At 67.3% G+C, this 56,898-nt stretch carries 51 protein-coding genes, 1 tRNA gene and 2 riboswitches (2 of these 54 only partly in view); of the genes, 26 read left to right on the forward strand and 26 right to left on the reverse strand.

Going from position 1 to position 56,898, the window contains the following annotated elements; all coding sequences use genetic code 11:
* On the forward strand, positions 1-1,588 hold the 3' portion of the coding sequence (locus tag GXK59_RS18695) for an NHL domain-containing thioredoxin family protein (protein ID WP_160668838.1). 374 nt of this gene lie to the left of the window's left edge; the window shows 1,588 of its 1,962 coding nt (coding positions 375-1,962); the start codon falls outside the window, past its left edge; it ends in the stop codon at positions 1,586-1,588.
* A 192-nt stretch (positions 1,589-1,780) separates the two neighbouring features.
* The gene (locus GXK59_RS18700; RefSeq protein ID WP_160668839.1) at positions 1,781-2,605 is read left to right on the forward strand and encodes a DUF559 domain-containing protein; all 825 of its coding nucleotides are present in this window, start codon (positions 1,781-1,783) and stop codon (positions 2,603-2,605) included.
* Between the two features lie 123 nt (positions 2,606-2,728).
* On the opposite strand, the gene GXK59_RS18705 is transcribed toward GXK59_RS18700, so the two are convergent.
* The 4 genes from GXK59_RS18705 to GXK59_RS18720 form a co-directional block, all read right to left on the reverse strand.
* Entirely contained in the window at positions 2,729-3,721 is a 993-nt protein-coding gene (locus GXK59_RS18705; protein WP_160668840.1) for a hypothetical protein, read from the reverse strand.
* Between the two features lie 98 nt (positions 3,722-3,819).
* Entirely contained in the window at positions 3,820-5,499 is a 1,680-nt protein-coding gene (locus tag GXK59_RS18710; protein ID WP_160668841.1) for a helicase HerA-like domain-containing protein, read from the reverse strand.
* A 63-nt stretch (positions 5,500-5,562) separates the two neighbouring features.
* Entirely contained in the window at positions 5,563-6,264 is a 702-nt protein-coding gene (locus GXK59_RS18715) for a type 1 glutamine amidotransferase domain-containing protein (protein ID WP_160668842.1), read from the reverse strand.
* A gap of 51 nt (positions 6,265-6,315) precedes the next feature.
* Entirely contained in the window at positions 6,316-7,185 is an 870-nt protein-coding gene (locus tag GXK59_RS18720) for an aldo/keto reductase (RefSeq protein WP_160668843.1), read from the reverse strand.
* Between the two features lie 107 nt (positions 7,186-7,292).
* On the opposite strand from GXK59_RS18720, the gene GXK59_RS18725 reads away from it, so the two are divergent.
* The 3 genes from GXK59_RS18725 to GXK59_RS18735 all read left to right on the forward strand — a co-directional run bounded on the left by GXK59_RS18725 (position 7,293) and on the right by GXK59_RS18735 (position 12,044).
* On the forward strand, positions 7,293-8,102 hold the full coding sequence (locus GXK59_RS18725) for a hypothetical protein (protein ID WP_160668844.1): 810 nt from the start codon (positions 7,293-7,295) through the stop codon (positions 8,100-8,102).
* A gap of 140 nt (positions 8,103-8,242) precedes the next feature.
* Positions 8,243-9,232 carry an LLM class flavin-dependent oxidoreductase gene (locus GXK59_RS18730; protein ID WP_160668845.1) on the forward strand — a complete coding sequence of 330 codons (990 nt, stop codon included), beginning with the start codon at positions 8,243-8,245 and terminating at the stop codon, positions 9,230-9,232.
* Positions 9,233-9,416: 184 nt separating this feature from the next.
* Entirely contained in the window at positions 9,417-12,044 is a 2,628-nt protein-coding gene (locus tag GXK59_RS18735) for a trehalase-like domain-containing protein (RefSeq protein ID WP_160668846.1), read from the forward strand.
* A 19-nt stretch (positions 12,045-12,063) separates the two neighbouring features.
* Here GXK59_RS18735 and GXK59_RS18740 read toward each other — a convergent pair whose 3' ends face one another.
* The 5 genes from GXK59_RS18740 to GXK59_RS18760 form a co-directional block, all read right to left on the reverse strand.
* Positions 12,064-13,077 carry a GmrSD restriction endonuclease domain-containing protein gene (locus GXK59_RS18740; protein ID WP_160668847.1) on the reverse strand — a complete coding sequence of 338 codons (1,014 nt, stop codon included), beginning with the start codon at positions 13,075-13,077 and terminating at the stop codon, positions 12,064-12,066.
* Between the two features lie 96 nt (positions 13,078-13,173).
* Entirely contained in the window at positions 13,174-14,304 is a 1,131-nt protein-coding gene (locus GXK59_RS18745; RefSeq protein WP_160668848.1) for an FAD-dependent oxidoreductase, read from the reverse strand.
* A 57-nt stretch (positions 14,305-14,361) separates the two neighbouring features.
* A complete protein-coding gene (locus tag GXK59_RS18750) occupies positions 14,362-15,288 on the reverse strand; it encodes an AEC family transporter (protein WP_160668849.1) in 927 nt (308 codons plus the stop codon).
* Between the two features lie 116 nt (positions 15,289-15,404).
* Positions 15,405-15,833, reverse strand: coding sequence for an aspartate 1-decarboxylase (gene panD, locus GXK59_RS18755; protein WP_202129166.1), 429 nt, complete (start codon positions 15,831-15,833; stop codon positions 15,405-15,407).
* Positions 15,834-15,910: 77 nt separating this feature from the next.
* Complete coding sequence (locus GXK59_RS18760) at positions 15,911-16,822, reverse strand: LysR substrate-binding domain-containing protein (protein WP_160668850.1); 912 nt, start codon at positions 16,820-16,822, stop codon at positions 15,911-15,913.
* A 144-nt stretch (positions 16,823-16,966) separates the two neighbouring features.
* Between GXK59_RS18760 and GXK59_RS18765 the strand changes: the two genes are divergently transcribed.
* Together GXK59_RS18765 and GXK59_RS18770 are read left to right on the forward strand one after the other, a co-directional pair.
* Positions 16,967-18,430, forward strand: coding sequence for an amino acid permease (locus GXK59_RS18765; protein ID WP_160668851.1), 1,464 nt, complete (start codon positions 16,967-16,969; stop codon positions 18,428-18,430).
* 223 nt (positions 18,431-18,653) lie between these two features.
* Positions 18,654-22,208 (forward strand): proline dehydrogenase family protein, encoded by a 3,555-nt coding sequence (locus GXK59_RS18770; RefSeq protein ID WP_160668852.1) that lies wholly within the window; start codon positions 18,654-18,656, stop codon positions 22,206-22,208.
* A 107-nt stretch (positions 22,209-22,315) separates the two neighbouring features.
* Here GXK59_RS18770 and GXK59_RS18775 read toward each other — a convergent pair whose 3' ends face one another.
* Together GXK59_RS18775 and GXK59_RS18780 are read right to left on the reverse strand one after the other, a co-directional pair.
* Complete coding sequence (locus GXK59_RS18775; RefSeq protein ID WP_024366310.1) at positions 22,316-22,612, reverse strand: hypothetical protein; 297 nt, start codon at positions 22,610-22,612, stop codon at positions 22,316-22,318.
* A 256-nt stretch (positions 22,613-22,868) separates the two neighbouring features.
* Positions 22,869-23,723, reverse strand: a complete 855-nt coding sequence (locus tag GXK59_RS18780) for a LysR substrate-binding domain-containing protein (protein WP_024366309.1) — start codon at positions 23,721-23,723, stop codon at positions 22,869-22,871.
* 171 nt (positions 23,724-23,894) lie between these two features.
* Here GXK59_RS18780 and GXK59_RS18785 point away from each other — a divergent pair, with 171 nt between their 5' ends.
* Positions 23,895-24,632 (forward strand): SDR family NAD(P)-dependent oxidoreductase, encoded by a 738-nt coding sequence (locus GXK59_RS18785; RefSeq protein ID WP_160668853.1) that lies wholly within the window; start codon positions 23,895-23,897, stop codon positions 24,630-24,632.
* 949 nt (positions 24,633-25,581) lie between these two features.
* Positions 25,582-26,976, forward strand: a complete 1,395-nt coding sequence (locus GXK59_RS18790) for an MFS transporter (protein ID WP_160668854.1) — start codon at positions 25,582-25,584, stop codon at positions 26,974-26,976.
* Between the two features lie 6 nt (positions 26,977-26,982).
* Here the strand turns inward: GXK59_RS18790 and GXK59_RS18795 are convergent, their stop codons facing one another.
* From GXK59_RS18795 to GXK59_RS18810, 5 genes are all read right to left on the reverse strand, one after another.
* Entirely contained in the window at positions 26,983-28,131 is a 1,149-nt protein-coding gene (locus GXK59_RS18795) for a N(5)-(carboxyethyl)ornithine synthase (RefSeq protein WP_160668855.1), read from the reverse strand.
* Between the two features lie 8 nt (positions 28,132-28,139).
* Positions 28,140-28,289 (reverse strand): hypothetical protein, encoded by a 150-nt coding sequence (locus tag GXK59_RS20530; RefSeq protein WP_192815748.1) that lies wholly within the window; start codon positions 28,287-28,289, stop codon positions 28,140-28,142.
* A gap of 101 nt (positions 28,290-28,390) precedes the next feature.
* A tRNA-Gly gene (locus GXK59_RS18800) sits at positions 28,391-28,464 on the reverse strand.
* A gap of 230 nt (positions 28,465-28,694) precedes the next feature.
* A complete protein-coding gene (locus tag GXK59_RS18805; RefSeq protein WP_160668856.1) occupies positions 28,695-30,074 on the reverse strand; it encodes a hypothetical protein in 1,380 nt (459 codons plus the stop codon).
* 5 nt (positions 30,075-30,079) lie between these two features.
* Positions 30,080-30,259, reverse strand: coding sequence for a hypothetical protein (locus GXK59_RS18810; RefSeq protein WP_160668857.1), 180 nt, complete (start codon positions 30,257-30,259; stop codon positions 30,080-30,082).
* Positions 30,260-30,362: 103 nt separating this feature from the next.
* Between GXK59_RS18810 and GXK59_RS18815 the strand changes: the two genes are divergently transcribed.
* From GXK59_RS18815 to dcd, 3 genes are all read left to right on the forward strand, one after another.
* Complete coding sequence (locus GXK59_RS18815) at positions 30,363-31,403, forward strand: MFS transporter (RefSeq protein WP_160668858.1); 1,041 nt, start codon at positions 30,363-30,365, stop codon at positions 31,401-31,403.
* 187 nt (positions 31,404-31,590) lie between these two features.
* Positions 31,591-32,034 carry an SRPBCC family protein gene (locus GXK59_RS18820; RefSeq protein WP_160668859.1) on the forward strand — a complete coding sequence of 148 codons (444 nt, stop codon included), beginning with the start codon at positions 31,591-31,593 and terminating at the stop codon, positions 32,032-32,034.
* Between the two features lie 63 nt (positions 32,035-32,097).
* Positions 32,098-32,673: a dCTP deaminase gene (gene dcd / locus GXK59_RS18825; RefSeq protein ID WP_024366305.1), complete on the forward strand. Its 576-nt coding sequence runs from the start codon at positions 32,098-32,100 to the stop codon at positions 32,671-32,673.
* On the opposite strand, the gene GXK59_RS18830 is transcribed toward dcd, so the two are convergent.
* Genes GXK59_RS18830 through GXK59_RS18840 form a run of 3 tightly spaced genes read right to left on the reverse strand, consistent with a single transcriptional unit; the run spans position 32,670 to position 35,797 of the window.
* Positions 32,670-33,866, reverse strand: a complete 1,197-nt coding sequence (locus GXK59_RS18830; RefSeq protein WP_160668860.1) for a cation:proton antiporter — start codon at positions 33,864-33,866, stop codon at positions 32,670-32,672. The two genes, dcd and GXK59_RS18830, sit on opposite strands and share 4 nt — an antisense overlap.
* 4 nt (positions 33,867-33,870) lie before the next feature.
* Positions 33,871-34,353, reverse strand: a complete 483-nt coding sequence (locus GXK59_RS18835) for a cation:proton antiporter regulatory subunit (protein WP_160668861.1) — start codon at positions 34,351-34,353, stop codon at positions 33,871-33,873.
* A gap of 40 nt (positions 34,354-34,393) precedes the next feature.
* The gene (locus GXK59_RS18840; protein WP_160668862.1) at positions 34,394-35,797 is read right to left on the reverse strand and encodes an MFS transporter; all 1,404 of its coding nucleotides are present in this window, start codon (positions 35,795-35,797) and stop codon (positions 34,394-34,396) included.
* A gap of 151 nt (positions 35,798-35,948) precedes the next feature.
* Here GXK59_RS18840 and GXK59_RS18845 point away from each other — a divergent pair, with 151 nt between their 5' ends.
* The 6 genes from GXK59_RS18845 to mnhG are packed head-to-tail and all read left to right on the forward strand — an operon-like array spanning position 35,949 to position 42,386.
* Positions 35,949-38,978, forward strand: a complete 3,030-nt coding sequence (locus tag GXK59_RS18845; RefSeq protein WP_160668863.1) for a Na+/H+ antiporter subunit A — start codon at positions 35,949-35,951, stop codon at positions 38,976-38,978.
* The gene (locus GXK59_RS18850; protein ID WP_160668864.1) at positions 38,975-39,553 is read left to right on the forward strand and encodes a Na(+)/H(+) antiporter subunit C; all 579 of its coding nucleotides are present in this window, start codon (positions 38,975-38,977) and stop codon (positions 39,551-39,553) included. The genes GXK59_RS18845 and GXK59_RS18850 overlap by 4 nt, the downstream gene beginning before the upstream one ends.
* Entirely contained in the window at positions 39,550-41,163 is a 1,614-nt protein-coding gene (locus GXK59_RS18855; RefSeq protein ID WP_160668865.1) for a Na+/H+ antiporter subunit D, read from the forward strand. Before GXK59_RS18850 ends, GXK59_RS18855 begins: the two co-directional genes overlap by 4 nt.
* A complete protein-coding gene (locus GXK59_RS18860) occupies positions 41,160-41,705 on the forward strand; it encodes a Na+/H+ antiporter subunit E (protein WP_160668866.1) in 546 nt (181 codons plus the stop codon). The genes GXK59_RS18855 and GXK59_RS18860 overlap by 4 nt, the downstream gene beginning before the upstream one ends.
* Positions 41,702-41,980 (forward strand): monovalent cation/H+ antiporter complex subunit F, encoded by a 279-nt coding sequence (locus GXK59_RS18865; RefSeq protein WP_024366298.1) that lies wholly within the window; start codon positions 41,702-41,704, stop codon positions 41,978-41,980. The genes GXK59_RS18860 and GXK59_RS18865 overlap by 4 nt, the downstream gene beginning before the upstream one ends.
* Positions 41,970-42,386 carry a monovalent cation/H(+) antiporter subunit G gene (gene mnhG / locus GXK59_RS18870; protein WP_160668867.1) on the forward strand — a complete coding sequence of 139 codons (417 nt, stop codon included), beginning with the start codon at positions 41,970-41,972 and terminating at the stop codon, positions 42,384-42,386. Before GXK59_RS18865 ends, mnhG begins: the two co-directional genes overlap by 11 nt.
* Positions 42,387-42,431: 45 nt before the next feature.
* On the opposite strand, the gene GXK59_RS18875 is transcribed toward mnhG, so the two are convergent.
* Complete coding sequence (locus tag GXK59_RS18875) at positions 42,432-42,695, reverse strand: DUF4235 domain-containing protein (protein ID WP_160668868.1); 264 nt, start codon at positions 42,693-42,695, stop codon at positions 42,432-42,434.
* Between the two features lie 130 nt (positions 42,696-42,825).
* Here GXK59_RS18875 and GXK59_RS18880 point away from each other — a divergent pair, with 130 nt between their 5' ends.
* Positions 42,826-43,587, forward strand: a complete 762-nt coding sequence (locus tag GXK59_RS18880; protein WP_160668869.1) for a DUF4386 family protein — start codon at positions 42,826-42,828, stop codon at positions 43,585-43,587.
* On the opposite strand, the gene GXK59_RS18885 is transcribed toward GXK59_RS18880, so the two are convergent.
* Entirely contained in the window at positions 43,584-44,144 is a 561-nt protein-coding gene (locus GXK59_RS18885) for a heme-degrading domain-containing protein (protein WP_160668870.1), read from the reverse strand. The genes GXK59_RS18880 and GXK59_RS18885 overlap by 4 nt on opposite strands.
* A 193-nt stretch (positions 44,145-44,337) precedes the next feature.
* Positions 44,338-44,481: riboswitch (TPP riboswitch) on the forward strand.
* A gap of 65 nt (positions 44,482-44,546) precedes the next feature.
* Between GXK59_RS18885 and GXK59_RS18890 the strand changes: the two genes are divergently transcribed.
* The 5 genes from GXK59_RS18890 (at position 44,547) to GXK59_RS18910 (ending at position 50,576) form a co-directional block, all read left to right on the forward strand.
* Positions 44,547-45,221: an ECF transporter S component gene (locus GXK59_RS18890; RefSeq protein ID WP_237393952.1), complete on the forward strand. Its 675-nt coding sequence runs from the start codon at positions 44,547-44,549 to the stop codon at positions 45,219-45,221.
* A gap of 16 nt (positions 45,222-45,237) precedes the next feature.
* Positions 45,238-46,896, forward strand: a complete 1,659-nt coding sequence (locus GXK59_RS18895; RefSeq protein WP_160668871.1) for an ABC transporter ATP-binding protein — start codon at positions 45,238-45,240, stop codon at positions 46,894-46,896.
* Positions 46,893-47,696: an energy-coupling factor transporter transmembrane component T family protein gene (locus GXK59_RS18900; RefSeq protein WP_160668872.1), complete on the forward strand. Its 804-nt coding sequence runs from the start codon at positions 46,893-46,895 to the stop codon at positions 47,694-47,696. The genes GXK59_RS18895 and GXK59_RS18900 overlap by 4 nt, the downstream gene beginning before the upstream one ends.
* Before the next feature lie 97 nt (positions 47,697-47,793).
* A complete protein-coding gene (locus GXK59_RS18905) occupies positions 47,794-49,317 on the forward strand; it encodes a UDP-N-acetylglucosamine 1-carboxyvinyltransferase (protein ID WP_160668873.1) in 1,524 nt (507 codons plus the stop codon).
* A 68-nt stretch (positions 49,318-49,385) separates the two neighbouring features.
* Entirely contained in the window at positions 49,386-50,576 is a 1,191-nt protein-coding gene (locus GXK59_RS18910) for a glutamate--cysteine ligase 2 (RefSeq protein WP_160668874.1), read from the forward strand.
* Between the two features lie 20 nt (positions 50,577-50,596).
* Here the strand turns inward: GXK59_RS18910 and GXK59_RS18915 are convergent, their stop codons facing one another.
* From GXK59_RS18915 to GXK59_RS18925, 3 genes are read right to left on the reverse strand one after another with little or no spacing between them, the layout of a single operon-like run.
* Complete coding sequence (locus GXK59_RS18915; protein ID WP_160668875.1) at positions 50,597-51,805, reverse strand: O-succinylhomoserine sulfhydrylase; 1,209 nt, start codon at positions 51,803-51,805, stop codon at positions 50,597-50,599.
* Positions 51,806-52,237: a rhodanese-like domain-containing protein gene (locus GXK59_RS18920; RefSeq protein ID WP_160668876.1), complete on the reverse strand. Its 432-nt coding sequence runs from the start codon at positions 52,235-52,237 to the stop codon at positions 51,806-51,808.
* Complete coding sequence (locus GXK59_RS18925; protein WP_443094300.1) at positions 52,234-52,542, reverse strand: DUF1737 domain-containing protein; 309 nt, start codon at positions 52,540-52,542, stop codon at positions 52,234-52,236. Before GXK59_RS18925 ends, GXK59_RS18920 begins: the two co-directional genes overlap by 4 nt.
* A 15-nt stretch (positions 52,543-52,557) precedes the next feature.
* Positions 52,558-52,672: riboswitch (SAM riboswitch) on the reverse strand.
* Positions 52,673-52,975: 303 nt separating this feature from the next.
* Between GXK59_RS18925 and GXK59_RS18930 the strand changes: the two genes are divergently transcribed.
* The gene (locus tag GXK59_RS18930) at positions 52,976-53,920 is read left to right on the forward strand and encodes an ATP-grasp domain-containing protein (protein WP_160668877.1); all 945 of its coding nucleotides are present in this window, start codon (positions 52,976-52,978) and stop codon (positions 53,918-53,920) included.
* Between the two features lie 30 nt (positions 53,921-53,950).
* Here the strand turns inward: GXK59_RS18930 and GXK59_RS18935 are convergent, their stop codons facing one another.
* A complete protein-coding gene (locus GXK59_RS18935; protein ID WP_160668878.1) occupies positions 53,951-54,913 on the reverse strand; it encodes an aminodeoxychorismate lyase in 963 nt (320 codons plus the stop codon).
* Between the two features lie 141 nt (positions 54,914-55,054).
* Between GXK59_RS18935 and cls the strand changes: the two genes are divergently transcribed.
* Positions 55,055-56,482: a cardiolipin synthase gene (cls, locus tag GXK59_RS18940; RefSeq protein ID WP_202129239.1), complete on the forward strand. Its 1,428-nt coding sequence runs from the start codon at positions 55,055-55,057 to the stop codon at positions 56,480-56,482.
* 54 nt (positions 56,483-56,536) lie between these two features.
* Here cls and pabB read toward each other — a convergent pair whose 3' ends face one another.
* A protein-coding gene (gene pabB / locus GXK59_RS18945; RefSeq protein WP_160668879.1) for an aminodeoxychorismate synthase component I crosses the window boundary here: on the reverse strand, positions 56,537-56,898 show its end. 1,705 nt of this gene lie beyond the right edge of the window; only the last 362 of its 2,067 coding nucleotides appear in the window; the start codon falls outside the window, past its right edge — the gene reads right to left on this strand; the stop codon is at positions 56,537-56,539.

Here is a 56,898-nt window from a genome sequence, read left to right on the forward strand (position 1 = left end):
CCCCGAGGGTTACATCGTGGCCCACCTCTCCGGTGAAGGCCACGCGGACGGCCTGGCCGTGCTGATCCCCGAGCTGATCGCCGAGCATGAGGCCAAGGGCACCCTGCACCGCGGCGACGGCCCCTATGTGGCGCCGGAGCCGACGTCGGGCACCCTGCGGTTCCCCGGCAAGGCCCTCTACCTCCCGGCCGGCCGCGGGGTCGGAAGCGCTCCGGAAGCCGGCTCCTGGTTGGTCACAGACACCGGGCACCACCGCCTCGTGGAGCTCTCCACCGACTTCCAGACCGTGCTGGCGACCTACGGTTCCGGTGACAAGGGCCACACTGACGGTAATGCCGCCGCTGCCCGCTTCAACGAACCCCAGGGCCTGGTGCTGCTCCCGGAGGACGCCGCCGCGGACGCCGGTTACGACGTCGTCATTGCCGACTCCGTGAACCACCGGCTCCGTGGGCTCTCCCTCGCGGACGGAACAACCCGAACCGTGGCCGGCAACGGCGTGCAGCGGCTGCTGGAAACCGGCCCGGCCCGGGTGGACGAGGAGGGCGCCGCGTATGGGGCCCGGCTGGAGGCGGACCCGCTGCAGGTGTCCCTCAGCTCGCCCTGGGACGTTGTCTGGTCCACCAAACTCAACGCCGTCGTGGTCGCCATGGCCGGCGTACACCAGATCTTCAGCTTCGACCCGCGCTCCGGCGCCGTGTCCATCATCGCCGGCAACGGCCTCGAGGGCCTGCTCGACGGCCCGGCAGCTGAAGCCTGGTTCGCCCAGTCCTCCGGCCTCGCCGAGGACGCCGACGGGAACATCTGGGTCGCGGACTCCGAAACCTCCGCCCTGCGCAAGCTCGTGGTCGGCGACGACGGCGCCATCACCGTCGAGTCCGCCGTCGGCAAGGGCCTGTTCGACTTCGGCTTCCGCGACGGCGCCGCCGCCGAAGCGCGGCTGCAGCACCCGCTGGGCGTCACCGTGCTGCCGGACGGCTCGGTGGCGATCGCGGACACCTACAACGGTGCTGTCCGCCGCTACGACCCGGCCTCGGGCACAGTCTCCACGCTGGCCCGCGGGCTGTCAGAACCCTCCGACGTGATTGTCGACCACACCCACGTGGCCGGCTCGGAGCCCCTGCTGGTGGTGGTCGAGGCCAACAAGCACCAGCTAGTCTATGTGCCCATCCCCAAGGACGCGCAGCAGGTCGACGAGGGTGCAGTCCAGACCCACCGGCCGAAGAGCCCCGTGGCTCCCGGGTTGCTGGAACTGACTGTCCGCTTCACCGCGCCGACCGGCCAGAAACTGGACGACCGCTGGGGCGACCCGACCCAGCTGAAGATCTCCTCCACCCCGCCGGAACTGCTGCTGGCAGGCGGCGGGACCTCGGTGGGCCTGCTCCGCACCCTGGAACTGGCCTCCGACGTGCCGGAGGGCGTACTGCACATTACCGCACGCGCCGCGGCCTGCGACGGCCCGGAGGATGCGGACGGCGAGATCCCGGACCATGCCGCCTGCCACCTGTACCAGCAGGACTGGGGCATCCCGGTGCTGCTGCAGGCCGACGGCGACACCGAGCTGGTGCTGGACCTGCGCGGCATGGACTGACGTCCGCTGGCTGCTGTCCGCGACCCGGGTGTCACGGACAGCCGTCTTCTGGGTTTGACGGGCCCCGGATCCGCGGAATCCCGGGGATCCGACGCATTGGCGGCCGCAAAACAATGCGCCCCGTGACGTGAAGATGTCCACATAGAAGGTCAACGGACTGCCGGCGCCTCCAGACCGGAGAACGATGGCCCCATGGATGTCTTACGGGCTTTGGCCATATGCGGGGGAGCGGCCCGCCGGCCTGCACTGGCCCGCCTGGGGATCGACGACGCCGCACTGCGCCGGGCAGTGAGGGCGGGCGTAGTCCAGCCGGTCCGCGGACTCTACGCACTTCCGACGGCGCCCCCGGACCATGTGGCGCTGCTGCAGCACCGGCAGCTCCTCACGTGCAGCAGCGCGGCGCCGTTCTACGGGCTCTGGTCCGTGAACTCCGCCGGTCCCGTGCATGTGCAGCACAGACGCGGTGAAGCCTTCGACGGGCAGGTCGGCCACTCCGGCCTGCTCCTGGAGCCGCATCCGCACCGGCCGGTTGCCGCCCTCGGCGACGTGCTCATCCACGCGCTGAGGTGCCTGCCGTTCGCTGAAGCCTTGGTCATGACGGACTGCGCCGTCGGCCGGGGCGATATGACGGTCGGGTTCCTGCGGGACAGGCTCCCCGGTAAACGCAATGGCCGCGCCCGCCACGTCCTGGAGTGGGTGGACCACGGTGCCGAATCCATGCTGGAGACCCTCGCCAGGACGTATTTCCGCCAGGCGGGCATCAGCGTGGAAACGCAGGTCCACATCAACGGCGTCGGATACGTGGATCTCCTATTGGAGGGCAGGCTGATTGTGGAGCTGGATGGGCGCCATCACCGTGAGTGGGCGCAGGTCAAGAAAGACCAGCGGCGCAACAACGTTTCCGTGGTCCAGGGCTACTCCGTGCTCCGGTACTACTACGACGACGTTGTGCACCACCCGGCGCTGATGCTGGCCGAGGTCCGGGCAGTCCTCGCCGGGCTGAATCTCCAGGGGTAGGTGTCACGGCAGGCAGGTTCTTGGCAGCCTGAAGCCAGGATTTTTCCGGAATGACGGGTTGCGGTGCGGCCGGCTGGGCCAAAAAACTGCCTGCCGTGACGTGCCGCGGCGGAGCCCTCGGGGTCAGTAGCTCAAGAGCGGGGTGACCTTGACGGTGTCGGCGTCGACGTCCAGGCGCGTGGTGAAGCTGAAGTCGTGGACGGCGTTGAGTTCCGTCACGGCCCCGGTGAAGAGGTCCACCTGTTGGGCCTTGATCCGGGCTTTGCCGTTCAGGGGCGCCACCACCCAGCGTCCGCCGAAGGGCTCGATGCTGACGGCTGGGTATTCGGTGATGCTCCAGTCGATGGTGCCGTCAACGACGCGGTTGTTGGTGGTGTGGTAGAACGGGCAGTCCGGCTGGAGCTTTTGCTCCTTGTCGGCAGTGTCGGCGCAGGTGTCCAGGAACTCCTTGACCTTGCCGCCCACAGCGTCCTTCAGCCCGTCGGTGGCTTCGGTCAACAGGTTCAACGGGGCCACGGGGACGTCCCGGCCGGACAGCGTGGCTTTAGTGGGCGCCGCGGCGAAGTACTCACCGGACAGGGACGCCTCGTACTCGCCCGGGTAAAAGACGGCGAAGGAGTTGCGGCCATTGGGCATGTTCACCGGTACCCCGTTCAGGGTGGCCTCGTTGGCGTTGACCACCGTGACGTTCAGGACGGGTAGAGCCGCCGGAACAATCGCCCACTTGTGGAAGAACAGCCACTCCGTACCGGAACGTTCCAGCAGGAATTCGGTCCGCAGCTGGCTGCCGTCAATCGTGTAGTCGATCGGGACCATCACCTGGTTGCCGCCACGGTCCTCGGCGTCGCCGTACCTGACGCCGCTGATCCGTGCGGCGGCGGTCTGCAGCGCCGTGCCATCCAGCATGGCGGCATTGCTTTGCGGAACGGAAGCGTGCAGCAAACCGAGGGCTTTCTCGCCTTCGCCCTTCTGCAGGGCATCGAGATACTCACGGACAGGCTGCTGCGGGCTCGCAATGGAATTGTTCACGATATTGATCGCGACGATGCCCCCGGCCACAGCAAGCATCAGGCCCAGCAGCCACCCGGCTGCGATCCTGACCAACGCCTGACTCATTTGCACTTACCTTACGTTACCTGCACCCCACAGGAATTCCCTTGTCACAGGCGACCCACGTGACATGGCCCGCCCGTCAGGGGGGAACCCGGCCGCGCCTAACGGCGGCGGCGCTTGGGGGCCGTACCAAAGACTCCGCGCAACAGTTCGCGGCCGATCTGCGTCCCGAGTGAGCGGGCCATGCTCTTGAGCCCCCCGCCGAGGGCGCCGCCCAGCGCACCGGCGAGGTCGCCGGCCATGCCGCCGTCGTCCGCCGGTTGGCGGGGTGCCTGCCGGGGTTCCTGAGATGCGGGGGCCGGAGCGGGCCGGCTGCTGGGGCGGCCCAGTATTTCCTCCTCGATCCGCCGGGCTTCGGCGTCGACATCCGAGGTTCCGCCGCCGGGGGCCGGAGCAGGAGAAGGAGCTGCCGCGCCGGTGTCTGCCGCGGCCTTCCCGGAGATCTTCTCGTAGGCGGAGACGTTGTCGACGGCGGTGCCGTACTTGGGCAGCAGCGCCGAGCCGGCCACAGTGCTGGAGATCAGGGCGTCGGCGCTGGGACCCATGACGGATTCCGGCGCGCGCAGCCGGGTGAGCGCCACCGGCGTCGGGGCGCCTTTCTCGTTCATGACGGTGATGGCCGCCTCCCCGATCCCGGCGGAGGTGAGGGTTTCCTCAAGGTCGTAGTCGCTCATCGGGAAGGTGGAGGCGGTGGCCTTGAGCGCCTTGGCATCCTCCGGCGTGTAGGCGCGGAGGGCGTGCTGCACCCGGTTGGCGAGCTGCCCCAGGACCTCGGCGGGAACATCCTTGGGGGTCTGGGTGACGAAGAAGATGCCGACGCCCTTGGACCGGATCAGCCGCACGGTGGTGGTGATGGCGTCCAGGAATGCCTTCGAGGCGCCGTTGAACAGGAGATGTGCCTCGTCCAGGAAGAACACCAGCTTGGGCTTGTCCAGGTCGCCCGCCTCGGGCAGGTCTTCGAACAAGTCGGCCAGCAGCCACATCAGGAAAGTGGAGAACAGCATCGGCTTGGTCTGCAGCGTGGGCAGCTCCAGGCAGGTGATGACGCCGCGCCCGTCCGGGGCGGTGCGGATCAGTTCGGCGGTGTCGAACTCGGGTTCGCCGAAGAACTTCTCCATACCCTGCGCCTCAAGCGTGATGAGCTCGCGGAGGATCACCCCGGCGGTCGACTTCGACAGCCCGCCGAGTTCCTCGAGTTCGTCCTTGCCTTCCGCGGAGGTGAGGAACTGGATGACGGCGCGCAGGTCCTTCAGGTCGATCAGTTCGAGGTTGTTCTTGTCCGCGAAGTGGAAGACCAGCTGCAGGCTGGATTCCTGCGTGTCGTTGAGCTCCATGATGCGGGAGAGCAGGATGGGGCCGAAGGACGTGATGGTGGCGCGGACCGGGATGCCGTTGCCGTCGCCGCCCAGGGCCAGGAACTCCACCGGGAACGTTTTGCCGGACCAGGGCTGGCCGATCCCTGCCGTGCGAGCCATCAGTTTCTCGCTCCCGGTGGCCGCCGTCGCCAGCCCGGAGAGATCCCCCTTGATGTCCGCCAGGAACACCGGGACCCCGGCGGTGGAGAGCTGTTCGGCCATCATGTGCAGGGTGACGGTTTTGCCTGTGCCGGTTGCCCCGGCCACTAGCCCGTGGCGGTTCATCATGGCGAGCGGGAGCCGGACGGGGGCATCCTTGTGGACTTCGCCGTCGATGATCGCGGCGCCCAGCTCAATCGTGGGGCCCTCGAGGGTGTACCCCTTCTGGATGGTGGCGACTTTGTCTGCGGTGGATTTGATGGCCATGCGGACAGCTTAGCCGGGTCCGGCACCCCGGACCCGGCTTCGGCGGGTGTTGTTTCGGGCCTGCTATTCGGCGAGGGCCTTGAGGACTTCCTTCGCCACGTCCTCGCTGGATTGCGGGTTCTGGCCGCTGATCAGATTTCCGTCGCGCACCACGTGGGAGCTCCAGGCGGCGGCGTTCTCGACCACCGCGCCCTTGTCCTTGAGCACGTCCTCCACGAACCACGGCGTGTTCGGGCCGGTGCCGCCGCCCAGTTCCTCCTCATTGGTGAAAACGGTGAGGCGGCGTCCCGCGAAGGCGAAGTTGCCGGCGTCGTCCATGGCGCTCAACAGACCGGCCGGGCCGTGGCAGAACGGGGCGATGACCTTGCCGGCCGTGTTCGCCGCAACGAGCAGCCTGCCGAGGTCGGCGTCCCGGTAGAGGTCGGTCATCGGGCCGTGCCCGCCGGGCAGGACGATCGCGTCGTAGCCGGAGAGCTCGACGTCGGCCAGCGCCAGCGGCGCGGACAGCTCGGCGTCGATCTCCGCAAGGTACTTGCGGAAGCCGTCGGCACGGTCCTGGCCGCCGGCGGACTCGGCCGCCAGGCTCACCTCGTCCACCGTGGGCTTCGCGCCTCCAGGCGTGGCGAGGTGGACGGTGTGTCCGGCGTTGAGCAGGGTCTGGTGGGAAACCACCAGTTCCTCGGCCCAGTAGCCGGTGGGGTGTTCACTGCCGTCACGCATGGTGAGGGAATCGGCGGCGGATACGACCATCAGGATGTTAGCCATGTCAGGCTCCTGTTCTGCCGGCCACAGGCCGGCGTTGAAAAGTAAAGGGACTTAGTGTGCGGCTTCGAGTTCGGCGTACGTGGCGTCGTCCAGGACGACGCCGGCAGCGGCCAGGTTCTCTTCGAGGTGCTTGGCCGAGCTGGTGCCGGGGATCGGCATCATGACGGGGGAGCGGCGCAGCAGCCAGGCGAGGGCCACCTGCGACGTGGTGGCACCGAGACGCCTTGCGGCCTGATCCAGCAGGCCGCCGGGCTGCGCCAGTTCACCGGCGGAGATCGGCGCCCAGGGGATAAAGCCGATTCCGTTCTCCTCGGCGTAGTTGAGCACGTCCTCGGAGCTGCGGTCGGTCAGGTTGTAACGGTTCTGCACGGTGGAAACGGTGAAGTACTTCCCGGCTTCCTCAAGCTCGGCAACGCTGACCTGGGACAGGCCCAGTGCCTTCACCTTTCCCTCCTTCTGCAGGTCGCGGAGAACAGTGAACTGCTCCTCCGGATCCAGCTTGGGGTCGATCCGGTGCAGTTGGAGCAGGTCGAGCGCGTCAACCTTGAGCTTGCGCAGGCTCAGTTCAGTCTGCTGCCGGAGGTATTCGGCCCGGCCCAGGGGCACCCACTCGTGCGGGCCGGTGCGGGTGAAACCGACCTTGGTGGCGATCCGCAGCCCCTCCGTGTAGGGATGCAGCGCCTCGGCCAGGATCTCCTCGCTGATGTTCGGCCCGTAGGAATCGGCGGTGTCAATGAAGTCGACGCCGAGTTCCACCGCGCGGCGGACGACGGCGATGGCGGCCTTGCGGTCTGCCGGCTCGCCCCAGACGCCGTCCCCGACTATGCGCATGGCACCGAACCCCAGACGGTGGACGCTGCCCAGGTCCTTGAGATCGATCGTGGCGGATGATTCGGGATGCTGTGAGTTGTCAGGGCTCATAGGTGCGGCAACTCCCTAAGCCAGCTGAGTATTCCGCTCGCCGACCCGCTGGCCGACCCGCCCGGCGGGTTTCCCGCTCCCGGGCGGAGCCGGACGTAAGCTGGGGCATGGCTATCCGGGTACTGACGAAGCTTGCTTCCGCCGCCATCACACTTGGCCTTGTCCTGCTGGGCGGAGGTCAGGCCGACGCCGCCCCGCCCCGCACTTCCGGGCCCACCGGCATCGACGTTTCCTGGCCCCAGTGCGGGAAGACCCTGCCCAAACAGCCCGCATTCGCGATCGTCGGGGTGAACAACGGCCTCGCCAACACCACCAACCCGTGCCTGGCCGCGCAACTCGCCTGGGCAAACACCGCCCCGAATCCCCCGCTCACCGCCCAGCCGCGGGTGGCGCTCTACGTCAATACGGCCAACTCGGGCCTCCAGGGTTCGTGGTGGCCCAGTTCGAACAGCTACGGCGGCGCGGACGTGGCCAACCCGTATGGTGTCTGTGGCAGCGGCACGGACGATTTCAAAGCCTGCTCCTACATGTACGGCTACGCGAAGGCCTACGACGACGCCACGATCCGCGGCGTCGACAACCCGCAGAATTACTTGTGGTGGCTGGATGTCGAGACCGGAAACAGCTGGCAGCCGGACAAGGCAGCCAATGTGGCCGACCTGGAAGGAATGGCCGCCTACTTCAAGAGCATCAACGCCAAGGTCGGCCTCTATTCCACCGGCTACCAGTGGAGCCAGATTGCCGGGACGGTCCCGGCAGGCAGTCCCCTCGCGGGCTTGCCCAGCTGGCTCGCGGGTGCGCGGTCCCTCACGGGCGCCAAGTCGAACTGCTCGTCGCCGGCGCTCACCCTGGGCGGCCGCGTCGCCCTGACGCAGTACATTTCCGGCGGGCTGGACTACAACTATTCGTGCCCCTGACCCCAAGCGCGGAAAACGAATGGCAGCGGCACTGCTGCGGCAGAAATATCCCGGAGCCCGGCGTCGTTGTCCACAGTGTGCCCGTGCCAGAACCCGGCGCGGCGCCTGAGACTTCCCCGCTACGAAAGGCCGGCTTTTCCGTGACTGTTCCGCTCTCCATCCTTGACCTGGCAACCATCGGCAAGGGCCAGACGGCGGCAGAAAGCTTCGCGGGAAGCGTGGCCATGGCGCAGCTCGCCGAGAAGCTGGGCTACCGGCGCGTCTGGTACGCCGAGCACCACAACATGTCCGCCATCGCCTCGTCAGCCACCAGCGTGCTCATCGCACACATCGCCGCGCAGACGGAGAGCATCCGCCTCGGCGCCGGCGGCGTGATGCTGCCCAACCACTCCCCGCTGACCATCGCCGAGCAGTTCGGCACGCTCGAGACCCTGCACCCGGGCCGGATCGACCTCGGTCTGGGCCGCGCACCCGGCAGCGACCAGAACACGCTGCGTGCCCTGCGGCGCGACCCGATGTCCTCGGACAGCTTCCCGCAGGACGTGCTGGAACTCCAGGGCTACCTGACCGGTCCCACGCGCATCCAAGGCGTGGAGGCTACCCCGGGCAAGGGCACCAATGTTCCCCTGTACATCCTGGGATCCTCGCTGTTCGGGGCCAAGCTCGCTGCGCAGCTGGGCCTGCCGTACGCCTTCGCCTCGCACTTTGCGCCGAACGCACTCCGGGACGCCGTCGCCGTCTACCGCCGCGACTTCCAGCCCTCCGCGCAGCTGGATGCCCCGCACGTGATCGCCGGCGTCAACGTGATCGCGGCGGATTCCGCGGCCGAGGCGCAGGAGATGTTCCAGGCCACCAAACGCGCCCGCGTTTCGCTGTTCTTCGGCAACGGCCGCGAGTTCAGCGACGACGAGGCGGACATGATCCTGGACTCCCCGCAGGGCCAGCACGTGGCCCAGATGATGAAGTATTCCGCTGTGGGCACCCCTGCCGCCGTGCTGGAATACCTGGACGGATTCACTGCCCACGCCGACGCCGACGAACTGATCGTGGCGCACCAGAGCACCGGCACCGGGGCCCGGCTGCGCTCGGTGCAGCTGCTGGCCGACGTCGCCGGACTCGTGCGGGTGTAGGCCCCGGGGCCACACAGCGGCCCACAGCGGCGAACTGCGCCCTCGCAGGGTCCCGGCGGTTGCGGATGTTACACACCCGCAACAGCCGGGACACCCGCGGGAAATCGGGCCGGGACGATACTGGGAGTACACCCTTTCCGGGGGTCTCACGCACGCATTGGGGACTAATCTAAGGACTCCGCGCATGCCCACTCCGCTCAACCAGTCCCTGGCCGACTCTGCCCTCCTGACGAAGTCCCTGCCGCTGGGCCTGCTCCGCGCGTTTGTGCAGACCAACGCGGCCGACGACGGGCTGACGCCGCAGCTGCTGGCGGAGCTCAAGATCCTGGCCCGCGCCCCGGGGCTGCTGGTGGCCTGCAACTACGGCGGAACCCTGTGCGCTGCGGAAGGCATCTCCAGTGAGACCCTGCCGCTGGGCAGCGCCGCGATTGCCCTCCGGGCGCTGGCCGCCCTCCCCAACACCCACGCTGCCGTCGTCTCGGGGCGTTCCCTGCGTGACCTGGCCGCCGTCTCCCGCCTTCCCGCCGAAGTGCATCTGGTCGGCTCGCACGGCGCGGAGTTCGACATGGGCTACGCCCACGGCCTGTCCCTCGCCACCGAATCGGTCCTGCAGCAGGCCAGCCAGGCGCTCGCCGAAACTGTGGGCGCCTACCGTGGCATCACCATCGAGCGGAAGCCCGTCGCCGTGTCCGTGCACACCCGCCCGGCCGCTCCCGACGTCGTGGCGCTGGCCACGCAGCAGGCGGAGGAAATCGCCCGGGCCCACGGGCTGCACTTCATTGTGGACGGCTCGGTCCTGGACCTGTCCGTGGTGGATCCGGCCAAGGCCGGCGCCCTGGAACATTTGCGCTCCATGCTCGGCGTCAGCGCAGCCCTTTACGCGGGGGATGCTGCCAGCGATGAGCTGGCGATGGCCACTCTGCGCGGGCCGGACATGGCCCTGCGCGTGGGGGAGGGCCCGACTCTGGCCGCGCACCGGCTGCGGGACCCCGAGTCCTTCGCCCGGGTGCGGGCGATCCTCTTTGAACTGCGGCGGGCCTGGCTGTTCGGGGAGGACGCAGTCGGGCTGGAACGGCATTCCATGATCGGCAATGGCTCCTCCACGGCCCTCATCACCCCGGATGCCAGGATCTGCTGGATGAGCCATCCGCTGCCGGACTCCGGATCCCTCTTCGCGCATCTGCTCGGCGGCGACGCGGCCGGGCATTTCTCGGTGGAACCGGTGAAGGCCTCGCAGGTCCTGGGCCAGCGCTATGTGGACAGCACCATGATCGTGGAAACCCGCTGGGCCGACGTCACCGTCACTGACTACCTGGAACCGGCGCCGGAAGGCGTAACCAGCCTGGTCCGGGTGCTCTCGGGCACCGGAACGGCAAGGATTGTCTTTGCGCCCCGCCCGGACTACGCGAACGCGCCCTTCAGCATGGAGGCCCGCGGTGCCGAGCTGAACGTCGTGGGGACCGCGGACCCGATCATCCTGCTCGCCCCCGGCGTCAGCTTCACGATTACGTCGGACGGCCGCCATGCCACGGCCACGGCCGACGTCGAGCTGCGGCACGGCCCGGTGGTGCTGAACCTGCGCTGCGGCGACACGGAACCCCAGCGCGCGGAGCCGCCCGAGGAAAACTCGCGCCGCGCCGCCGTCGCGCATCATTCCCGGCGCTGGGTGCAGGCACTCCAGCTGCCCGCGGTGAAACCCTCCCTGGTCCGGCGGTCCGCGCTGGTGCTCCGCGCCCTGGTCCATGAGCCCACCGGCGCGGTGCTGGCCGCGCCCACCACCTCGCTGCCGGAGGGGATCGGCGGCACCCGGAACTGGGACTACCGGTACTGCTGGCTGCGGGACGGTTCCTTGACGGTCAACGCGCTCGTGGACCTCGGCTCGACCTCCGAAGCGGAGGGTTTCCTGGCGTGGCTGGGCCGGATTCTCACCCACGCCCCGGGCCCGGAATGGCTGCACCCGCTCTATTCAGTTACCGGGGCCCCGCTGTCCACCGAGGCCATCATCGAAAGCCTCCCCGGGTACGCGGGCTCCCGGCCCGTACGGATCGGCAACGCCGCGGACCACCAGGTGCAACTGGACGTTTTCGGGCCGATCGCCGAGCTCATCGACGCCCTGGGCGCCCGGCAGGGGGCGCTGGCCGATGCCCACTGGGAGCTGATGGTCCAGATGGCCGCCGCCGTCCTGGCCCGCTGGCACGAGGCGGACCACGGGATCTGGGAAGCCCGGCGGGCTCCCCGGCACCACATCTACACCAAGGTGATGTGCTGGGTGGCGCTGGACCGGGCCCTGCGCACCGCCGCCCGGCACGGCCGGACGCCACTTCCCGAATGGGAGCCGGCGGCGGCAGTCATTCGGGAGGAAGTCCTGCGCGAGGGGTGGGATGAGAGCGCCGCGTCCTACACCGTGGCCTACGACAGCCCGGACCTGGACGCCGCGGTGCTGCACATCGGGCTGTCCGGCCTCCTTGACGTCGCCGACCAGCGCTTCCTGGACACGGTCACGGCGGTGGAACGTGAACTGCGCGTGGGTCCCACCGTGTTCCGTTACCGGTACGACGACGGCCTGCCGGGCCTGGAGGGTGGCTTCCACATCTGCACCACCTGGCTGATCGAGGCCTACGTGGCGGTGGGGCGGGTCGAGGAGGCCTGGGACCTGTTCGACCAGCTGGTCAACCTGTTCGGGCCCACCGGGCTGCTGCCGGAGGAATACGACCCGGGCACCGAAAGGCACTTGGGGAACCATCCGCAGGCGTACTCGCACCTGGGTTTCATCCGCTGCGCGCGGCTGCTGGACGCGCTGCCGAAGAACTAAGTCCGCAGGGCCCGGCTCCCTATTCGCAGGCGACGCCGTCGCGGTCGCCGTCCATCTGCTCGCGGTAGCCGGGCTGGCCCGCCCGCAGCGGTGCGGCTCCGGCGGCCCGGGCTGCGGCGCAGTTCGCATAGTAGGCCGCAGCGGGCGCCGGTGCTGCCGGGGCCGGGGCCGGGTCCGCCGGGGCGGCAGGAACCTGTGCTGCCGCGGCCGGGGTCACCTGGCTGCCGGAGGTGGTTGTGTCCGGGCAGCCGCCAAGGATCCGCGCCATCGCATCGTGCTCCGCCTGGGTGACCCACAGCCCGTAGCTGGACTTGACCGAGATCTGGCGGGCGACGTAGTCGCAGCGATATGACTTGTTCGGCGGCAGCCAGGTGGCGGCGTCGCCGTCGCTCTTTTGCTGGTTGCTGGGGCCGTCCACCGCGAGCAGGTTCAGCGGATCGTTGGCGAGGGCGAGCCGCTGGGCCGCGGTGAGCTGCTGGGCGCCTTTCTGCCAGGCATCGCTGAGGGCCACCACATGGTCGATCTGCACGGCGGAGCTGGTGCTGTTGCCGCGGAGGAAGTTGATCAGCGTCGCCGTGTAGGGGTCGTTCAGGATGCCGGAGAGGACAACGCAGTCCCCGGTGCCGGGCTTGAGGGCGAGGGCGGTCAGGTCCCGGCGGAGCACGTCGTTGCGGGTGTCGCAGCCGTTGCGGTCGACGTCGGCCCAGGCCTGGCCGAACTGTTCGCGCGAGTAACCCGTTTTAGGCGCCCGGCCCTTGACCGGGATCGTGGCCAGCACGTCGAGGGCCTTGCCGGCGGCGGTGCCGGGGTCCGGCGGAACGGCCCCGGGGGCGGGCGCGGGGCTTTCGGCGGTCGGGGCGGCGGATGCGGCGTTACTGGCGGCGGAGCTCGCGGCGGGGGCCGGGGCGGCCGGCGGGGTGGTTTCGGGGCCGGCGCAGGCCGTGGCGGAGATGAGCAGCAGCCCTGCCAGCCCGGCAGTGATCCAGTCGACGGCGCCGGACCTGGTGGTCCCGCGTGGTGTGACGGTGTGCAATTTGTCCCCGCTTCGTGCTGTTGCCCCGGTATCGGCAGACCGGGTTAAGGCCGGTCCCAGCCTACCGGCGCCCGCGTTGCTTTCGGGTGGCGGTGGTCAGCGGGCCCGCGGGCGGGACGCCGAGAAGATCGCCGGGGCCGGGCCCTCCCCGGTCGCGAGGTCGGCGAGGATCCGCCCGACGACCGGCGTGAATTTAAACCCATGGCCGGAGAACCCCGCGCCGATCACGAGGGGTCCGATGCGGTCGAGGATGAAGTTCTCGTCCGCGGTGGTGGTGTACGTGCAGCTGATGTCGGTGAGGGAGTCCGCGTCCAGGCCCGGCAGCCACGCCCGGGCGTAGCGCTGCAGCGCCGCCATTTGCGCGGGCTCCGGCGTGTACGACCTCCGGTCCGGGTCCACCACGGGCCCCACGCCGTGCCAGCCGGCCTTGACCCCCTCGCCGGGGGTCTGCATGCCGTAGACCGGCGAGTACCAGTCCGCGAACTCCGCGCCGTGGCCCGGGACATGGTTGAAGCCGGGCCAGATCGCGCCCTCGTCCGCAATGGCGAAGTGCGCCGGCTGTTCCTGCGTGACGGTGAGCCAGGGGAGCGCCGCCGCGGCACCGAGCAGTTTGGCGGTCCAGGCCCCGGCAGTGACCACGGCCTGCCGGGCGGTCAGTACCTCGGTGCGGCCGCCGTCGTCGACGGTGAGCCGGACGCCGTCGTCCTCCACGGCGAGGTCCAGCACCTTGACCCGGTGCCGGATGTCGGCCCCGCGGTCCGCGGCCAGGCGCTGCAGCACCGGCAGGGCGGCGTCTGGATTCAGCTGACCGCCGTCGGGCATGTGCAGCACCTGCTGGTCGAACCGGATGCCGCGCCAGCGTTCGGCGGCTTCTGCCGCACTCAGGAAACCGGCCCGCAGCCCGGCCCGGTGCAGGGCGCCCTGCACCTCGCCCAGCCGGGGATCCGTTCCGTGGTTGACGACGCCGGTGCGCGCCAGGAGGCGCTCGCCGCTGTCCGTTTCCAGTTCGTCCCACAGCCGGACGGCCTCGGCCAGCATGGCCACGTAGTCCGGGTCCGCGTAGCCGGGGTTGAAGTTCCGGGTGGTGCCGTGCGAGGCGCCGTTGCGGTGTCCGGGGCTGAACTGCTCCAGCAGGGTCACGGCCCGGCCGCGGCTGGCCAGGGCCCAGGTGGCCGCAGAGCCCATGGCCCCGCCACCGATGACGACGGTATCCAGGCTGGTCTTCAAGGGGTCCTCCGGATGGTGTTGGGGCCGGGACCGGCGGATCGCCGGGCGCGGCAGGTGTCAGGCGAGGAGCAGCGCCACGCAGATCATGGCCGGCACGGCAACGATGGTGGTGATGAGCACGGTGTCCTTCGCGACGGTGAGGCCGGTCTGGTAGCGGGTGGCGACAACGAACACGTTCTGCGCCGTGGGCAGCGCCGAGGTGACCACCACGGCGAAGAGCGCCTGGTCCGCCATACCGAGGACGAAACGTGCGAAAACATAGGCCAGCGCCGGGTGGACGATGAGCTTGAAGCCGCTCGCCAGCACGGTGTCGAGGCGGCGGTTGGCCGAGGCCTGCAGCGGCCGGGAGCCGTTGAGGCTCATGCCAAAGGCGATCAGCATGGCCGGAATCGCGGCGCCACCAATGAGGTGGATGGGCTGCATCACGAGCTCGGGAACCGTCCAGCCCGTGCCCGCTACGAGGAGCCCGAGCCCGGAGCCCACGATCATGGGGTTCCGCAGGATCATCAGACCGAAGCCCAACGGGGTGGTCCGGTGTTTGCTCGTGGTGGCGTCGAGGGCCATCAGGAACAGCGGCGTGAAGAAGGCCAGCTGGAAGATCAGCAGCGGAGCCACGTAGCTGGCGTCGCCGAGGACGAAAACGGCAATGGGGATGCCCAGGTTGGCGGAATTGGCCAGCGACGCGCCCATAGAGGACATGAGGGATTCCGGAACCGAGCGTTTGAGCAGGAAACGGACAATGACGAAGAACAGCGCCGCCGTCGCGATGGCCCCGGCAGCCGTGACCAGCAGGGGTGCGGCGAAGACGTCGTGGAGTTTGGCCTTGCTGAGCGTTTCGAACAGCAGCGCCGGACTGGCGACGAAGAAGGTCAGGGCGCTGAGCACGGAGCGGGCGTTCTCGCCCAGAATGCCGAGCCGGCCGACAAACGTGCCCACCAGGATGATGCACCAGACCACGAAGAACCCGGCGAGAACGCCTAGCATGCTGCGGTCCGCAGCGTCGGGGGCGGGGAATGGGTGGCAGTCACCGTCCCAGACTAATCAGCTTTATTTACCCCGGGCGCCTGTTACGGCGGAAGTAGGCAGGCTGGATCCGGTCGTCAGTTCAGCGTGGCGTTGTTCAGGGCGTACGGGGGGCGCATGATTCCGGGGGTATGGCCCTCCGCGGGGTCGTTGCCGATCTGGACAATTTTGTTGTCGTTATCCACATGGACCACCTTGGGGCTGTAGGCCCTGGCTTCCTCCGTGGTCATCTGGGCGTAGGTGATCAGAATGATGATGTCGTTCTCGTGCATAAGGTGCGCAGCGGCGCCGTTGATCCCGATCACCCCGGAACCGCGTTCGCCGGCAATCGTGTACGTCTCCAGCCGGGCGCCGTTGGTGACGTCGACAATGGACACCAGCTCGCCGGGAAGGATGTCGGCCGCTTCCAGCAGATCCAGGTCCACGGTGACCGAACCGACATAGTGGAGGTCCGCGTGCGTGACCGTGGCGCGGTGGATTTTGGACTTGAATATTGTGCGATTCATAACGGCACCAGTCTAGCGCCGGGGCGCCGCAAACGCTGTGAGCCAGCCAACAACGCCTGACAACAACGTCTGGCGGCTTACGGGCCGGCGGGCGGGATGGACGCGGCCGTCTCGGCCAGGATCTCCCGGGCAGCCAGGATGGCCGGGCGCTTGGCGCTGGAGTGCCGCACCGAGGTAAAGATGGTCCGGTGCGGATCGCCCGGCAGGGTGATCAGTTGCGACGTTGTGCCTCTTCCGGTCCAGACAAGGTCCGGCATGAGGGCCACGGCGTTCCCGGATTCGATCAGCCGGATCTGGGCTTGCAGGTCGGCGGTTTCGAAGCGGACGTCGGGCTCGAAGCCGGCGCTGCGGCAGGCCTGCTCGGCCCAATGCCGTGACGCGGCCCCACGGGGCTCCATCACCCAGGCCAGCCCGGCGGTGTCGGTGAGGGATGTTACGGCCGGCCGGCTGGCGGCGCGTGGCGGAACCGCGAGGCGGATCGCATCGCTTGTGAGCCGGAGCCGGTCGAGCTCGGCATAGCGGGGTGCCGCGTGTCCGGGGTACTGCTCGGCAATCACCAGGTCGAAGTCCCGGGCCCAGGTCTCATGAAGTGCCGTTTCGGGTTCCCGCTGGGTCATTTCAATCCGGACTTCGGGATACCGTGACGACATCCGGGTGAGGGCATCGGGCATCAGGGCCAGCGCCGCGGATTGGAACACGGCAATGCGGACTGTTCCCGTCACGGTGGTCAGTGAGGCTGCCAGGTCCGCCTCGGCCTGTTCCAAGGTCTCCAGGAGCTGTGCCGTGTGGGCCACCAGAACCTCGGCCTGCGGGGTGAGCTGGACCCGGCGTCCGGTCTTGCGGAGCAGTTCGACGCCGGCTTCCTTCTCCAGGAGGGCCAGCTGCTGTGAGACCGACGATGGGCTGTACTGGAGCGCCTCCGCGACCTCGGCCAGGGTGCCCCGGATCTTCAGTTCGCGCAGCAGGCGCAACCGCCGGACATCCAGCATCGGTATTCCTTTGTGAATTCTAATGGTTATTGATTAGGAGAATTCACTTTATCTAATGCAATCGGACTTGCATACTGTTGTCGTTGAGTAACCCCCATCACAGGGTGGATTGATGGGTGCCACACCTAAGCGGGAGACCCTGAAATGACAACAAAAGACATCTCCAAGTCGATTTTGAGGCGCAAGCCCATCGACGACATCGAGGAAGAGAACCTTCACAGCGGCCTGTTCAAGAGCCTCGGGCTCTGGCAGCTGACCGCCATCGGCGTCGGCGGCATCATCGGCGTCGGCATCTTCTCCCTGGCGGGCCTCGTGGCCCACGGCAGTGAGTCCGAGCCCGGCGTCGGTCCGGCGGTGCTGTTTTCCTTCCTGATCGCAGGCCTGGCCTCGGCGGCCGCAGCATTGTCCTACGCCGAATTCGCCGGCATGATTCCGCGCGCCGGCTCGGCCTACACATACGGTTACGTGGCGCTCGGTGAAATCATCGGCTGGTTCATTGGCTGGGACCTGCTGCTGGAGTACATCGCCATCGTGGCCGTTGTGGCCATCGGCATTTCCGGCTACTTCGACGCTTTCCTGTCCGGCATCGGCATTCACATGCCCGCCTGGATGACAGCGACTCCCGATGAGGGGACGGGCGGGATTATCAATGTTCCCGCGATCGCGATCTGCCTGCTGGTGACCTGGATCCTGTCCCGCGGCACCAAGACCTTCGGCCGCTTCGAACTCGTGGCCGTCGGGATCAAGGTGGTCCTGATCCTTTTCATCATCGGTCTCGGCATCTTCTACATCAATACGGAAAACTACAACCCGTTTATGCCGAGCGGCTTCGGCCCGGTCGTGGCCGGCGCGGCCACGGTGTTCTTCGCTGTGTTCGGTTATGACGCCATGAGCACCGCTGCGGAAGAGGCGAAGGACGGCAAGAAGCACATGCCCAAGGCCATCATTATGTCCCTGATAATCGCGATGCTCCTGTACGTCGCCGCAACCCTGGTGCTCACGGGCATGCAGAACTACCAGGACATCGACCCCAAGGCCGGCTTCGCCTCCGCCTTCACGAGTGTGGGATTGCCGGTCGTCGCCACGATCATCTCGGTCTTTGCCGTGCTGTCGATCATGACGGTTATGCTCACCTTCCTCCTCGGCTGCACGAGGGTCTGGTTTTCGATGAGCCGCGACGGGCTGCTCCCCGGCTGGTTCGCCAAGACGGACAGCCGCGGCACCCCGCAGCGCGTCACCTGGATCGCCGGCGTCGCGTCCGCCCTGCTGGCCGGCGTGTTCCCGATCAAGGCCGTCGCGGACCTGACCAACATCGGCATCCTGGCCGCGTTCGTAGTCGTCTGTTTCTCGGTGATCGTGTTCCGGTACAAGAAGCCCGACGCGCCGCGCACCTTCCGGCTGCCGCTCATGCCGCTGGTGCCGGCCTTCGGTGTCCTGGCCTCCGGGTTCCTGATGCTCCAGCTGCACTGGGAGACCTGGCTGCGCTTTGGCGTCTGGCTCGTCATCGGTCTGGTCATCTATTTCGGCTACGGCCGCAAGCACTCGCTGATGAACCCGGACAGCCCGCGGCACGAAGAGGCCGTGGAAATGCACCGCCACGTCGGCTAGGTACACCTACCCGAGTTGCGCTATCACTTTTGGCTCCCATCCGCGCCTTTCGGGAGCCAAAAGTGATAGCGCATTCGTGTGTTCCGGGGCGAGTCCACCTGGTCCGGAAATGTTCGATGTTTCTAACCAGTATTGCTCGGAAAACATCGCTTTATCTTATGAAAATCCGGTTGCATACTGAACTTGGAACGGTCCACATTTTGAGAAAGAACGAGTACCAGCCATGACCAACATTTCAACGGAGTCCGGTGTGAACACTGGCAGCGCGGCCGGGCACGCACCCGTCTCGGAAGGCTCTCCGGTCCTTGAGGCCGCAGCCCTCGCCGAGGAGACCATCGGGCTGGTACGCCACTGGCTCACTGAGGCGGCCAAGGTCCCCGTTGACGCCTCCGCCGAGCAGCTCGCCGGTGTCCTGAAGGACCCCAACGGCCTTGATTTCACCGTCGGGTTCGTCGACGGCGTCGTCCGCCCCGAAGACCTGGCGGTCGCCGCCCGCAACCTCGCCGCACTGGCCCCCAAGGTCCCAGCCTTCCTGCCCTGGTACATGCGCAGCGCCGTCCGGCTCGGCGGCACCATGGCTCCGGTCCTGCCCCAGGTAGTCATCCCGATTGCCCGCCGCGTGCTCCGTGAAATGGTCGGCCACCTCATCGTTGATGCCACCGACGCCAAGCTGGGCCCCGCCATCGCCAAGATCCGCAAGGAGGGGATCAAGCTCAACGTCAACCTCCTCGGCGAAGCAGTACTCGGCGAACACGAGGCCTCCCGCCGCCTGGAGGGAACCCACAAGCTCCTGTCCCGCCCCGACGTGGACTACGTCTCCATCAAGGTCTCCTCCACGGTGGCCCCGCACTCAGCCTGGGCCTTCGACGAGGCCGTGGAGCACGTCGTCGAGAAGCTCACCCCGCTTTTCGCGCGCGCCGCCTCCTTTGCAGCCGGCGGACAGAAGGCCAAGTTCATCAACCTGGACATGGAGGAGTACAAGGACCTCGACATGACCATCGCGGTCTTCACCAGGATCCTGGACGAGCCCGAGTTCAAGAACCTCGAGGCCGGCATCGTGCTGCAGGCCTACCTCCCGGACGCCCTCGCCGCCATGATCCGCCTGCAGGACTGGGCCGCCGCCCGCCGCGCCGACGGCGGCGCCGCAATCAAAGTCCGCGTCGTCAAGGGCGCCAACCTGCCGATGGAACAGGTCGAAGCGTCCCTGCACGACTGGCCGCTCGCCACCTGGAACACCAAGCAGGACTCGGACACCAACTACAAGCGCGTCATCAATTACGCGTTGCACCCGGACCGGATCGGCAACATCCGGATCGGCGTCGCCGGCCACAACCTCTTCGACATCGCCTTCGCCTGGCTGCTCGCCAAGCAGCGCGGCATCGCGGATACCGCAGAGCAGAGCATCGAGTTCGAGATGCTGCTCGGCATGGCCCAGGGCCAGGCTGAAGCCGTCAAGAAGGACGTCGGCTCACTGCTCCTCTACACGCCGGTGGTCCACCCTGCCGAGTTCGACGTCGCGATCGCCTACCTGATCCGCCGCCTCGAAGAGGGCGCCAGCCAGGACAACTTCATGTCCGCCGTCTTCGAACTGGGCGGAAATTCCGCAGAAAGCAGGGCGCTCTTCGAACGCGAAAAGCAGCGCTTCCTCGCTTCCCTCGCCAAGCTCGACGACGAGGTCCCGCCGCCCAACCGCCGGCAGAACCGCAGCCTCCCGGCCGAGCCGATGCCGCACGACTCGTTCGCGAACACCGCCGACACCGACCCCTCGCTGCCGGCCAACCGCGACTGGGGCCGCGCCATCCTGGGCCGCGTGGCGGGCTCCACGCTGGGCAACGCCGCCGTCGAGGCCGCCACGATCAACGATGAGCAGACCCTCAACGCCGTGATCGATACGGCGGTGGAAAAGGGCAAGGCCTGGGGCGCCCTCTCCGGTGACGAGCGCGCCGCGATCCTGCACCGCGCCGGCGACGTTCTCGAAGCCCGCCGCGCTGAACTGCTCGAGGTCATGGCCAGCGAAACCGGCAAAACCATCGACCAGGGCGACCCCGAGGTCAGCGAGGCAGTTGACTTCGCGCACTATTACGCCGAATCGGCCCGCAAGCTCGACGGCGTCGACGGCGCCACGTTCGTGCCGGCGAAGCTGACCGTGGTGACCCCGCCGTGGAACTTCCCGGTGGCGATTCCGGCCGGCTCCACCCTGGCCGCCCTCGCCGCCGGCTCCGCCGTCGTGATCAAGCCCGCCAGGCAGGCCCGCCGCAGCGGTGCCGTGATGGTTGAGGCACTCTGGGAAGCCGGCGTCCCGCGGGACGTGCTCACCATGGTCCAACTGGGCGAGCGTGAGCTCGGGCGGCAGCTGATCTCCCACCCCGCCGTGGACCGCGTCATCCTCACCGGCGGCTACGAGACGGCCGAACTGTTCCGTTCCTTCCGCCAGGACCTGCCGCTGCTGGCCGAGACGAGCGGCAAGAATGCCATTATCGTCACCCCCAGCGCGGACCTGGACCTGGCCGCGAAGGACGTCGCATACTCCGCCTTCGGCCATGCCGGGCAGAAGTGCTCGGCCGCCTCGCTCGTGATCCTCGTGGGATCCGTGGCCAAATCCAAGCGGTTCCACAACCAGCTGATCGACGCCGTCACCTCGCTCAAGGTCGGTTACCCGGAGGACCCGGCCAGCCAGATGGGGCCGATCATCGAACCCGCCAATGGCAAGCTCCTCAACGCCCTCACCACCCTGGGTGAAGGCGAAAGCTGGGCCGTCGAGCCCCGGAAGCTGGACGAATCGGGCAAGCTCTGGAGCCCGGGCGTCCGCTACGGCGTCCGCCGCGGCTCCTACTTCCACCTCACCGAGTTCTTCGGCCCGGTCCTGGGCGTGATGACCGCGGCGACCCTGGAGGACGCCATCGCCATCCAGAACCAGATCGAGTACGGCCTCACGTCCGGCCTGCACTCGCTGAACCCGGACGAAGTGGGCCTCTGGCTCGACACCGTCCAGGCCGGCAACCTCTACGTCAACCGCGGCATCACCGGCGCCATCGTGCAGCGCCAGCCGTTCGGCGGCTGGAAGAAATCCGCCGTCGGCGCCGGCACCAAGGCCGGCGGGCCCAACTACCTTGTCGGACTCGGCGAATGGGCCAGCAAGTCCAGCACCGCTGCCGACACCCCGGCCGCCGCTCCCGTCCACGCGGGAGTCCGCAGGATCGAGCAAGCGGCCCGCGGTGTCCTGGCTGCCGGCGAGCTGGAGCCGCTGCAGCGTGCCCTGGCCTCCGACGCCCTCGCCTGGGCCGAGGAATTCGGCACGGCTAAGGACGTCTCCGGACTGAGCGCCGAGCGGAACATCTTCCGCTACCGGGCGCTGCCGGTCAGTGTGCGGCTCTCCGAAGGCGAACCGCTCGCCCACCTGGTCCGGACTGTGGCGGCCGGCGTCCTGGCGGGCTCCGCGCTGACGGTGTCCACCGCCGTCGAAGTTCCCGCCCAGCTGCGCACCGTGTTCTCCGGCCTCGGAGTCGACGTGACGGTGGAGGACGACGCCGACTGGCTGGCCTCTGCGGGCAAGCTCGCCGCTGCGTCCAGGCTGTCGAGCTCACGGATCAGGCTCATTGGCGGCAACGCCAGGGCCCTAGCCGAGGCGACCGGCGGGCGTCCCGACCTGGCGGTCTACTTCCACCCGGTCACCGAAGCCGGCCGCGTTGAGCTGCTGCCGTTCCTGCACGAGCAGGCCATCAGCATCACGGCACACCGGTTCGGTACCCCAAACCACATCTCGGACGGACTGATCTAGGCCCCTCCTCGGGGCGACAACACTCGGGGCAAAAAAGCGAGCCGGGCGGCCACCCTCCAATAGTGGCCGCCCGGCTCGTCGTCGTATGTGGGCCTGAGCCCGCCGGCTCAGCCGAAGTACCAGCCGGGCGGAACCCACGAGGCCGGCACGGCGTGGGCGGAGAAGTCGTCGCAACCGGAGCAGAAGTACGTGACTTCGCCCAACTTGTTGATGGAACCGTCCCTGTGGTGCGTGGCAGGGACAAAAGTCTCAAGGTAGATGAACTCGTCCGTCCCGCAGCGTTCGCAGTACGGGCTGCCGACGTATTCGGCCTCAACGAGCGTCGTAGGATGCGGGTCCAGGCGTCCGCGGCTGGGGTGGTGCGCGGCGGCGCCCCGCTGCACTGCCTGGGAGAGCGGGCCCACAGTCTTTAAGCTGCGGCCTGCCGGTATAGAGGGGGTGTGCGGACGGTTAATGGCTGGCGTCATTGTCGGCCTTTCCCAACGCCTCCGGAGGGTCGCCGTGCGGCAGACACAAAGGACAGCGTTCGTTATTTCGAATCGTTGTCACAGGCCTCTGCTTGACCTTCAACACACTTAGGATATGTCACGAATCCGAGTGGATCAATGGTATGCGTAAGTACGAAATCCGAGTAGGTACATCCCCGGGTACGCAGGCGCCTCAGGCGGAGCGCTTCAGGGTCCGTCCCGCGATCGTCTGCGTCAGGGCCTCGATCACCTCGGTGTTGGCCAGCGGGTTGCGGATCAAGGTGAAATCGACGTCGCCCACCGGGGGCAGGTCGAAGCGCCGGGTGATGATCTTCAGGTCGTCCGGCACCAGTGAGGACGGCATCACCGCCACGCCGATGCCGGCCCGGACCGCGGCCAGCACCCCGCTGATCTGCCGGGTGGTGCACGTGATCCGCCAGGTCCGGCCCGCTGATTCAAGCGCGTCGATGGCCAGCTTCCGGCTCAGGCTCGGGGCGGGGTAGGCAATGAGCGGCACGGGCTCGGCCGGGTCCAGCGAGGTCTGCTCCAGGCCCACCCAGGCGAAGGAATCCTGCTGCACCACCGTGCCGTCCTTGGCCCCGGCCACCCACTTGACGAACACAAGGTCCAGCTGGCCGGCGTTGAGGCGCTTGTAGAGCTGGTCGCTTTGACCCACTGTGAGTTCCAGGTTGATCTGCGGGTAGACCTGCCGGAACTCCCGCAGGATCCTTGGCAGGCCGGTGATCGCGAGGTCGTCGGCCGTGCCGAAGCGCAGCCGGCCGCGCATGGCCGATCCGGAGAAGTAGCGGGAGGCGGCGTCGTGCGCGGAGAGAATGCTGCGGGCGAAACCGGCCATGGCGTCCCCGTTATCGGTCAGGCGCACGTCCCTGGTGTCGCGTGCCACCAGGACCCGTTTCGCCGCGGTCTCGAGCTTGCGGACGTGCTGGCTGACGGTCGGCTGCGCGAGGCCCAGCCGTTCAGCGGCCTTGGTGAAGCTGAGTGTTTCGGCCACGGCCAGGAAGGAGCGGAGCTGGGCGGGTTCGAACATGCGGTCTCCTGAGTGGCATGTTGGTCGCGCTGCAGCAGTGCAGTGCGTTCCATAATGTTTTGCATATGGAGGATGAATTTCCACAATCTGCGAGTCAGCCTAGCTGGAAGATGGCTGACCCGCGGTTCCGAGAGCGCCGGAGCCTGCGGCTCGTAATGTAAGACTGTCAGCATGCCTTATGAAATCAACGAAGTTGCCCGTACAGCCTTGGTCACGGGGGTCGGCGGCTATATCGGCTCCGAGGTTGCAAAAGCACTTCGGAAACGGGGCTTCGATGTTTGGGGCATTGATCGGACTCAGCCCGCCAGCGCGGTGTGGCGCGGACGATTCATCGAAGCGAACTTGGGCCACGGAGATTCCATTCCGAGTTTCAAATTGCCCATAGCTGGGCTCGATTGCGTGATTCATGTCGCTGGCGGCGCCCTGGCACGCGAAGTCCTTCAAGAACACTTCCGTCCGGACCTGGATCTAATCGACGAAACATTCAGGGACAATTTTCTTTCGGCAGTCGATGTTATTGAGGCAACACGGGGAGCTCTCCGGCAGGGCGGCTCGATACTGCTGACGTCGTCCATCAATGCGCTCGGGAACTATGGGTTGCCGATCTACTCAGCGAGCAAGGCTGCCCTGCACGGATTTACGAAGGGCTTAGCGCCGGAACTGGCCGATGCCGGGATCCGCCTAAACGTGGCAGTCCTTGGAACGGTCGATCATCCGGGGGTCCGCAAATTACATGAGGCGGATCCTGGCCATTTTGAAAGGCTGCAGCGGTCGATTCCCGGAGGCCGGTTGCTCAATGCGCCGGAAGTTGCTGAGCGACTGGTTAAGATGAGCTCCAACGAAGACCTGCAAGGCGAAATAGTCGTTATCGACAACGGTCAACTGGCTGGGGGGCCAAGGAATGATTGATGAAATTTTGAGCGGGGTCTCCGGAAATCTCTTCTCCGGAGGCCTTGCGTTTGTATTTGGACTCTTGGCTCGCCGGGTTTGGAGTCGGTGGACCAAGACGCGCCCTGCCGGACGACTGTGGGGCGTCCTGCGCGAGAAGCGAGTGGAACTGGTCCTCACGACTGCCCCGGAAAGTTCTGTCCGGGAGAATTCGTCACTTGTGTTTCCGAGCGAAGCGATCGCAGGAGGTGAGGTGTCTTCGTATCTCACCAACATGCTGAAGGTGGAATGCCGCACAAGGCTGTCAGGTACTTTTCCGTCAACAAGCTGGAACCGAAATCTGATAGTGATTGGCGGGCCGGTCCACAACAAGGTGACCAGAACGCTGTTGTCCCGCCTGGACGCTGGAGTTGAGTTTGACGGGCATGCCATCGTACTGGCTGATGGGCGCCGATTTGAGGCCGAAACGACCGTCGACGATGGAGGCGCCACGGCCCCGACCTCAGACTTCGGGCTGGTTATTAGGCTGCCAAACCCATTCTCCAGCAAGCAACACGTCACATTGCTCATTGGTTCCAATACGCATGGATGCCTGATTGCGGCCCGGGCGATGCTTCACGAAAACGTGAAACCTAGCTCGCGCGCGATTGGCGGAAGAGAGTCTTTCTGCTTGCTGGCGACGGCGCACGTCGTCTCGGGCGAGGTCCAGCAGGTGCAAATAGTTGATTCCTGGGTTCCGGGTCAGGCTCTCCGAACGGTGTCCGCGTCGGCTGGGGGGGCCAGCGGGTCTCCGTGAAGAGATTGGCACGATCGAGAACTCCGCGACCTAGTGGCGCTGTAGAGGGGCGCTTCAACTAACCGTTCATTGCATTTCGTAATGCGAGTTATGCGGTGAATAAGCTTCCACAATCCGTTGCGGCCAGCTTAGCGTTAAGGCATTCCCGCTCACCCGCTCCCTTGAGGACTTTCTGTGGCACCCCCACCGCCGTTAGAGGCCAACGTCACTGCCCTGCCGGACACCGTTACGCAGCCCATCGCCGTCGTCTCCCAGCGCCTGCCGTGGCGCCATACCTTTATCTCGCTGAAGGTCCGCAATTTCCGTATCTTCGCGACCGGCCACTTCATCGCCGTGATCGCCCTCTGGATGCAGCGGATCGCCCAGGACTGGCTGGTGCTCCAGCTCTCCGGTTCCGTCACCGCAGTCGGGATCACCGTGGCCCTGCAGTTCCTGCCCTCGCTGTTCCTGGGCCCGTGGGCTGGCATGATGGCGGACCGCTTCGCGAAGCGGAAGATCCTGATGCTGTGCCAGTCAGTGGCCGCTGTGCTGGCAGCCATCCTGGTGGTGCTCGCGCTGAGCCAGCGGATCGAGGTCTGGCACGTGTACGTGATCGCCCTCGTCCTTGGCCTGGTCACTGTGCTGGACCAGCCCGCACGGCAGGTCTTCGTCAACGAACTCGTCGGCCCGGCCTACCTCCGGAACGCCATCAGCGTGAACTCCACGACGTTCCAGCTCGGCGGCCTGATCGGGCCGGCGCTCGCCGGGCTGCTGCTCACCGCGGTGGGGGCCGGCTGGGCGTTCGCCGCGAATGCCGTCGCCTGCTGCTTCACCGTCGCGATGCTGCTCACGCTGCGGAAGGACCAGCTGTACATCAGCGCGCCGGTGCCCAAACGCAAGGGGATGCTGCGTGAAGGGCTGAACTACGCGCTGAGCAAACCCACCATCTACTGGCCGTGGCTGATGGCCGGCTTCGTCGCGGTGTTCGCGATGAGCCTGCCGGTGCTGCTGGCCGCTTTCGCGGACCACGTGTACGACGTCGGCGCCGGCGGCTACGGCCTGCTCAACGCGCTGGTGGCCCTTGGGGCGCTGGCCGGGGCCATCACCTCCGCGCGCCGGCGTGAACTGCGGCTGCGTTCAGTGATGCTGGGAGCCGGAATGTACGGGCTCATGCTCTGCCTGGCCGCGCTGGCGCCTTCCATGGTGTGGTTCGGGACGGCGATGGTGCTGGCCGGGTTCTGGTGCCTGATGTTCCTGACCGCCGCCAACCAGCTGGTCCAGATCAGCTCCAATATGGCCATCCGCGGGCGCGTCATGAGTCTGTACATCATGGTGCTGATCGGCGGGCAGGCCATTGGCGGGCCGATGATCGGCTGGCTGGCCGAGCATGTGGATCCGCAAACGGCCATCCTGGTTTCCGGCGGGGTGCCGGCGCTGGCCGCGGCGACCGTCGCCGTCGTGCTGGCGCGCCGTGGCCAGTTGATGCTCAAGGTGGACCTGAGGGACCGGCGGCGGCTCGTGACGATTGTCCGCAAGGGTGCCGGCCGGGGGAAGTGCCCGGGCGGGCGGCCCGCAGCCGCCACGCCCTAGCATTGGCTAGCCTGCCAGCGGTGCGTGCGGGTACTCCGGTTCGCGCTTCTGGAACTGCAGCACATCCGGATTGAGGATGACGCCGTCGCGGATTTCGATCGCGCGGCGGATGGTCTCGTTCGCGGTCCACGCCTCGGGGCCGGTGATCACGGTTTCCAGGAACGGCAGCAGCGCCTCGCTGATTTCCCAGCTGGACGAATTCCACAGGTAGGAGGGGCTGTGGTCCACCGCGTAGTAGTCAATATGGTCCCCGACCTTGAACCTCGGGTCGGCGAACGTGGTGGTCTTCGCCCAGCTGAAGCCCATACCCTCGTCGCAGGACACGTCCACGATCAGGCTGCCGGGCCGGAAGGCGTCCAGGTCCTCGGTGCGCAGGTACGTCAGCGGCGCGTTCGGGTCCTGGAGCGTGCAGTTGACCACAATATCGCTCTCAGCGAGGAACGGCGCGAGCGGCACGCGGCCGCGCTCGGTGATGACCTCGCTGAGGAACGGCGCTTTGTCGTCGTGGTCGAACTGCGCGATCCGCACCGAATGGATGGGGGAGCCCACCGCGGCAACCCCGCGGTTGGTCAGCACCTGCACGTCATGGACGCCGTGGGCATTCAGCGCCGTCACCGCGCCGCGGGCCGTGGCGCCGAAGCCGATGACGACGGCGCTCAGCCGGCGGCCGTAGTCCCCGGTGGAGCCGGTCAGGGCCAGGGCGTGCAGCACCGAGCAGTAGCCGGCCAGCTCGTTGTTCTTGTGGAACACGTGTAGGCCGAAGCCGCCGTCGCTGGCCCAGTGGTTCATCGCCTCGAAGGCGATCAGCGTGAGTTTCTTGTCGATCGCCAGCTGGGTGATGGCCCGGTCCTGGACGCAGTGCGGCCAGCCCCAGAGGACCTGCCCGTCCCGCAGTTCGGCGAGGTCCTCGGGCTGCGGCTTGGGCAGGAGGACGACGTCGGCCTCGGCCAGCAGCTGCGCACGCGGGACGATGCGCCCCACGAGCGGTGCCAGGTGCTCGTCCGAGACGCCGAAGCGCTCGCCGTAGCCCTCCTCGAGGATCAGCTGCTGCCGGAGTCCCGGGGCAATGCGGTCCAGGTGGAGGGGGTGGATCGGGAGGCGTCGCTCGTCAGGTTTCCGCGTGCTGGCAAGGACTCCGAGGGTGAGGTGGCTCATGGTGCCGCTCACTTCTTTTTGGGACTCGCCGGCTTGGAGCTGGTGGCCTTGTCCAGGGAGCTGGGCGGCGCTGCAGCGGTCCTCTTGTCGGCACGCTTTTCCTTGATGGATTTGCCGGATTTCTTGGATGCTGCTTGGCGGGGGGATTTGTCAGCCATGATCGCTCCTGTAGCGGAACCGGAGAGGTTCCTGACTTCGAACGATACAGGTAGGGACCTAACGGCCCTGGGGCCGCCGGACGGAGTTTCTGCTGGGGGATTGGAGCGGCTGACGGGAATCGAACCCGCGTATCAAGCTTGGGAAGCTAGCGCTCTACCATTGAGCTACAGCCGCAGTGGGACTAGTCAATAAATTGGTCAATAATCCCTGCGAAAACAACGAGATTTACATTACCTCAGTCGGGAGCCTTCACAGAACAGCCACACCGGGCTGGATACCGCGTCGAGTCGCTTCGATCGCAGCCGGTGGGCGGTCTCGGAGCTGTTCATCACGCCTTAAAGCACAAACAGCCCGCCACGAGGTCAGGCTGTTCTAGGGCTTCTTGGTTGCTTGTTCTAGCCGGTTCACGCCGCCACCGGCTTTTCTCTCACGTTGCCGGGTGGCTCGTCCAGTAGTCCCTCTCGCAGCCGGGCTTCGTAGACCTGCTGGCTGATGGCGTTCCGGGAGATGCAGAACCCGACCATGATCAGTGCCTGACGTTCCGGGGTGTCAACGATCATTCGCTGTCGGTACAGCCCGGAGTCCAAGTTGTTGTTGGTGCTCTCAACGTCGGCGCGGTAACCGTAGGTCTCCTTGAAGTATGGAGTATGTGGTGGGTGCTGACGGAGCCGCTCAGCGAGGCTGAATCCCTGATCGTCGCCAGTGCTGTCCAAGCGCTCCCGCTGAATCGCACCACACGCCAGCTCAATCTCGGCGTAGACGCGGAAATTTCCGCCCTTAGCCCTTGGGGCAATGCTGGGTTGCCTGACGCGCTTGCAGTAGATCGTGTGCTCCTCGCCGGTGTCCAGCAGCGAAATCTCACAGAAGTCTCCCTGCTGGGTGTAGAGCCGATGCACGTGGGACTTTGAGCACGTGACCTCTTTCAGGAACCTGCGCTTGTCGCTCTTCGGGACCGGGGTCACGACACTTAGTCCAGCTTTCATCAATTCGTCGATGTGCTTTCCACGGAATGCCCCGTCGAAACGGAAGCCGAGGAAGCCGGGTACTTCGTTCCTGTACCGGAGGGACTCCTGAACAGCCAGTCCGGCTTCTCCAAGATATGTCCCTTCCGTGACGGGGAACGTCCCGAGAATGACCCGCGAGTTGGGGACCTCATCGGGGCGCACCACGAAGAGCAGTTCCTTCATCCCGTGAACCCATTTGCCATCTTCACCGCCTTCTTTGAAGAAGGAAGCGCCCGGAACGTGCTTGCCCTCCTTGCGGAGGCGCTCGTAGGTCTTGTGGCGGAAGCGGCACTTGGGCACGGTCCCGTCGGCAATGACGACGTTCTTGCGCTCGGGCTTGTTCATGGTCAGCGCCTCGCTCATCAGGCACCCTTGACGCTGTGCCTGTTCAATGGCGGCGGCACGGAACTCCTCGCGGAATAGGAGGTGGTGCTTGTCTGCAAGGCGGCGGAAGTTGTAACCGCACGTCCCTCGCGTCGGTCCGTATTTCGGCAGGGTGATTTCCCAGCGTCGTTCGGCATGCTTCCGAACCTTGTACCAATTACTTTCTTCAGCTAGCCACGAGGCTGCGTTCCGCTGACTGCCAAGGGTTCCAGCTAGTGCGGTGAACAGGACATAAACCACGTCAGGAAACTCGGCGGGATGACCCGCAAGACCTTCTTCACGGGCTGGAATGCGTGACGCGATCCGGTTGATGTAGGAAGAGCGCAGCACAGCCTCAGCGACTCGGCTGGAAATCCAGCTATAGTCCCTGTGCGCGGGGCTGATGTGGCTCTTCATCATGTTTAGGCGATCACGCCCGTTTCCCAGTCATAGCCGAGGGCGCTCGCGCAGGAATCCAGCGAGGCGTAACCGAGCAATTGGGCGATGGACTCGATCCGCTCGCCCTCACGGAGCATGCGGGAACCGGCGTAGAGGGACACCGATGAGGGGGTTACCGCACGGTCCCTGTGCAGACCCGCCATCAGAAAGACTTCTTTGCACGCCGAGGCAGCACGATTCTGATGCGCACCGATGTTCGCCGCGACTGACCCCTTCGTGAGTTGAAAGTCATCAACATTGCGAGTCATGCTTGCCTGCATCGCATGGTTCTCCACCTTCATGCTGCTCACGGCCTTCGCGCCGTCCGCCGAGGTCTTCGGCCTCCTGCGGTTCCTGACGGGCCTCGGCCTGGGCGGCATCGTACCCACGTGCATTGCCCTGACGGTCGAATTCGCCCGCAAGGAGCGGCGCCAGATCGCCAATGCCGTGATGTTCAGCGGCTACTCCGTGGGCGGCGTCGGCGCCTCCCTCCTCGCCATCAACCTGCTGCAGCACATCGACTTCCGCTGGATGTACGCGATTGGCGCCTTGCCCCTCGTCACCCTGCTCCCGATTGCCTGGAAGCTCCTGCCCGAGTCGGTGGCGTACCTGGCCCGCAAGCAGCGCTTCGAAGAAGCGAAGGCGACCGCAGCACGCTCCGGCCTGATCTACTCGGACATCGTCACCGCCGAGGATGTCAAAACCGGAGCAGAGGCACCGAAATCGGCCATGAAGACCCTGTTCACGCGCAAGTGGGTCCGCTCCACGGTCCTGTTCGCGATGGCGAACTTCTGCGGACTGCTGCTGGTTTACGGGCTGAACACCTGGCTGCCGCAGATCATGCGGCAGGCCGGCTTCCAGCTCGGCGATGCCCTGACTTTCCTGCTGGTGCTCAATGCCGGTGCGATCGTCGGCTCCATCAGCGCCTCCGTCCTGGCGGACAGGATCGGCATCCGCAAGGTCGTGACGGCGTCGTTCCTCCTGGCATTCGTGGCCATTCTCATGCTGAGCCTCCAGCTCCCGCTCGCGATGCTGCTCGTCATCGTCGCCTTCGCCGGGCTCGGCTCGGTGGGAACCCAGATCCTGGTGGGCGGCTACTGCGCCACCCATTACCCGCAGTCCCTAAGCGCCACCGCGCTGAGCTGGTCGCTTGGCATTGGCCGCATCGGCGCCATCTGCGGGCCGCTGATCGGCGGGCTGATCGCCGGCATGGCCTTCGGCTGGCAGCTCAACTTCTACATGTTTGCGGCCTTCGCCGTGGTCGGCGCCGTTGTGGTGTTCTCGGTGCCGAAACTGACCGAGAAGTAGGCCCTGCCGCAGCCGCTGCGAAGGAGTCACGGAGCGGTACACAACCCGGTCAGCCCCATAACTCTTCGATAAAGGCCCGTCCCCGCAGCCGCGCGGGGCGGGCCTTGCTGTCTATCCTGAAGGAGTTAGCTGCAGTTCCTGGGGAAGCGGGCTACGCCCATCAGCCGTCCGCCCAGCAAGGATTTCCGTGGCAATCGCAGAGTACGACGTCGTCATCCAACGGGATGCCAGGAGTGTGTATGACTTCCTGGTCGACGCCCGCAACCTGCCCAGCTGGCGCACCGGTGTCCGCAGCATTGAGCTGGAATCGGGCGCTGCCGGGTCCAAGGGCGCCGTTTACCGGCAAACCATCGCCGCGCCGGGCGGGCGGATAGTCTGCGGCGACTTCGAGATCACCGAGGCACGGCCCGGGGCGGAGATCCAGTACAAGGTCCTTGCCGGGCCCGAGCGGACGCGCGGCGGCTACTACCTCAGCACGGAAGGCGCCAGCACCCGGGTCCGCTTTGCGCTGGAATGCGAACCCCGGGGACTCTTGGCCCGGCTGAAGTCCCCCTTCCGCCGCCGGATGAAGGCGGAAGTCTGCCAGCTGGAGCAGCTCAAGTCGGTGCTTGAGGAACAAGCAGAGCAGTAACAGCAGTGCTGTAACACTGGCCCCGCGCACGTTTGTCCACGGTGAGTACGGTAATTTGAACGTGTGCTGATCTCTGACCGCGACATTCGTACCGAAATCAATTCCCAACGGATCATTCTGGAGCCGTTCGACCCCGCCATGGTTCAGCCATCGTCGGTTGACGTCCGGATCGACAAATTCTTCAGGCTCTTCGACAACCACAAGTACGCCCATATTGACCCGGCGGAGGAACAGCCCGAGCTGACCCGTCTGGTGGAGGTTGAGGCCGGCGAACCGTTTATTCTTCATCCCGGGGAATTCGTGCTTGGCTCCACCTACGAGACAGTGACGCTCCCCGACGACATCGCCGCCCGGCTTGAGGGCAAGTCCTCGCTGGGCCGGCTGGGCCTGCTCACGCACTCGACGGCAGGGTTCATCGATCCGGGCTTCTCCGGGCACGTGACCCTTGAGCTGTCCAACATGGCGACGTTGCCGATCAAGCTGTGGCCGGGCATGAAGATCGGCCAGTTGTGCTTCTTCCGGCTCACTTCCGCCGCCGAGCACCCGTACGGCTCCGGCGAGTACGGCAACCGCTACCAGGGCCAGCGCGGCCCGACGGCGAGCCGCAGCCACCTGAACTTCCACCGCACGGACATCTAAATCCCGTCCGCTGTCCGGACCGTCCGCGTTTTCGCGGGCCGGCGCAGCATCGCCACCACCGGCTCCACGAACCGGGCGGCGAGCGGGCCCGTCACGGCCATAATCAGCACATAGGCGGTGGCCAGGGCCGCGAGCTCCTGCGGCACCACACCTGAGGCGACGGCGAGCCCGGCGATAACGATCGAGAATTCCCCGCGGGCGATCAGCGCGGCGCCGGCGCGGAAACGACCCGGCACGCCGATCCCGGCGCGCTTCGCCGCCCAGATCCCCGTGAGCATCTTGGTGGCCGCGGTGACGATGGCCAGGAGGAGGGCCCAGCCGAGAACGGGCGGGATGGTGGTGGGGTCCGTGTTGAGGCCAAAGACCACGAAGAAGATGGCTGCGAAGAGGTCCCGCAACGGCTCGAGGATCCGGGTGGCGCTGTGCGCAGTGGCACCCGAAATGGCGATTCCGAGCATAAAGGCTCCCACCGCCGCTGACACCTGCATGGCGGCTGCCAGTCCGGCCACCAGCAGGGCGGCGCCGAGCAGGTTGAGCAGGAACACTTCGGAGTTCTCGCTGTGCACTGCCTTGGACACATGGTGCCCGTGCCGCAGTGCCACGAGCAGCACCACGGTGACGACGGCGAGCGAGATGCCCACGGTCTGCAGCCCGACGACGAAGCTGACGCCGGCCAGCGTCGCCGTCAGGATCGGCAGGTAGACCGCCATGGCGAGGTCCTCGAACACGAGGATCGAAAGAACTACCGGAGTCTCGCGGTTACCGATCCGCCCCAGATCCGTGATCACCTTGGCGGCGATCCCCGAGGACGAGATGTAGGTGACACCGCCCATTACCATCGCTCCGACGACTCCCCAGCCCAGCAGTACGGCGAGCAGGGCGCCCGGAAGGAAGTTCAGGACCAGGTCCAGGACGCCGGCCTGCCAGGAGCGCCGCAGCCCCGTGACGAGTTCGGCCGCCGTATATTCCAATCCGAGCATAAGCAGGAGGAGGATGACGCCGATCTCGCTTGAGAGGTGCGCAAACTCGTGCATTCCTTCGAGTTTCACCAGGCCGCCTGCCCCGAAGAACAGGCCGCCGATGAGGTACAGCGGAATGGGGGACATGCCGATCCGCCCGGCCAGCCTCGCCAGCAGGCCGAGGCAGAACACGACGGCCCCAAGTTCAATGAGCGTCAGTGCGAGCGGATCCATACCGTCAGCCGTTGCGCAGGATGCCGGCCGCCGTGTCCAGGCCTTCTTGGGTTCCCACTGCTACGAGGAGATCTCCGGGGTGCAGGACGACGTCGGGTCCCGGGGAGGGGAGCACTTCGCCTTCGCGCATGATAGCGACGATCGAGACGCCACTCCGGGTCCGGATGGCGGCTTTGCCCATCGGCTGGTTGTGGAACGGGGAGCCGGCGGCGATGGAGAACTGCCGGGTGACGATGCCCGGAACCTCGCGGTGCGCTTCGGAGAGCTGCATGGCGAGCCGCTGGCCGCCGAGCAGGTTTCCGAGGGCGGCGGCCTCATCGGCCGTCAGCGGAATAGACGCCTGGCAGGTGTCCGGATCGTCCCATGTCGAGACGATCAGTTCGGTTTGGCCTTCGCGGTATTCCACGACGCCGATCCGCCGGCCTGAGGCGGTCATGAAGTCCTTGCGCCGGCCCAGGCCCGGGAGGTCTGTTTCATCCACGTTCATTCCTCCAGCCTAGTGTGCTGCGTGGGATTCCGGGGCAGCTTCAAGCTGCAGGAACGACGGCGATTTCGGTCTTGTCCGGTGCCTTGACCGGGAGCAGGAGCAGCAGCCCGGCCAGGAGCACCACCATGATGCCGAGGATGCCCCAACGCTGCGCCTCGCCGGGTGCCACCAGCGGGGCAGCGACCGCAATGCACAGTGTAAAGAGTGCGGGAGCGAGGAAACTGACGGCCCGGCCTGTAGTGGCGTAGAGGCCAAACAGCTCACCGGATTCGCCGTGCGGGGCAAGCCGGGCCAGGTAGGCCCGCGAGGAGGACTGCGCCGGCCCCACGAAGAGGCACAGGAACAGGCCAAAGATCCAAAACGTGGTGGTGCCGGCCCAGTCCATGCCGAAGAAGGAATAGTTCCCGTTGCCGAGGACCAGGATCATGGAGCCGGAGACCAGCAGCCCGACCAGCGAACCGGCAATGACCGCCTTCGGCCCGATCCGGTCGTCGAGGAAGCCGCCCGCGATGGCACCCGCCGCGGCCACGACGTTCCCGAAGATCGCGAAGAAGATGACGTCCTTGAGTTCGAAGCCGAATGTTCCAGCGGCGATGATGCCGCCGAAGGTGAACACGGCGGCCAGCCCGTCCCGGAACACGGCGCTGGCGAGCAGGAAGTAGATGGTGTGCGGGCTGGTCCGGTAAATCGCCTGGATCCGCCGCACCAGCAGGCCGTAGGACGCCAGGAATCCGAGGCCGGCGCCCTGCTTGGCCTTGGGAAGTTCCGGCACGGCGAACAGCACGGGCAGCGCGAAGATGAAGAACCACAAGGCCGAGAACACCGCGACCAGGCGGATGTTCAGGCCGTCCTCCGTCGAGCCGCCAAACCATTCGAAGCTGGGCTGGACAAAGAGTTGGAGGACGATCAGCAGCGCCACGATGCCGCCGAGGTAGCCCATGCCCCAGCCGAAGCCGCTGACCTTGCCGATGTTCCGCGGGGTGGAGATCTGGGCGAGCATGGCGTTGTAGTTTACGCCGGCAAACTCAAAGAACACGTTCCCGAGCGCTATCAGCGTCACTCCGAGCAGCAGGAACTCCGGGCGCGGGAAGACAAAGAAGCACAGTGCGGTCAGGAGCGCGACGGCGGCGGTGTTGACCCCCAGCCAGAGCTTCCGGCGCCCGCCGGTGTCCGAGCGCTGTCCCGTGACAGGTGCCAGCAGCGCGATCGCGGCACCGGCGATGGCCAGTGCGCCGCCGAGGACCGCAGATGCCTGGTCCTCGCCGCCGAACGCCTTGGAGGTCAGGTACACGGTGAACACGAACGTGGTCATGACCGCGTTGAAGGCGGCCGAGCCCCAGTCCCAGGCCGCCCACGCGAGGATGCGCCCCTTATGGGAGGCCTGGCGTCCGGATTCCAGTTCCGACGCGGGACGCATGGCCTCTGGGGCAGCAGCGGAGTTCATAGCGTGAATATTATCCGCAGAGCGCGCACGACCCGATGCACCATGCGAAAAGAATTTGTCAACGCTTGGTAAACTGTCCGGACTGAACCTAACGAATGCGCCGCCTGCTCCAACTTTTGACAATCGAAATCCTGACGTTGCGGAGATACCAGTGATCACAGTCCTTGCCGTGCACTTTGCGGTGGCTGCTGTGGCGCCAATTCTCTTCCGGACGTTCGGCCGGAATTCGTTCTACGCCCTCGCGGCGGTGCCCACGGCCTCGTTCGTCTGGCTGATCCTGCAGCACGGCGCCGTCTATGCCGACGCCGGAACACCCCGCGGCGGCGCTGCTGGCACCGGCGTGGCCGAAGTCCTGCCCTGGATCCCCGAGCTGAAGATCGAGCTCGCCTTCCGGATGGACGCGCTGGCCTGGGTCATGTCCCTGCTCGTCCTGGGCGTGGGTGCGCTGGTCCTTGTCTACTGCGCCCGGTACTTCAAGGACAAGGATGAGAACCTCGGCGGATTCGGCGCCCAGCTGCTGGCCTTCGCCGGGGTGATGTTCGGCCTGGTGACGGCAGATGACCTGCTCCTGATGTTCATCTTCTGGGAACTGACCACTGTCCTGTCCTACCTGCTGATCGGCTACGCCCGGACCAGGCTCTCCGCGCGGCGCTCCGCCCTGCAGGCCCTGATCGTCACCACCGCCGGCGGCCTTGCCATGCTGGTGGGGCTGATCATCCTCGGTTTCAGTGCCGGGACCTACCGGATCTCGGCCATCCTCGAGCTGGCGCCCACCCTTGTCGCCGGGCCCGCCGCGGGAGCCGTGGCTGCCGCCGTCGTCCTCATTTTGATTGGCGCGATCACCAAATCGGCGCTTGTCCCCTTTCACTTCTGGCTCCCCGGCGCCATGGCGGCTCCCACTCCGGTGAGCGCCTACCTGCATGCCGCGGCCATGGTGAAGGCCGGCATTTACCTTGTGGCGCGGCTGGCGCCAGGATTCGCGGACACCCCGTACTGGCTGCCGGTGGTGCTCGGCCTCGGCCTGGCCACCATGCTGGTCGGCGGCTACCGGGCGCTGCGGCAGACCGATATCAAGCTCATCCTGGCCTACGGGACGGTCAGCCAGCTCGGCTTCCTGACCATGGTCGTGGGGCTCGGCAAGCCCGATGCGGCGCTTGCCGGCCTCGGCCTGCTCCTCGCCCACGGACTTTTTAAAGCCACCCTCTTCCTGGTGGTCGGCATCATTGACCACCAGGCCGGAACCCGCGACATCCGCAAGCTCTCCGGCGTCTACCGCTCCTCCCGGGCGCTCGCCGTCGTGGCCGCCATCGGTGCCGCCTCGATGGCCGGCATCCCGCCGCTGGCCGGCTTCGTCGCGAAGGAATCGGTCTTCGAGGCCTTCGTCCACTACGGCACCGGCGCCGGCCCGTGGGGGCTGTTGATCCTCGTCGGCCTGGTCCTGGGCTCCATCCTGACCTTCGCCTACAGCGCCCGGTTCATGTGGGGCGCCTTCGCCGTCAAGCCCGGCGTTGAGACCACCCCGTTCAAACCGATCAAGCCGGCGTTCCTGGCCGCCCCCGCCATCCTGAGCCTGCTGACGATCGTCTACGGGCTGTGGCCGGCACCGGTGGACGGCTGGATCCAGCCGTACGCGGCGCTGTTCGTGCCCGACGGCGAAGACCCGGCCGCCGCCGGCCACCTGGCGCTGTGGCACGGTGTGACCCCGGCCCTGGGGCTGACCGCCATCACCTTCGCCCTCGGCCTGGCCATGTTCTACGGCCGCAACGCCGTCTCCCGGATCCAGGGCCTGGTCCCCGCCTGGATCGACGGAGACCGCACCTACCAGTTGGCCATCGGTGCGCTCGACGACGCCGCAGTCTGGATCACCGGCCGGACCCAGCGAGGTTCGCTGTACTTCTACCTGTCCGTCATCCTGACCGTGGCGTTCGTGCTTCCGCTCACGGCGCTGGTGCTGGCCAACAAGCCGCTGCCGGAGAACCTTTACTTCATTGACCCCCACTCCCCGCTGCAGATCGTGGCGGGCGCCGGCATTGTGATCGGGGCGCTGGCCGCGGTGCGCGCCAATAAGCGGTTCCTGGCCGTGCTGATGGTGTCCGTCACCGGCTACGGCATCGCCCTGATGTTCTCGCTGCAGGGCGCCCCGGACCTCGCACTGACGCAGATGCTGGTGGAAACCATCATCCTGGTGGCCTTTGTCCTGGCCATGCGCAGCCTCCCGGCGGAACTGCGCGACCGGACGGGCGGAAAATACCGGGTGGTCCGCGTGATCATCGGCGCCGCCTTCGGGATCACCATGGTGTTCGTCGCCATCTACGCCCTCGGCGCCCGGGTGGCTGCTCCCGTCTCCCTGGAGTTCCCGAAGCTGGCGTATGAGGGCGGCGGCGGACTCAATATCGTCAACGTGACCCTGGTGGACATCCGGGCCTGGGACACCTTCGGGGAAATCTCGGTGCTCGCGCTGGCCGCCACCGGTGTTGCCAGCCTGATCTTCGTCCGGAGCCGCGGCGAGGGGATGCGCGCCTCCGCCACCGTGGCCGAGGGTTCCGTCGGACGCCGCAGCCCCGGCGGCGGCCGCGGAAACACCCGTGACGATGCCACGCTGGCCATGAGCCGCCGGTTCGCCGCCTCCAGCCGCGACGCGTGGATCGTGGCCGGCCGGACCCTGGCCCCGGAACGCCGTTCGATCATCTTCGAGGTCGTCACCCGGCTGATCTTCCACTCCATCATCGTCTTCTCCATCTACCTGCTGCTCGCCGGCCACAACTTTCCCGGCGGCGGCTTCGCCGGTGGCCTCACCGCCGGACTGGCGCTCACCGTCCGCTACCTCGCCGGCGGGCGCTTCGAACTGCGCGAAGCCTCCCCCGTCAGCGCGGGCACCTTGCTGGGCATTGGCCTTGCCACCGCGGCGGCCTCCGGCCTGGTACCGCTGCTGCTGGGCGGCCAGGTGTTCCAGAGCGCCATCATCGAGTTCTGGCTGCCGGTCTTTGGCGACATCAAGTTCGTCACCTCCACGATCTTCGACATCGGCGTGTACACGGTCGTCGTCGGCCTGGCGCTGGACGTGCTGCGCAGCCTGGGCGCCGAGATCGACGAACACTTCGAGGAACAGTCGGAGGAACCGGCCGGCGACCAGGAGCCCGGCGGAGTTCCGGCCGAAACCACAGCCAAGGGGAAAGCATGAGCGTCAACCTGACCCTGCTGACGGTCATGGGAGCCCTGTACGCCTGCGGCATCTACCTGCTCCTGGAACGCAGCCTGACCCGGGTCCTGCTGGGCCTGATGCTGCTCACGAACGCCACCAACCTGCTTATTCTTACCACCGGCGGCTACGCAGGCCTGGCGCCCATGTTCAGCAAGGACACGGCGGCCGGTGATTACAACGATCCGCTGCCGCAAGCCCTGATCCTCACCTCGATCGTGATCTCCTTCGCCGTCACGGCCTTTATGCTCGGCATCATCTACCGGACCTGGGTGCTGGCCCGTGAGGATGAAATCCAGGACGACGCCGAGGACCGCCGCGTGGCGAGGACTCCCAGCTTCGACGTCGAGGACGACTCCGTGATCCCGGTGGAGACCTCCGAGTTCCCATTGACCATGATCGGCTCGGACGGCCAATCCGTCTCCGACATTCCCGCGGGGGCCGAGGCCACGGTCCAGGTCGCAGACCGCACGCTGGACGCCGAGGCGGCCGCCTCAGAGGAGCAGCCCGGGTCCCTGAATGTCACGCCACCGAACAAGGAAGGAGGCGGACAGTGAACGTTGCCAGTTTCGCCCCGCTCGCCGTCCTCCTCCCCATCCTCGGCGCCGCCCTGACCTTCCTGCTGATCCGGCAGCCGCGGGCGCAGCGGACCGTGAGCATCGGGCTCCTGTCCGTGACGCTGCTGCTGGAGTGCTGGCTGCTGGCCTCCGTCTGGGAGGGCGGGACGGCTGCGGTCAACATCGGCGGCTGGCTGCCGCCTTGGGGCATCGTGATGGTGGTGGACCAGTTCTCCTCGCTGATGCTGGTGGTGTCCTCCTCCGTGAGCCTCGCCGTGCTGATCTACGCCACCGGGCAGGGCATGGCCGACGGCGACCGGGACGCGCCGGTCTCAATCTTCCACCCCACCTACCTGATCCTGGTGGCCGGGGTGTCCAACGCTTTCCTCTCCGGGGACCTGTTCAACCTCTACGTGGGGTTCGAGATCCTCCTGACCGCCAGCTACGTGCTGATGACCCTCGGCGGGACGGGTCCGCGGATCCGGGCCGGCGTGACCTACCTCGTGGTCTCGGTGGTGTCCTCGGTGCTCTTCCTGATCGCGATCGCGATGATCTACGGCGCCACCGGCACCATCAACATGGCCGACCTCGCCATCAAGCTCGCGGACCTGGACCAGGGCACGCAGAACCTGCTGCACGTGATGCTCCTGGTGGCGTTCGGGATCAAGGCGGCCATTTTCCCGCTGTCCTTCTGGCTCCCGGACTCCTACCCGACGGCACCTGCCCCGGTCACAGCGGTGTTCGCCGGCCTGCTCACCAAGGTGGGCGTTTACGCGATCGTCCGCACGGAAACACTGCTGTTTCCGGGCGACACCTTTAATACCCCGCTGATGGTCGCCGCCCTGCTGACCATGATCGTGGGGATCCTGGGTGCCCTGGCCCAGAGCGACATCAAACGACTCCTGTCCTTCACCCTGGTCAGCCACATCGGCTACATGGTGTTCGGGCTCGCGATGTCCTCGGTGGCAGGGCTGGGCGCCGCCGTCTTCTACGTGGCGCACCACATCACCATCCAGACCAGCCTGTTCCTGGTGACCGGGCTGATTGAACGCCGCGGCGGGAGCTCCTCGGTGGACCGCCTCGCCGGGCTCGCGAAACTGTCGCCGCTGCTGGCGGTGCTGTTCTTCGTCCCCGCCATGAACCTGGCCGGCATCCCGCCGTTCTCGGGTTTCCTCGGGAAGCTGGGGCTGCTGCAGGCCGGCGTGCAATTGGGAACGCCGCTGGCCTACGCCCTGGTGGCCGGCGGAGTGCTGACCAGCCTGCTGACGCTGCTGGCCATCGCCAGGGTCTGGAACCGCGCGTTCTGGCGCAAGCCCGAGGACGCCGAACACCCCGATCCTGTGCTGCTGGCCGCCCCCGAGGATTCAGCTACCGGGGACCGGGCCGGGAAGACCAACGTCACGCTGCTGCCGCGGACCATGGTGGGTTCCACCCTGGGCCTGGTGATCTTCGGCGTCGGGCTGACTGTCTTCGCGGGGCCGCTGTTCAAGGTGGCCGACCAGTCCGCCTTTGACATGCTGGACCGGACCTCCTACATCCACGCGGTCCTCGGCGCGGATGCGCCGGTTCCTGCGATCTCCCAGCCGGAGCCGCAGGAGGCCCGAAAATGAGCCGGAAACGGATCTCGCTGCGGCAGGAACTGCCGCTCCTCGTCTGGCTCGTGGTTGTCTGGGGCGCCCTCTGGCGGGACTTCAGCCCCGGGAACCTGCTCTTCGGCGCCCTGATCGCCGTCGTCGTGGCCCGGCTGTTCTACCTGCCGCCGGTGGAACTCGGCGGGCGCTTCAACGTGCTCCGGGCGGTTCCATTCGCTCTGATGTTCCTGGCTAAAGTGGTGGCAGCGAGCTTCCAGGTGCTGTACCTCGCCGCGGCCAAGGGCCCCAAGGTGGTCAGCGCCGTCATCGCCGTCCCGCTCCGGAGCCACTCGGACCTGCTGGTCACCGCGACCGGTCACATCACCGCGCTGATCCCCGGCTCGCTGGTGGTGGAGGTGGACCGCTCCACGTCCACGCTCTACATCCACGGCATCAATGTCCGCAACGCAGACGACGCCGCGCAGCTGCGCAAGGACGTCCGCGACACCGAGGCCGGACTGATCAGGATCATGGGCACCAAAGCCGAACTGTCCGCACTCAACCAGGAGGTGGGCGCATGATGCAGCTCGTCCTGACCGTGACCGCGGTGGTGCTGTCGCTGGCCGCCGGAGGAGCGATCATCCGGATCGCGCGGGGCCCGTCGCTGCTGGACCGGGTGCTCGCCGCGGACGTGCTGCTGGCCATCCTTGGTGCCGCTTTGTGCATCGACATGGCCGTGAACCGGCACCTCAACAACCTCATGCTGCTGGTGGCGGTCTCCCTCATCGGGTTCGTCGGCTCTGTCACCGTGGCCCGCTTCGTTGCCGACCGGCGGGAGAAGCCCCGTGAATCCTGAGACCCTATCCGGCGACACCGTGATTGACGCCGTCTCGGCGGTGTTCATGGTGGTCGGCGCCCTGATGTCCCTCGCTGCGGCGGTGGGCCTGCTCCGCTTTCCCGACCTCATGACGCGGATGCACGCGGCCACCAAGCCCCAGGTACTGGGTCTGTTCCTGCTGCTGTTCGCGCTGGGCCTTCAGATGCGCACCTGGTGGGTGTGGCCGGTGCTGGTGGTGGCGTGGATCTTCCAGCTGCTGACCGTGCCGGTGTCCGCGCATATGGTGGGCCGCGCCGGTTACCGGACGAAGCACCTGCACCCGGAGCTGCTCAGCACGGATGAACTGGAGGCCGTGGTCCAGCAGGCGGCCGGCAAGCGCGGTTTCACCGGCGACGACGGCGACGAGGTCACCGACGGGCGGTGAGGGCTGGACGATGCGCCCTAAACCAGGCGCCCTAAACCAGGCGCCCTAAACCAGATCCTGGGTCTTGGCGAAGCGGGTCACCGCGCGCTGGGTGCCGCGGTTGGCGAGGACCTGGATGATGGCGCTGACGGACGCGGAGATCAGGGCGAAGGTCAGGGCCGAGCGCAGCGTGGTGGGCACGTCGTCGTCGTGGCCCTTGGGCGGCTTGCTGCCCGTGGACTTCTCCCAGATGGTGTCAACGAGCTTGGTGCCGACATAGCCGGCGAGCAGGCTGATGCCGGTGCCGAGCAGTTTGATGAAGATGTTCATTCTTCGCAACTCCTTGCGGGAGGAAACAGGGCTTCCCCTAGCCTAGCGTTCCTTGCCGGAGGGTCCAGCCAGGGAAGCGGCCGGGACCAACGCCCCTGTCCGGCGGGGCGGGCCGGACGTAACTTCGAGCATGGAAAAGCCCCAAACCAGTTCGCCCGGCCGCACCGCGCCGGCCGCCCCAGCGGCTGACGGCCAGACCTCGCGGCGGCTGTATTTCTGGGCCGGCATTGCCTCGGTGCTCTTTGTGGTGCTCCTGGTCATCGCGCTGGTCCTGGACTTCGCCGCCCCGCCACCGGTCCACGGAGGCGCCGCGACACTGGAGTTCATCGCGCGGAACAAGGGGATCTACATTGCCGAGCAGCTGTTGTGGATGGTGCCGAACATGCTGCCGGTGCTCGTGTTCGTGGCGCTCTTCGTGGCCTTGGCCCCGCTCGACAAAGGCCTGGCCCTGCTGGCTGCCGTGATCGGCGCACTGTCCTGGGCGCTGATCCTCGCCGTCCCGGTCACCAGCCGGGGCTCCCTCGTGCTGGTATACCTCAGCGACCGTTACGCCGGCGCGGACGACGGCGCCGCCCGGCTCCGCTACTCGACCGCCGCCGAGGCGATCGTCGCCGAGAACAACACCCCCGCCGTCGTCGGTGTCCTGTCAGCGCTCGGCATCCTGCTGATCTCCGTCGTCATGCTGAAGGGGGTGCTGCCACGGACCCTCGCGTGGCTGGGGATCGCCACCGGCGGCCTGGGTGTTGTTGCGGAGGCGCTCCGGCATGCCGTCCCGGAGTTCTACTGGGGCTACGGCGTGCTGATGTGGGTCTGGTTCGTGGCCGTCGGGATTGCGCTGGTCCGGTTGGCCGGGCGGACACCCCGCAGCGGAGCCGGGGGGATGCCGGGCTAGCGTCCCGGCGGTCCAGCCAGAGACGCAGTGCGGCCGAGGATTTCCGACAGGGCCTCGACCACCAGTTCGTGGTCGGCTTTCTGCGGCAGCCCGGACACCGTGACGGTGCCGATCATCCCGGTGCCGCGCAGGTAGATGGGGAACGCGCCGCCGTGGGCGGCAAACTCCATCTGGTCGAACCAGGCGTTGTCCTCGATCCTCCGCCCGGCCGCCCGGGCCCGAAGACCCACCAGCAGCGACGGGACTTCGTAGCGCACGGCCGTGCGCTGCTTGGCCCTGATCCAGTGTTCGTTGTCCGGGGTGGCGCCCTCCAGCGCCGCATGGAAGAGCACCTGCTCGCCCTTGGTGATGTCGATGGCGATCGGGTGGGAGCGATGCCGGCCGAGTTCCACCAGGAGGAGCCCGAGGTCCAGGGCGTCGTCCTTGCTGAAGGACCGGAACCGCAGTTCCTCGATTTCCGCCAGGATGCGGCCGATCAGCGCACCCAGGGACCCGTGCGGCTGCGGTTCCGCGGAATCCGGATCGTAGTCGGGGGAAGGCACTGGTGAGTTCGTCAAGTGATTCAGCTTCCGTTAGTTGGCTGCCGGCAGCCAGCCGGCCGTGGCGGCGTCCGGTGTTCCCATGCTGTGCCGACTCTACCAAGCAGGCCGGTCCGGGACACCGCTTCGGACGGTCCAGGATTGTGACGGCCGGCCCCGGAAAAATAATGCTCCACGGGTGTAAACTGGGCCACGCCCACAAGGGCAATATTAGATACGACAGGGGAGCGCCGCCGTCGGGCATCACCGGAGGAATCCGGGGAAACCACAGGTGGGCGCTGAGAGTGCGGACAGCCGCAGACCCTCGAACCTGATCCGGTTAGTACCGGCGCAAGGGAGTCGAGTTCTCAGAGTGCACGGAGCGGCAGCGGAAGCTGCGGACCCGGGGCACTCTCCCCTCCTGTTCCTCAGGAGGACGATATGACTGATACATCTGCCAAGCACGAATCCGGCCAGCACGAATCCGCCAGCCCCGGTTCTGGCACGACACCCACCCGACGCACCCACAACTGGCGTGTTGTGGACATTGTGGTGGCCGCGTTGATCGCCGTGGCCGGCGGCGTCATCTTCTGGGCCTGGTCCCAGGGCGCCAACCTCATTTCCGCCCCCGTCAACGCGTTCTACCCGCCGCTCACCGGGCTTTACGCCGGCGGCTGGATGATCCCGGCAGTTCTGGGCATGCTCATCATCCGCAAGCCGGGCGCCGCACTGTTCTGCGAGACCGTGGCGGCCGCCGGCGAGCTGATCATGGGCTCGCAGTACGGCACCACGGTGCTCATCTCCGGCATCCTGCAGGGCCTTGGCGCCGAACTGGTCTTCGCCGCGTTCATGTACAAGAAGTTCAACCTGCCGGTGTCGCTGCTGGCCGGTGCCGGCGCCGGCCTGTTCTGCGGGCTGAATGATTCGTTCCTGCCCTGGGGCTGGAACATCGCGTACGCCGCCGGCGACAAGCTCGCCTACGTCATTTTCACCGCCATCTCCGGTGCCGTGATCGCCGGCGGGCTGTCCTGGCTCGCCACCCGGGGCCTGGCCAGGACCGGCGTGCTGAGTTCCTTCGCTTCCCGCAAGGCGGCCACGGAGCCCGTCTTCTCCTGATGTCCGCACACTGCGCATGACATCTTTCGACCGGGTCCGCCCGGCTACGATCACCGCTCGCGGCTGGGGCTGGCGGCACGCCGGCCGGTCCCGGCCCGCCGTCAGCGGCCTGGACCTGGACATCCGGCCGGGGGAGCGCGTGCTGCTGCTGGGGCCTTCGGGCGCCGGCAAATCCACGCTGCTCCACGCCCTGGCCGGGGTGCTCGGCGACAGCTCCTCCGGTGACGGTGCTGTTAGTTTTGCCGCTGGCCGTGCTCCGGCGGACGCCGAGGACGCCGACGAGTCCGGCAGCCTGCTGATCGACGGCGCCGCGCCCCGGGCCCGGCGCGGCCGGGCCGGACTGATGCAGCAGGACCCGGAAACGCAGGTGGTGCTCTCACGCCTCGGCGACGACGTCGCCTTCGGTGCGGAAAACCTCTCCGTGTCGCCGGCCGACATCTGGACCCGGGTGGCGGAAGCGCTCGACGACGTCGGGCTGGGCCGGCTGCCGCTGGACCATCCGACGTCGGCGTTGTCCGGCGGCCAGAAGCAGCGCCTGGCGCTCGCCGGCATCCTCGCGATGCGCCCCGGGCTGATTCTCCTCGACGAACCCACCGCCAACCTGGACCCGGCCGGCGTCCTGGAAGTCCGCGACGCCGTCGGCCGCTGCGTGGACAAGACCGGCGCCACCCTGGTGGTGGTGGAGCACCGGGTCGCGGTCTGGAAAGACCTCGTGGACCGGATCGTGGTGCTGCAGCCCGGCTCGGCCACGGACTCCGCCGTGCTGATCGACGGGCCGCCGGACCAGGTGCTGGCGCAGGCGCGGGACATGCTCACCGCAGCGGGTGTCTGGGTGCCCGGTTACGTGCCGCAGACCCGGGCTCGCCGCGCCAGTGCTGCCGGTGCTGGCGGTGCCGCCGGTGCTGCCGGTGCCAATACCGCGCGGCTGCTGCTGGCCGCGGAGGGCCTGGCCGTCTCGCGCGAACGGCCGCGGCGGTCCGGTCTCCGCGGCGGCTTCCGGCCCATCCCGCCGGCGCCGGTGCAGTCCGGCATCGTGGCCCAGGTCCGTGCCGGGGAAGCGCTGACCATCACCGGCCCCAACGGTTCGGGGAAGTCGACTTTCGCCCTGACACTCGCCGGCCTGCTCGCGCCGGTCTCCGGCACGGTCTCCGCCACGCTGGAGCTCAGCGCCGGCGCGGGGATTGATCCGTACAAGTGGAAGGCCCAGCAGCTGATTGCCAGGATTGGCACCGTGTTCCAGGAACCCGAGCACCAGTTCGTCACCGGACGGGTGCTCGATGAGCTGATGTTCGGGCCCCGGCACCTGGGCCGCGGCGGGGACCGCGTGGACGAACTGCTGGAGCGGTTACGGCTGACGGAACTCGTGGACGCCAACCCCTACACCCTTTCCGGCGGTGAAAAGCGGCGGCTGTCCGTGGCCACCGTCCTCGCCGCCCATCCCCACGTGCTCATCCTGGACGAACCCACTTTCGGCCAGGACGCCAACACCTGGGCCGAACTGGCCTCCTTCCTCTCCGAACTCCTCGACGACGGCACCGCCGTCGTGTCGGTGACGCACGACGCCGAATTCAGCGAAGTCCTCGGCGGCACCGAACTCAGCCTGCGCGCCCCCGAACACCGGGCCGCTGACCCGGAACCCGAACACCGGGAGCCGGGGAAGGTGAACGCACCATGAGGCAGGAACTGACGTTGCGCGGCAACCAGGCCCTGCTGACCCGGGCCAATCCGCTGGCGAAGTTCGCCGCCGTCATGCTCATTACGATGGTGCTGGCGCTGTCCATCGACTGGGTGTCCGCCTCGGTGGCGCTCGCCTTGGTGCTGGCGCTCCTTCCGCTGGCCGGGCTGACTCCCGGCCTGCTTTGGCAGCGGGGCTGGCCGCTGATCCTGGCCGCGGCGCTGGGCGGCTGGAGCACCACCATCCTGGCACCGGACAGCGGGAACATCCTGCTCGACGCCAGGATCTGGTCCATCAGCGAAGGCTCCCTGGAACTCGGGCTCGGCTTTATGATCCGCGGCCTGGCTATCGCCCTGCCGGCGGTGCTGCTGATGAGCTGCACCGATCCCACGGACCTGGCGGACGCCCTGGCGCAAAAAGCGAAACTGCCGCACCGCTTCGTCCTCGGGACGCTGGCAGCGATGCGGCTTGTGGGGCTGATGGCCGAAGAGTGGCAGACCATCGGCATGGCACGCCGCGCCCGGGGCGTCGGTTCCCACGGGAATCCATTGCAGCGGCTCCGCGCCACCCTGGGGCAGAGCTTCGGGCTGCTGGTCCAGGCCGTCCGGCGGGCCTCCCGGCTCGCGGTCACCATGGAGGCCCGCGGCTTTGGCGGCGCACAACGGACCTGGGCCCGGACGTCGGTGTTCAGCGGACTGGACGCCTGGGTGTTCCTCGGCGGGCTGCTGATCGCCGGGGCCGCCGTCGCCGCCGCACTGGCGGCCGGGACCTGGAACATGGTCTTCCTCGCACGCCAGTAGCGCCCGGTTATCGCACCGGCCGGGTATCTCTGTGAGATTCGCGGCATTCCGGCGGAAATGCCCGGGGTTAATAAATCATGCGTGATATTTTCTTGGGATGACTCAAGAGACTGCTGAACACGTTGGCGCCCTGCTCCGCGAAGCCCGCGGCCAGAAGGGCTGGACCCAGGGCCAGCTCGCCGCCGAGCTGGGCACCAGCCAGAGCGCCATCGCCCGCATGGAACAGGGCAAGCAGAACCTCAGCCTGAAAATGATCCAGCGGCTGGAGGCCATCTTCGGCCGGAGCATCCTCAAAGTGGGACGCCCTGCCATGACGCATCTGCGCGTTGAAGGCGGCCGCACCCTGTCCGGTTCCGTGGACGTCAACAGCAGCAAGAACGCAGGCGTCGCCCTGCTGTGCGCCAGCCTGATCAACCGCGGCACCACCATCCTGCGCCGGCTGGCACGGATCGAGGAGGTCAACCGGATCGTCGAGGTGCTGACGAGCATCGGCGTCGAATGCACCTGGCTGAACGCCAACGACCTGCAGATCCGCCGCCCCGCCGTACTGGACCTCGGCTCCATGGACGTCGAGGCCGCCCGCCGGACCCGCAGCGTTATCATGCTGCTGGGACCGCTCCTGGACGAATCCAGCGAATACCGGCTGCCCTATGCCGGCGGCTGCGACCTCGGCACCCGCACCGTGCAGCCGCACATGCAGGCACTGCGCCAGTTCGGCCTCAGCGTCGACGCCAAATCCGGCTTTTACGCCGTGCAGGCGCCGCCGTCGGACGGGCACGACCGCTCCTTCGTGCTCAGCGAACGCGGCGACACCGTGACCGAAAACGCGATCATGGCCGCCGCCCACCGCAGCGGCACCACCATCATCCGCAACGCCAGCCCCAACTACATGGTGCAGGATCTGTGCTTCTACCTGCAGATGCTCGGCGTCGGGATCGAGGGCGTGGGGACCACCACGCTGAAGATCATCGGCCGCCCCTCGGTCGACGCGGACATCGAGTACTTCCCCTCCGAGGACCCGATCGAAGCGATGAGCCTGATCACCGCCGGCATCGTCACGAACTCGGAAGTCACCATCCGGCGCGTCCCGATCGAATTCATGGAAATCGAGCTCGCGACGCTGGAACAGATGGGCCAGCAGCTGGAAGTGTCCGGCGAGTACCTGGCCCGCAATGGGCGCACGCGGCTGGTGGACGTCACCACCAGGCCCTCCGAGCTTCGCGCCCCCGAGGACAAGATCCACCCCATGCCGTTCCCCGGGCTGAACATCGACAACCTGCCCTTCTTCGCGGTCATCGCCGCGAATGCCCAGGGCCAGACGATGATCCACGACTGGGTGTATGACAATCGGGCGATCTACCTGACCGAACTGAACAAGCTCGGCGCCCAGGTGCAGCTGCTGGACCCGCACCGGATCTACGTCAACGGACCCACCAAATGGCGTGCGGCCGAGGTTGGCTGCCCGCCTGCCCTCCGGCCCGCGGCCTGCCTGCTGCTGGCGATGCTCGCCGCCCGCGGAGTCTCGGAACTGCGCAATATCTACGTGATCGAGCGCGGCTACGAGGACCTGGCCGAGCGGCTCAACACCATCGGCGCCAAGATCGAGTACTTCCAAGACTGAATGCGCTGAATCCCCTGGCCCCGCGTTAAGGTGGGGCGTTTCGGCGGATCCTGTCGCACAATAGAATCATGCGGACCTTCGGCGTGGAGGAAGAACTGCTCATAGTGGACCCCGAAACCGGGATGCTGCTTGCCCTCGCCGACGCCATGCTGCCCCGTCTCGTCCCGCCGATCCCGGACGCCCAGGGCGCCCCGGTCGACCCGGCGCAGCCGCCGGCCCACGAGGACCCCGACTTCAGCTACGAGCTCAAGCTCGAACAAATCGAAACCCAGACGCGGCCCTGCCTGGAGTACCCGGAGCTGCTCCGGCAGCTCAGGCAGGGCCGGGCCCGCGCGGACCAGGCCGCCCGGGAGCACGGCGGCCGGGTCGCGGCCCTCGCCACGTCGCCGCACGGCTCCGCCACCCACCTGACGCCGAAGCAGCGCTACATGGCCATGCAGCAGCGCTTCGGGCTCACGGTCCGGAACCAGCTGACCTGCGGCCTCCACGTCCACACCTTGGTGGAGTCCCCGGAGGAGGGCGTGGCGGTGATGGACCGGATCCGGGACAAGCTCGCCGTGCTGATCGCCCTCAGCGCGAACTCCCCCTATTGGAACGGTGCGGAGACAGGGTTCGAAAGCTACCGCACGCAGGCGTGGAACCGCTGGCCGGGGTCCGGGCCCACGATGATCTTCGGCAGCCTGCCGGTCTACCGCCGGGTTGTGACCCGACTGGTGGAAACCGGCGTCCTTATGGACGAGGGCATGGTCTACTTCGACTCACGGCTGTGCCGGCATCATCCCACCGTGGAGGTCCGGGTCGCCGATGTCTGCCTGCGCGCTGAGGACGCGGCGCTGATCGCTGTCCTGGTGCGGGCGCTTGTCGAGTCGGCGTCCCGGGAATGGAACGACGGCGTCGATCCCGCCCCGGTGCCGACACTGCTGCTGCGGATGGCCGCGTGGCAGGCGAGCAACTGCGGACTGCGCGGGCAGCTGCTGGACTTCGGAACCTTCACCCCTGCCCCGGCCGCGGACGTGGTCCAGGCCCTGGTGGACTTCGTGGCGCCGGTGCTGGAGGAACAGGGCGAGCTGGGCCTGGTGCGCCAGGGCATCGGCCGGATCCTGGCCGAGGGCACCGGTTCCCTGCTGCAGCGGGAGCCGTTCCACGCAGGCGGGCTGACCGCCGTCGTCGAACGGGCCGTCGACGTGACCATGCAGGGAGCGGACGACGGGGAACCGGCCGATGAGGGATCGACTCTTGGCCGGGTCCGCCGGGGCTAAGGCGAGCGAACCGAACGGCGCTAGACCTGCTTGAGCGCCTGGCCGAGGTCGCGGACCAGGTCCCCGACGTCTTCGAGGCCCACGGAGAGGCGCACCACGCCGTCGCTGAGCCCGATCGCCGCCCGGCCCTCCGGCCCCATGGCGCGGTGCGTTGTGGTGGCGGGATGGGTGATGAGGGACTTCGAATCGCCCAGGTTGTTGGAGATGTCGATGATCCGGAGCCCGTCCAGGAGCGCAAACGCGGCCTCCTTCGCCGAACGCCCGGCGGACGGCGAGAGCTCGAAGGTCAGCACGGTGCCGCCGGCCTTCATCTGCCGGGCGGCCAGCTCGTACTGCGGATGGGACGGCAGCAGCGGGTACTTGACCCAGCTGACCGCGGGCTGCTCCTGGAGCCATTCGGCCAGCCGCAGCGCGGAGGAGGAGGAGTGGTTCACCCGCAGGGCCATCGTCTCCAGCCCCTTGGTCAGCACCCACGCGTTGAAGGCCGAGAGCGCCGGGCCGGTGTGGCGCATGAGCTGTTTGACCGGTCCCTCGATGAACTCCTTGGTGCCCAGGATCGCGCCGCCAAGCACCCTGCCCTGGCCGTCGATGTGCTTGGTCCCCGAATACACGATCACATCCGCGCCAAGCTCACCGCAGCGCTGCAGCAGGGGAGTGGCAAAGACGTTGTCGACGACGACGGTCGCGCCGGCGGCATGCGCCAGTTCGCTCACGGCGGCGATGTCCACGATTTCCTGCATCGGGTTCGACGGCGATTCGAAGAAGACCGCCGTCGTCGGCTCCGAGAGCGCAGACCGCCACTGCTCCAGGTCCGGGCCGTCCACGAAAACCGTCTCGACACCCCAGCGGGGGAGGATCTCGTTGAGGATCACGAAGCACGAGCCGAACAGCGACCGGGCCGCGACGATGCGGTCGCCGGCGGCCAGCAGGGCGCCGAGCGCGGTGAAGACCGCGGACATGCCCGAAGCGGTGGCAAAACAGGCCTCGGTGCCTTCGAGCAGCCGGAGCCGCTCCTGGAAGGTGGCCACCGAGGGGTTGCCGTAGCGGGAGTAGACGAAGCGTTCGTCCTCGCCGGTGAAGGCGCGCTCCGCGGCGGCCGCGGATTCGTAGACGAAGCCGGAGTTCAGGAAGATCGGCTCGGTGGTTTCCTGGAAGCCGGTGCGGTCGAGGCCGCCGCGGACAGCCTGGGTGTCGGCGCTCCAGCCGGCGGCATCAGGGTTGAAGGTCACTTAGTGCTTTCCAAGGTTGGTGGGCAGGCCGCGGTTCTTCCAGCCGTTCACGGTGCGTTCGCCGTGGCGGTCCGGTGCGCCTTCGAAGCCCTCGAGGACGTTGTAGGAGGTGAAGCCGGCCTCCGTTGCTGCGAGTGCCGCGGCGACGGACCGGGCGCCCGAACGGCACAGGAAGACCAGCTCGGTTCCTCGGCCTTCCGGGGCCTGCTGTTTCAGCTGCCGCGTTAGCTGTTCGATGAACTGCGAATTGGGGATCCCGCCGGCCAGATTCCACTGGATGAAGAGCGGATCGTTCCGTCGTTCGCCCGCGGCCGCGGTGTCTGGGATGCCGATGTGGGCCCATTCGGCCTCGGTGCGGACGTCCACCAGGAGGGCGCCGTCCTCGAGCTTGGCCCAGGCCTCCTGCGGGCTGAGGTCTCCGGCGTAGCTCACGCGTGGCCCTCGCCGTCGAACTCGAGATCATCCACGGCGTTGGCGACGGCGGCATCGGCGCTGGCGATAGCTGCCGGCAGCACCACGGCCTGGGCCACGATGACGCTGCTGCCGTTGAACGTGGCGGCGGGGCTGCCGTGCAGCACATAGCCCTCGGCGAGGGCGGCCGAGACGCGCTCGCAGAATGCCCGGTCGTCGGGGCCGGTGAACAGGCGGTACGCCAGTTTCTCCTCGGCGGTACCGGGGACTGCGGGGGCTGGGGCTGGTGCTGTAGTGGGGACAGCGGGGGCGGACGCGTCAGGCACGACGGATCTCCTTCTCTTTCACGCTTGCAGCTCGAATGGTCGATATGCCGAGTATTCACCTGAGGCACCCCGCCGCGAAAGGGAGGGTTGCCGACCGGCCAGTCAGGGCTTGGCACCGGTTCTCATTACTCACCCAAAAACGTAGCACCTGTGACGTTGGCCCGCATCGCCGCCGTCGTCATGTTAAGTAACGGCGGACCGGGTACCGGCCGCCAGACCTGAGTACCCCGTGCCCGGGCGGCCCACTCCGGCCTCCGCAATTACGAGTACCCGCTACTCGGGCTTTCCGACAGACCCCTCGCCTTTACTAAAGGGGCACGTCCAAGAGTGCCCAGAAGGTCTCATGAAGCACGAAACTCGCCGGGGGGCAATTCCACATGGTGTCGATCCACGTACCGCGCCCGTCCATCATTGGTCGCCCCCTGGGACGGCCATGAAGCCCCGGGTTCTGCTCACCGGCGCCGGCGGTTCCGCGGGCCGGGCCCTGGCAGCCCAGCTCAAATCCCGGGGCATCCCCGTCCTGGGCACTGATATCCGTGAGCTTCCGCCCAAGGCCGGCATCACCGTGGTGCCGGTGCCGCCGGCAAGCGACCCGGAGATGGTCTCGGCGCTCCGCCGCCTCGTCACCCGGGAGGGAATCAACGTGGTCATCCCAACCGTGAGCTCGGAACTTCCGCTTCTTGCGGCGTACCGGGCCGCATTCGGCGCCGACGTACGCGTCATCATCGGCGATCCCGGGCCGGTGTCCGTCGCCCATGACAAGCTCTTCACCGCCTGGCAGCTGCAGTCCTCAGGCATACCCGTTCCCCGCTTCGGCGTTCCCAGTGACTTCGCCGACGCGGAAGCCGCTATGGCGGCGCTGGGAGGCCCCGTCGTCGTCCGGCCCCGACTCTCCTGCGGGGCGCACGCCGCCGTGGTCATCGACGGAAGCGGGGATGTGGACTGGCGCCGGCTGCCGGACGGCCAGATGGTCCAGGAGTTCATTCCCGGTCCGGGGTACGGACCCATGGTCTTCGGTACTCCGGCGCACAACGGAAGCGCGCCGTTCGTCGTCGTCGTGGAAAAGATCGAACTGGACCGCGGCGCCGTTGGCAAGGCAGTCGTGACGCGGCGTGTGGAAGTGGACGAAGACATGGACGTGGGCAACGTGGCCATGGCGGCCGTGCGCTCGCTCGGACTGGCAGGGCCGGTCGACGTCGATGTGCGCCGCCGCGCGGACGGGACCCCGGTGGTCCTCGACGTGAACGCCCGTTTCGGCGCGAACAGCTGGCGTGCCCCGGAACTGCTCGACGCGGTGCTGGCGTCCTTCGCGCTGCCGTCGTTCAACCCGGCATCCTTCAGGGGTGCCGCCCGCGCGTACGCCGGTGCCCTGGTCTGACCCCGCGTTGCCTGTCTGTTGCGGCGGGGCTTATTCGATGGTGGCGTAGAGCGCGTTGAGCTCCGCGGTGAGTTGCTTGCGCAGCTCCGGCGTGCCGATTTCCTTGCCGTCGATGTGGTTGACGGGCGCCAGCAGGCGGATGCTGGAGATCAGCCACACGGCGTCGGCGTCGTACAGGTCGCGGGGCTCCAGCGGGCCGTAGCCCAGCTCCCAGCCGGCCGCCTTCGCCGCCGTGAACAGGGCCCCCTGCGAGGTGCCCGGCAGGATCCCGCTGTCGAGCTGGGGCGTGATGAGCCGCCGGACGGTGCGGACCCCGCCGGCCCCGTCGTCGGCGGTCTCCAGGTGCGCGAGCAGGACGGTCGACGTCGGACCCTCCAGGACCCGGCCGTCCGCCGAGGTGAAGATGACGTCGTCCGCGCCCTGGGCGTGCGCGTAGCGGAGCGCGGCCATGTTGACGGCGTAGGAGAGTGTCTTGGCGCCCATGAGCAGCCACGGCGCCCGCTCCCCGACTTCGCTGTCGTAGCCGCGGTCCAGCAGGATGACGTCGACCCCGGTCTCACGCTGGCGCCTCCCGGCCGGTCCGGGTGCGGAAGCCTGGACCCAGCAGGTGGGCCCTGCCGCACCTTCGACGCCGCGGGTCACCAGGAGCTTGACCACGAGCTCGTCGTCATCGGTGGTCCCGGCGCCGGGCACATGCTGGCGCCGGTATTCGCTGATTGCCGTCGCGATGGCCCGGCGCCAGGCGTCCTCGGCCGGGATGTCCAGGTCCAGGAGCCGGGCTGAACCGGCCAGCCGGTTCAGGTGCGCCTGGAGCTTGCGGGGCTGCCCGCCCACGGCCAGCAGCGACTCGAAAACACCGTCGCCGCGGGTGGCGCCCTGGTCCGTGGCCATCAGCTGCGGCTTAGTGGCATCGGCCAGCCGGCCGTCGTCGAACGCGGGATCGAGGAAGACCAGCACCGGGGCAGGGGCGGGGGCGGCGGCAGGAGAAGTCATGGCTTCAGCTTAGTGCGGCGGGGAACGGGGTAGGATTTGACGATTGCCCGTTCCGGAACTGTTCCGCGGGTCTGGAGCTTGAGGGGTTCGCCTGTGCTGTGGCCATTTTCGCTGGCGGAAACGCTGCCGTCCTGGGTGATCATGATTCTGACTGTGGTGGACCTGGCCATCCGGGTGCTGCCCCTCGGCATCATCCCCGGAAACCGCCGGCCCACGACGGCCATGGCCTGGCTCCTGATCATCTTCTTCGTCCCGGCCGTGGGCCTGGTCCTCTTCCTGCTCTTCGGCAACTTCCGTCTCTCCCGCAAACGCCGGGCGCAGCAGGACGCCGTGAACACCCGGGTGCGCGCGGGCACCTCGGAACTGGCGATGCTGGAAAGCACCTACGAAGGCCCGGACTGGGTGCTGTCCGCGGCGGAACTGAACAAGACCCTGGGCTCGCTGCCGATGGTGGACGGCAACCACGTGGAGCTCCTGCCCGGCTACCCGGACTCGATCAAGGCGATGGCTGCCGCCGTCCGCGAGGCAGAGTCCTTCGTCAACGCCGAGTTCTACATCCTGAGCTCGGACCACATCACGGATGACCTGCTGACCGCGATGGAGGAAGCCGCCGAACGCGGCGTCGAGGTCCGCCTCCTGTTCGACCACCTGGGGACCCTGCGCATCAAGGGCTACCGCAAGCTGATCGCCCGGCTCAAGGCCAGCAAGATCCGCTGGCGGCCCATGCTGCCGCTGCGGCCCGTGCACGGGCAGTGGCGCCGGCCGGACCTGCGCAACCACCGCAAGATCATGGTGATCGACGGCGAAGTCGCCTTCACCGGTTCGCAGAACCTGATCGAGCCCTCCTACAACAACCCGCGGCACCGCAAGATCGGCCGTGAGTGGGTCGAGCTGATGGCCTGCCTGCGCGGGCCGATCGTCACCACCCTCAACGTGGTCTTCGCCACCGACTGGCTCAACGAGACAGACGAGTCCCTCGAGGACCAGCTCGCGCACCGGCCCGAACTGCACGCCGGCAACATCACGGCCCAGGTGGTGCCCAGCGGCCCCGGCTTCATTACCGAAAACAACCTGCGGCTCTTTAACACGCTGATCTACTCCGCGCAGCGCAAGCTCTCGATCTGCAGCCCGTACTTCGTCCCGGATGATTCGCTCCTGTACGCGGTGACGACGGCGGCGCAGCGCGGCGTCGACGTCGAACTGTTCGTTTCGGAAAAGGGCGACCAGTTCCTGGTCCACCACGCCCAGCAGTCCTACTACGAGGCGCTGCTTGAGGCCGGGGTGCGGATCTACCTGTACAAGGCCCCGTTCGTGCTGCACGCCAAGCACTTCACGATCGACAACGAGGTTGCCGTGCTGGGCTCCAGCAACATGGACATGCGCTCGTTCTCGCTGAACCTCGAGGTCTCGGTGATGCTGCTGGGTGAGGACATCGTGCGGCGGATCAGCGCTGTGGAGGACACCTACCGGGACATTTCGCGTGAACTGACGCTCGAGGACTGGATGAAGCGGCCCATTGGTGTCAAATACGTGGACAACGTCGCGCGGCTGACGTCCACCCTGCAGTAGGCCGCCCGGCGGCACGGCGGCACGACGGCGGCACGACGGCATCCGGTGTGGGCGTCAGCAGACCGGGAACTCCGCGCCGAGCGCGGAGAGGACACCGAAGGCCTTGGTCCGGATCTCCTCGTACTCCTCCTGCGGCGAGGAATCCGCCGTAATCGCGCCGCCGACGCCGAGGCTCAGCCCGGTGCCGGCCCCGGCCTGGTCCGTGAGGACGAGGGTCCGGATCGCGACGGCCAGGTCGGTGGCGCCACTGAGCGAGAAATAGCCGATCGCCCCGGAGTACACACCCCGCGGTGCGCCCTCGAGCCGGTCCAGGATCGCCATGGTGCTGACCTTGGGGGCGCCGGTCATGGAACCTGCCGGGAAACAGGCCGCGACGGCCTCGGCCCTGGGCATGCCGGGCCTGAGCCGGGCATCGA

It is taken from the genome of Pseudarthrobacter sp. ATCC 49987, assembly GCF_009928425.1.
Classification (GTDB): Bacteria; Actinomycetota; Actinomycetes; order Actinomycetales; family Micrococcaceae; genus Arthrobacter.

What these genes read in the sequence shown, in the direction of transcription:
- GXK59_RS18700 (WP_160668839.1), top strand. Translation starts at nt 1,781, where the DNA reads ATGGATGTCTTACGGGCTTTGGCCATATGCGGGGGAGCGGCCCGCCGG.
- GXK59_RS18705 (WP_160668840.1), bottom strand. Translation starts at nt 3,721, where the DNA reads ATGAGTCAGGCGTTGGTCAGGATCGCAGCCGGGTGGCTGCTGGGCCTG.
- GXK59_RS18710 (WP_160668841.1), bottom strand. Translation starts at nt 5,499, where the DNA reads ATGGCCATCAAATCCACCGCAGACAAAGTCGCCACCATCCAGAAGGGG.
- GXK59_RS18715 (WP_160668842.1), bottom strand. Translation starts at nt 6,264, where the DNA reads ATGGCTAACATCCTGATGGTCGTATCCGCCGCCGATTCCCTCACCATG.
- GXK59_RS18720 (WP_160668843.1), bottom strand. Translation starts at nt 7,185, where the DNA reads ATGAGCCCTGACAACTCACAGCATCCCGAATCATCCGCCACGATCGAT.
- GXK59_RS18725 (WP_160668844.1), top strand. Translation starts at nt 7,293, where the DNA reads ATGGCTATCCGGGTACTGACGAAGCTTGCTTCCGCCGCCATCACACTT.
- GXK59_RS18735 (WP_160668846.1), top strand. Translation starts at nt 9,417, where the DNA reads ATGCCCACTCCGCTCAACCAGTCCCTGGCCGACTCTGCCCTCCTGACG.
- GXK59_RS18750 (WP_160668849.1), bottom strand. Translation starts at nt 15,288, where the DNA reads ATGCTAGGCGTTCTCGCCGGGTTCTTCGTGGTCTGGTGCATCATCCTG.
- panD (WP_202129166.1), bottom strand. Translation starts at nt 15,833, where the DNA reads ATGAATCGCACAATATTCAAGTCCAAAATCCACCGCGCCACGGTCACG.
- GXK59_RS18760 (WP_160668850.1), bottom strand. Translation starts at nt 16,822, where the DNA reads ATGCTGGATGTCCGGCGGTTGCGCCTGCTGCGCGAACTGAAGATCCGG.
- GXK59_RS18765 (WP_160668851.1), top strand. Translation starts at nt 16,967, where the DNA reads ATGACAACAAAAGACATCTCCAAGTCGATTTTGAGGCGCAAGCCCATC.
- GXK59_RS18770 (WP_160668852.1), top strand. Translation starts at nt 18,654, where the DNA reads ATGACCAACATTTCAACGGAGTCCGGTGTGAACACTGGCAGCGCGGCC.
- GXK59_RS18780 (WP_024366309.1), bottom strand. Translation starts at nt 23,723, where the DNA reads ATGTTCGAACCCGCCCAGCTCCGCTCCTTCCTGGCCGTGGCCGAAACA.
- GXK59_RS18785 (WP_160668853.1), top strand. Translation starts at nt 23,895, where the DNA reads ATGCCTTATGAAATCAACGAAGTTGCCCGTACAGCCTTGGTCACGGGG.
- GXK59_RS18795 (WP_160668855.1), bottom strand. Translation starts at nt 28,131, where the DNA reads ATGAGCCACCTCACCCTCGGAGTCCTTGCCAGCACGCGGAAACCTGAC.
- GXK59_RS20530 (WP_192815748.1), bottom strand. Translation starts at nt 28,289, where the DNA reads ATGGCTGACAAATCCCCCCGCCAAGCAGCATCCAAGAAATCCGGCAAA.
- GXK59_RS18805 (WP_160668856.1), bottom strand. Translation starts at nt 30,074, where the DNA reads ATGAAGAGCCACATCAGCCCCGCGCACAGGGACTATAGCTGGATTTCC.
- GXK59_RS18810 (WP_160668857.1), bottom strand. Translation starts at nt 30,259, where the DNA reads ATGGCGGGTCTGCACAGGGACCGTGCGGTAACCCCCTCATCGGTGTCC.
- GXK59_RS18815 (WP_160668858.1), top strand. Translation starts at nt 30,363, where the DNA reads ATGCTTGCCTGCATCGCATGGTTCTCCACCTTCATGCTGCTCACGGCC.
- GXK59_RS18830 (WP_160668860.1), bottom strand. Translation starts at nt 33,866, where the DNA reads ATGGATCCGCTCGCACTGACGCTCATTGAACTTGGGGCCGTCGTGTTC.
- GXK59_RS18835 (WP_160668861.1), bottom strand. Translation starts at nt 34,353, where the DNA reads ATGAACGTGGATGAAACAGACCTCCCGGGCCTGGGCCGGCGCAAGGAC.
- GXK59_RS18840 (WP_160668862.1), bottom strand. Translation starts at nt 35,797, where the DNA reads ATGAACTCCGCTGCTGCCCCAGAGGCCATGCGTCCCGCGTCGGAACTG.
- GXK59_RS18850 (WP_160668864.1), top strand. Translation starts at nt 38,975, where the DNA reads ATGAGCGTCAACCTGACCCTGCTGACGGTCATGGGAGCCCTGTACGCC.
- GXK59_RS18860 (WP_160668866.1), top strand. Translation starts at nt 41,160, where the DNA reads ATGAGCCGGAAACGGATCTCGCTGCGGCAGGAACTGCCGCTCCTCGTC.
- GXK59_RS18865 (WP_024366298.1), top strand. Translation starts at nt 41,702, where the DNA reads ATGATGCAGCTCGTCCTGACCGTGACCGCGGTGGTGCTGTCGCTGGCC.
- GXK59_RS18875 (WP_160668868.1), bottom strand. Translation starts at nt 42,695, where the DNA reads ATGAACATCTTCATCAAACTGCTCGGCACCGGCATCAGCCTGCTCGCC.
- GXK59_RS18880 (WP_160668869.1), top strand. Translation starts at nt 42,826, where the DNA reads ATGGAAAAGCCCCAAACCAGTTCGCCCGGCCGCACCGCGCCGGCCGCC.
- GXK59_RS18890 (WP_237393952.1), top strand. Translation starts at nt 44,547, where the DNA reads ATGACTGATACATCTGCCAAGCACGAATCCGGCCAGCACGAATCCGCC.
- GXK59_RS18895 (WP_160668871.1), top strand. Translation starts at nt 45,238, where the DNA reads ATGACATCTTTCGACCGGGTCCGCCCGGCTACGATCACCGCTCGCGGC.
- GXK59_RS18900 (WP_160668872.1), top strand. Translation starts at nt 46,893, where the DNA reads ATGAGGCAGGAACTGACGTTGCGCGGCAACCAGGCCCTGCTGACCCGG.
- GXK59_RS18905 (WP_160668873.1), top strand. Translation starts at nt 47,794, where the DNA reads ATGACTCAAGAGACTGCTGAACACGTTGGCGCCCTGCTCCGCGAAGCC.
- GXK59_RS18910 (WP_160668874.1), top strand. Translation starts at nt 49,386, where the DNA reads ATGCGGACCTTCGGCGTGGAGGAAGAACTGCTCATAGTGGACCCCGAA.
- GXK59_RS18930 (WP_160668877.1), top strand. Translation starts at nt 52,976, where the DNA reads ATGAAGCCCCGGGTTCTGCTCACCGGCGCCGGCGGTTCCGCGGGCCGG.
- GXK59_RS18935 (WP_160668878.1), bottom strand. Translation starts at nt 54,913, where the DNA reads ATGACTTCTCCTGCCGCCGCCCCCGCCCCTGCCCCGGTGCTGGTCTTC.
- cls (WP_202129239.1), top strand. Translation starts at nt 55,055, where the DNA reads ATGATTCTGACTGTGGTGGACCTGGCCATCCGGGTGCTGCCCCTCGGC.